This is a genomic window from Nonomuraea longicatena, assembly GCF_039525605.1.
In the GTDB taxonomy this organism is placed as follows: domain Bacteria; phylum Actinomycetota; class Actinomycetes; order Streptosporangiales; family Streptosporangiaceae; genus Nonomuraea; species Nonomuraea longicatena.
In genome coordinates this window covers 1-57671 of sequence record NZ_BAAAHQ010000027.1, presented here as the reverse complement: position 1 = coordinate 57671, position 57671 = coordinate 1, and the positions used below count along the sequence as shown (strand labels likewise).

53 protein-coding genes and 2 tRNA genes (1 of these 55 running past the window's edge) are annotated in these 57671 nt (G+C 70.4%); 40 read left to right on the top strand and 15 right to left on the bottom strand.

Annotated features, from left to right (window positions below):
• Positions 1 to 1309 carry the 3' portion of an ABC-F family ATP-binding cassette domain-containing protein gene (locus tag ABD120_RS25760; protein ID WP_343952636.1) on the top strand. It extends 482 nt beyond the left edge of the window, so 1309 of the gene's 1791 nt are visible here — the last part of the coding sequence; its start codon lies off the left edge, out of view; it ends in the stop codon at positions 1307 to 1309.
• Here ABD120_RS25760 and ABD120_RS25755 read toward each other — a convergent pair whose 3' ends face one another.
• Positions 1310 to 1816: a MarR family winged helix-turn-helix transcriptional regulator gene (locus tag ABD120_RS25755; protein ID WP_343952635.1), complete on the bottom strand. Its 507-nt coding sequence runs from the start codon at positions 1814 to 1816 to the stop codon at positions 1310 to 1312.
• A 55-nt stretch (positions 1817 to 1871) separates the two neighbouring features.
• Here ABD120_RS25755 and ABD120_RS25750 point away from each other — a divergent pair, with 55 nt between their 5' ends.
• Both ABD120_RS25750 and ABD120_RS25745 read left to right on the top strand, forming a co-directional pair.
• A complete protein-coding gene (locus ABD120_RS25750) occupies positions 1872 to 2645 on the top strand; it encodes a trans-aconitate 2-methyltransferase (protein WP_343952634.1) in 774 nt (257 codons plus the stop codon).
• Between the two features lie 66 nt (positions 2646 to 2711).
• Positions 2712 to 4172 (top strand): CYTH and CHAD domain-containing protein, encoded by a 1461-nt coding sequence (locus ABD120_RS25745; protein WP_343952633.1) that lies wholly within the window; start codon positions 2712 to 2714, stop codon positions 4170 to 4172.
• On the opposite strand, the gene ABD120_RS25740 is transcribed toward ABD120_RS25745, so the two are convergent.
• The 4 genes from ABD120_RS25740 to ABD120_RS25725 are packed head-to-tail and all read right to left on the bottom strand — an operon-like array spanning position 4157 to position 8958.
• Positions 4157 to 4996 carry an NUDIX hydrolase gene (locus tag ABD120_RS25740; protein ID WP_343952632.1) on the bottom strand — a complete coding sequence of 280 codons (840 nt, stop codon included), beginning with the start codon at positions 4994 to 4996 and terminating at the stop codon, positions 4157 to 4159. The two genes, ABD120_RS25745 and ABD120_RS25740, sit on opposite strands and share 16 nt — an antisense overlap.
• The gene (locus tag ABD120_RS25735) at positions 4986 to 7046 is read right to left on the bottom strand and encodes an RNA degradosome polyphosphate kinase (protein WP_343952631.1); all 2061 of its coding nucleotides are present in this window, start codon (positions 7044 to 7046) and stop codon (positions 4986 to 4988) included. Before ABD120_RS25735 ends, ABD120_RS25740 begins: the two co-directional genes overlap by 11 nt.
• A gap of 54 nt (positions 7047 to 7100) precedes the next feature.
• Complete coding sequence (locus ABD120_RS25730; protein WP_343952630.1) at positions 7101 to 7991, bottom strand: TetR/AcrR family transcriptional regulator; 891 nt, start codon at positions 7989 to 7991, stop codon at positions 7101 to 7103.
• A 25-nt stretch (positions 7992 to 8016) separates the two neighbouring features.
• Entirely contained in the window at positions 8017 to 8958 is a 942-nt protein-coding gene (locus tag ABD120_RS25725) for an acyl-CoA desaturase (protein WP_343952629.1), read from the bottom strand.
• A 274-nt stretch (positions 8959 to 9232) separates the two neighbouring features.
• Here ABD120_RS25725 and ABD120_RS25720 point away from each other — a divergent pair.
• The 13 genes from ABD120_RS25720 (at position 9233) to ABD120_RS25660 (ending at position 21720) form a co-directional block, all read left to right on the top strand.
• A tRNA-Gln gene (locus ABD120_RS25720) sits at positions 9233 to 9304 on the top strand.
• 111 nt (positions 9305 to 9415) lie between these two features.
• Positions 9416 to 10867: a bifunctional UDP-N-acetylglucosamine diphosphorylase/glucosamine-1-phosphate N-acetyltransferase GlmU gene (gene glmU / locus ABD120_RS25715; RefSeq protein ID WP_343952628.1), complete on the top strand. Its 1452-nt coding sequence runs from the start codon at positions 9416 to 9418 to the stop codon at positions 10865 to 10867.
• Positions 10864 to 11841: a ribose-phosphate diphosphokinase gene (locus ABD120_RS25710; RefSeq protein WP_343952627.1), complete on the top strand. Its 978-nt coding sequence runs from the start codon at positions 10864 to 10866 to the stop codon at positions 11839 to 11841. Before glmU ends, ABD120_RS25710 begins: the two co-directional genes overlap by 4 nt.
• Positions 11842 to 12159: 318 nt before the next feature.
• Entirely contained in the window at positions 12160 to 12780 is a 621-nt protein-coding gene (locus ABD120_RS25705; protein WP_343952626.1) for a 50S ribosomal protein L25/general stress protein Ctc, read from the top strand.
• A gap of 98 nt (positions 12781 to 12878) precedes the next feature.
• Positions 12879 to 13463 carry an aminoacyl-tRNA hydrolase gene (pth, locus tag ABD120_RS25700; protein ID WP_343952624.1) on the top strand — a complete coding sequence of 195 codons (585 nt, stop codon included), beginning with the start codon at positions 12879 to 12881 and terminating at the stop codon, positions 13461 to 13463.
• A 114-nt stretch (positions 13464 to 13577) separates the two neighbouring features.
• Entirely contained in the window at positions 13578 to 15017 is a 1440-nt protein-coding gene (locus tag ABD120_RS25695; RefSeq protein WP_343952623.1) for a sugar transferase, read from the top strand.
• A complete protein-coding gene (locus tag ABD120_RS25690; RefSeq protein WP_343952622.1) occupies positions 15017 to 15781 on the top strand; it encodes a 3'(2'),5'-bisphosphate nucleotidase CysQ in 765 nt (254 codons plus the stop codon). The genes ABD120_RS25695 and ABD120_RS25690 overlap by 1 nt, the downstream gene beginning before the upstream one ends.
• A gap of 20 nt (positions 15782 to 15801) precedes the next feature.
• Positions 15802 to 16716, top strand: coding sequence for a sulfate adenylyltransferase subunit CysD (cysD, locus tag ABD120_RS25685; RefSeq protein ID WP_343952621.1), 915 nt, complete (start codon positions 15802 to 15804; stop codon positions 16714 to 16716).
• 2 nt (positions 16717 to 16718) lie between these two features.
• Positions 16719 to 17972, top strand: coding sequence for a sulfate adenylyltransferase subunit CysN (gene cysN, locus ABD120_RS25680; RefSeq protein WP_343952620.1), 1254 nt, complete (start codon positions 16719 to 16721; stop codon positions 17970 to 17972).
• A gap of 412 nt (positions 17973 to 18384) precedes the next feature.
• A complete protein-coding gene (locus ABD120_RS25675) occupies positions 18385 to 19293 on the top strand; it encodes a sulfotransferase (protein ID WP_343952619.1) in 909 nt (302 codons plus the stop codon).
• Complete coding sequence (locus ABD120_RS25670; protein WP_343952618.1) at positions 19290 to 19448, top strand: hypothetical protein; 159 nt, start codon at positions 19290 to 19292, stop codon at positions 19446 to 19448. The genes ABD120_RS25675 and ABD120_RS25670 overlap by 4 nt, the downstream gene beginning before the upstream one ends.
• The gene (locus ABD120_RS25665; protein WP_343952617.1) at positions 19445 to 20365 is read left to right on the top strand and encodes a glycosyltransferase family 2 protein; all 921 of its coding nucleotides are present in this window, start codon (positions 19445 to 19447) and stop codon (positions 20363 to 20365) included. Before ABD120_RS25670 ends, ABD120_RS25665 begins: the two co-directional genes overlap by 4 nt.
• A gap of 578 nt (positions 20366 to 20943) precedes the next feature.
• On the top strand, positions 20944 to 21720 hold the full coding sequence (locus tag ABD120_RS25660) for a WecB/TagA/CpsF family glycosyltransferase (RefSeq protein ID WP_343952616.1): 777 nt from the start codon (positions 20944 to 20946) through the stop codon (positions 21718 to 21720).
• A gap of 81 nt (positions 21721 to 21801) precedes the next feature.
• On the opposite strand, the gene ABD120_RS25655 is transcribed toward ABD120_RS25660, so the two are convergent.
• The 6 genes from ABD120_RS25655 to ABD120_RS25630 all read right to left on the bottom strand — a co-directional run bounded on the left by ABD120_RS25655 (position 21802) and on the right by ABD120_RS25630 (position 28684).
• A complete protein-coding gene (locus ABD120_RS25655; protein ID WP_343952615.1) occupies positions 21802 to 22749 on the bottom strand; it encodes a sulfotransferase in 948 nt (315 codons plus the stop codon).
• A gap of 116 nt (positions 22750 to 22865) precedes the next feature.
• The gene (locus ABD120_RS25650) at positions 22866 to 24182 is read right to left on the bottom strand and encodes a lipopolysaccharide biosynthesis protein (protein WP_343952614.1); all 1317 of its coding nucleotides are present in this window, start codon (positions 24180 to 24182) and stop codon (positions 22866 to 22868) included.
• A 149-nt stretch (positions 24183 to 24331) separates the two neighbouring features.
• Complete coding sequence (locus tag ABD120_RS25645; RefSeq protein WP_343952715.1) at positions 24332 to 25177, bottom strand: sulfotransferase family protein; 846 nt, start codon at positions 25175 to 25177, stop codon at positions 24332 to 24334.
• A gap of 5 nt (positions 25178 to 25182) precedes the next feature.
• Positions 25183 to 26127, bottom strand: coding sequence for a hypothetical protein (locus tag ABD120_RS25640; protein ID WP_343952613.1), 945 nt, complete (start codon positions 26125 to 26127; stop codon positions 25183 to 25185).
• Complete coding sequence (locus tag ABD120_RS25635) at positions 26124 to 27392, bottom strand: hypothetical protein (RefSeq protein ID WP_343952612.1); 1269 nt, start codon at positions 27390 to 27392, stop codon at positions 26124 to 26126. The genes ABD120_RS25640 and ABD120_RS25635 overlap by 4 nt, the downstream gene beginning before the upstream one ends.
• Positions 27389 to 28684, bottom strand: a complete 1296-nt coding sequence (locus ABD120_RS25630; RefSeq protein WP_343952610.1) for a YveK family protein — start codon at positions 28682 to 28684, stop codon at positions 27389 to 27391. Before ABD120_RS25630 ends, ABD120_RS25635 begins: the two co-directional genes overlap by 4 nt.
• A gap of 288 nt (positions 28685 to 28972) precedes the next feature.
• On the opposite strand from ABD120_RS25630, the gene ABD120_RS25625 reads away from it, so the two are divergent.
• A complete protein-coding gene (locus ABD120_RS25625; protein WP_343952609.1) occupies positions 28973 to 29995 on the top strand; it encodes a glycoside hydrolase family 26 protein in 1023 nt (340 codons plus the stop codon).
• Here ABD120_RS25625 and cysC read toward each other — a convergent pair.
• Positions 29992 to 31194 carry an adenylyl-sulfate kinase gene (cysC, locus tag ABD120_RS25620; RefSeq protein ID WP_343952608.1) on the bottom strand — a complete coding sequence of 401 codons (1203 nt, stop codon included), beginning with the start codon at positions 31192 to 31194 and terminating at the stop codon, positions 29992 to 29994. The two genes, ABD120_RS25625 and cysC, sit on opposite strands and share 4 nt — an antisense overlap.
• Positions 31195 to 31266: 72 nt before the next feature.
• Here cysC and ABD120_RS25615 point away from each other — a divergent pair, with 72 nt between their 5' ends.
• Together ABD120_RS25615 and ABD120_RS25610 are read left to right on the top strand one after the other, a co-directional pair.
• Entirely contained in the window at positions 31267 to 31761 is a 495-nt protein-coding gene (locus ABD120_RS25615) for a SigE family RNA polymerase sigma factor (RefSeq protein WP_343952714.1), read from the top strand.
• Positions 31758 to 32936, top strand: a complete 1179-nt coding sequence (locus tag ABD120_RS25610) for a hypothetical protein (protein ID WP_343952607.1) — start codon at positions 31758 to 31760, stop codon at positions 32934 to 32936. The genes ABD120_RS25615 and ABD120_RS25610 overlap by 4 nt, the downstream gene beginning before the upstream one ends.
• Here ABD120_RS25610 and ABD120_RS25605 read toward each other — a convergent pair.
• Both ABD120_RS25605 and ABD120_RS25600 read right to left on the bottom strand, forming a co-directional pair.
• Positions 32929 to 33645, bottom strand: coding sequence for a class I SAM-dependent methyltransferase (locus ABD120_RS25605; protein ID WP_343952606.1), 717 nt, complete (start codon positions 33643 to 33645; stop codon positions 32929 to 32931). The two genes, ABD120_RS25610 and ABD120_RS25605, sit on opposite strands and share 8 nt — an antisense overlap.
• A gap of 52 nt (positions 33646 to 33697) precedes the next feature.
• Positions 33698 to 34336 (bottom strand): GNAT family N-acetyltransferase, encoded by a 639-nt coding sequence (locus ABD120_RS25600; protein ID WP_343952605.1) that lies wholly within the window; start codon positions 34334 to 34336, stop codon positions 33698 to 33700.
• Between the two features lie 145 nt (positions 34337 to 34481).
• Between ABD120_RS25600 and mfd the strand changes: the two genes are divergently transcribed.
• From mfd to ABD120_RS25495, 21 genes are all read left to right on the top strand, one after another.
• Positions 34482 to 37979 carry a transcription-repair coupling factor gene (mfd, locus tag ABD120_RS25595; RefSeq protein WP_343952604.1) on the top strand — a complete coding sequence of 1166 codons (3498 nt, stop codon included), beginning with the start codon at positions 34482 to 34484 and terminating at the stop codon, positions 37977 to 37979.
• Positions 37980 to 38008: 29 nt separating this feature from the next.
• A complete protein-coding gene (locus ABD120_RS25590) occupies positions 38009 to 38605 on the top strand; it encodes a SurA N-terminal domain-containing protein (RefSeq protein ID WP_343952603.1) in 597 nt (198 codons plus the stop codon).
• A gap of 2 nt (positions 38606 to 38607) precedes the next feature.
• Positions 38608 to 39540 (top strand): nucleoside triphosphate pyrophosphohydrolase, encoded by a 933-nt coding sequence (locus ABD120_RS25585; RefSeq protein WP_343952602.1) that lies wholly within the window; start codon positions 38608 to 38610, stop codon positions 39538 to 39540.
• A gap of 69 nt (positions 39541 to 39609) precedes the next feature.
• On the top strand, positions 39610 to 41532 hold the full coding sequence (locus tag ABD120_RS25580; protein ID WP_343952601.1) for a protein kinase domain-containing protein: 1923 nt from the start codon (positions 39610 to 39612) through the stop codon (positions 41530 to 41532).
• Between the two features lie 51 nt (positions 41533 to 41583).
• Positions 41584 to 42861, top strand: a complete 1278-nt coding sequence (gene eno, locus ABD120_RS25575) for a phosphopyruvate hydratase (protein ID WP_343952600.1) — start codon at positions 41584 to 41586, stop codon at positions 42859 to 42861.
• Between the two features lie 91 nt (positions 42862 to 42952).
• The gene (locus ABD120_RS25570; protein ID WP_343952599.1) at positions 42953 to 43366 is read left to right on the top strand and encodes a septum formation initiator family protein; all 414 of its coding nucleotides are present in this window, start codon (positions 42953 to 42955) and stop codon (positions 43364 to 43366) included.
• Positions 43356 to 43844: a DUF501 domain-containing protein gene (locus ABD120_RS25565; RefSeq protein WP_343952597.1), complete on the top strand. Its 489-nt coding sequence runs from the start codon at positions 43356 to 43358 to the stop codon at positions 43842 to 43844. The genes ABD120_RS25570 and ABD120_RS25565 overlap by 11 nt, the downstream gene beginning before the upstream one ends.
• Positions 43835 to 44752 (top strand): Ppx/GppA phosphatase family protein, encoded by a 918-nt coding sequence (locus tag ABD120_RS25560; protein ID WP_343952596.1) that lies wholly within the window; start codon positions 43835 to 43837, stop codon positions 44750 to 44752. Before ABD120_RS25565 ends, ABD120_RS25560 begins: the two co-directional genes overlap by 10 nt.
• 170 nt (positions 44753 to 44922) lie before the next feature.
• Positions 44923 to 46344 carry a hypothetical protein gene (locus ABD120_RS25555; RefSeq protein ID WP_343952595.1) on the top strand — a complete coding sequence of 474 codons (1422 nt, stop codon included), beginning with the start codon at positions 44923 to 44925 and terminating at the stop codon, positions 46342 to 46344.
• Between the two features lie 78 nt (positions 46345 to 46422).
• Positions 46423 to 46758 (top strand): PadR family transcriptional regulator, encoded by a 336-nt coding sequence (locus ABD120_RS25550; protein WP_343952594.1) that lies wholly within the window; start codon positions 46423 to 46425, stop codon positions 46756 to 46758.
• Entirely contained in the window at positions 46748 to 47695 is a 948-nt protein-coding gene (locus ABD120_RS25545) for a hypothetical protein (RefSeq protein WP_343952593.1), read from the top strand. The genes ABD120_RS25550 and ABD120_RS25545 overlap by 11 nt, the downstream gene beginning before the upstream one ends.
• A gap of 220 nt (positions 47696 to 47915) precedes the next feature.
• On the top strand, positions 47916 to 48710 hold the full coding sequence (locus tag ABD120_RS25540; protein WP_343952592.1) for a uracil-DNA glycosylase: 795 nt from the start codon (positions 47916 to 47918) through the stop codon (positions 48708 to 48710).
• Positions 48711 to 48805: 95 nt separating this feature from the next.
• Positions 48806 to 50122 (top strand): NAD(P)/FAD-dependent oxidoreductase, encoded by a 1317-nt coding sequence (locus ABD120_RS25535; RefSeq protein ID WP_343952591.1) that lies wholly within the window; start codon positions 48806 to 48808, stop codon positions 50120 to 50122.
• An 18-nt stretch (positions 50123 to 50140) separates the two neighbouring features.
• On the top strand, positions 50141 to 50653 hold the full coding sequence (locus tag ABD120_RS25530) for a glycine cleavage system transcriptional repressor (RefSeq protein WP_343952590.1): 513 nt from the start codon (positions 50141 to 50143) through the stop codon (positions 50651 to 50653).
• Entirely contained in the window at positions 50650 to 51168 is a 519-nt protein-coding gene (gene def, locus ABD120_RS25525; RefSeq protein ID WP_343952589.1) for a peptide deformylase, read from the top strand. Before ABD120_RS25530 ends, def begins: the two co-directional genes overlap by 4 nt.
• A 49-nt stretch (positions 51169 to 51217) precedes the next feature.
• Positions 51218 to 51290: transfer RNA gene (locus ABD120_RS25520), tRNA-Leu, on the top strand.
• A 409-nt stretch (positions 51291 to 51699) separates the two neighbouring features.
• Positions 51700 to 52494: a Bax inhibitor-1/YccA family protein gene (locus tag ABD120_RS25515; protein WP_343952588.1), complete on the top strand. Its 795-nt coding sequence runs from the start codon at positions 51700 to 51702 to the stop codon at positions 52492 to 52494.
• A gap of 146 nt (positions 52495 to 52640) precedes the next feature.
• Positions 52641 to 52874, top strand: a complete 234-nt coding sequence (locus tag ABD120_RS25510; protein WP_343952587.1) for a DUF4287 domain-containing protein — start codon at positions 52641 to 52643, stop codon at positions 52872 to 52874.
• 66 nt (positions 52875 to 52940) lie between these two features.
• Entirely contained in the window at positions 52941 to 53351 is a 411-nt protein-coding gene (locus tag ABD120_RS25505) for a PPOX class F420-dependent oxidoreductase (RefSeq protein ID WP_343952586.1), read from the top strand.
• Positions 53352 to 53381: 30 nt separating this feature from the next.
• Positions 53382 to 54440, top strand: coding sequence for a C45 family autoproteolytic acyltransferase/hydrolase (locus ABD120_RS25500; protein WP_343952585.1), 1059 nt, complete (start codon positions 53382 to 53384; stop codon positions 54438 to 54440).
• Between the two features lie 326 nt (positions 54441 to 54766).
• A complete protein-coding gene (locus ABD120_RS25495) occupies positions 54767 to 55882 on the top strand; it encodes a CaiB/BaiF CoA transferase family protein (protein ID WP_425564028.1) in 1116 nt (371 codons plus the stop codon).
• A gap of 344 nt (positions 55883 to 56226) precedes the next feature.
• Here the strand turns inward: ABD120_RS25495 and ABD120_RS25490 are convergent, their stop codons facing one another.
• Positions 56227 to 57444: an acetyl-CoA C-acetyltransferase gene (locus ABD120_RS25490; protein ID WP_343952583.1), complete on the bottom strand. Its 1218-nt coding sequence runs from the start codon at positions 57442 to 57444 to the stop codon at positions 56227 to 56229.
• Between the last annotated feature and the right edge of the window lie 227 nt (positions 57445 to 57671).

Genomic DNA, 57671 nt, shown 5'->3' with positions numbered 1-57671 from the left:
CGGGCATCTGGCGGCGCGCAGGAGCGCGCTGGTGGTGGTGACGCACGACCGGTGGTTCCTCGACGCCGTGTCGATGCGCACGTGGGAGGTCGTGGACGGCCGGGTCGAGCGCTACGAGGGCGGTTACGCGGCCTATGTGCTGGCGAAGGCCGAGCGGGCCAGGATCGCCCAGGCCGCGGAGGAGCGCAGGCAGAACCTCATGCGCAAGGAGATCGCCTGGTTGCGCAGGGGCCCGCCCGCGCGGACGTCGAAGCCGAAGTTCCGCATCGAGGCCGCCCAGGCGCTGATCGCGAACGAGCCGCCGCCTCGGGAGAGCGTGGAACTGGTCAAGTTCGCGACGGCGCGGCTCGGTAAGACGGTGTACGACCTGGAGAACGTCACGCTGCACGCGGGCGGTCCCGGAAGCGGCCCGCTGGTGCTCGACGAGTGCACATGGCAGTTCGGCCCGGGTGACCGGATCGGGCTCATCGGCGTGAACGGCTCGGGCAAGTCGTCGGTGCTGCGGCTGCTCGCCGACACCGTACGGCCTGACGAGGGGCGGGTCGTGCGCGGCAAGACGGTGCGGCTCGCGCACCTGTCGCAGGAACTGGCCGAACTCGACCCGCAGCGGCGGGTGCTGGAGACGGTCGAGGAGATCCGTAAGTACATCACGGTCGGCAAGCGCGAATGGACGGCGTCGCAGCTTCTGGAGCGCCTGGGCTTCAAGGGCGAGGCGCAGTGGAAGGTCGTCGGCGAGTTGTCGGGCGGCGAGCGGCGCCGGTTGCAGTTGCTGCGGCTGCTCATGGACGACCCCAACGTGCTCCTGCTCGACGAGCCGACCAACGACCTCGACATCGAGACGCTCAACGAGCTGGAGGACCTGCTCGACGGCTGGCCCGGCACGCTCGTGCTGGTGACGCACGACCGCTACTTCCTGGAGCGGGTGGCCGACCGGTGCGTCGCGTTGCTCGGTGACGGGAAGCTGTCGATGCTGCCCGGCGGGGTGGAGGAGTATCTCGAACGGCGGGCGGCGGGCAACGCGGTGACGGCCCGTGCGGGCATGCCCCCGGAGGCGGTGGCGGCGGTCGAGCCGGTGTCGGCGGGCCGCTCGGCCAAGGAGGAGCGGGAACTGCGCAAGGAGCTGAACCGGCTGGAGCGCCAGCTCGACAAGCTCCACGAGCAGGAGTCGCGGCTGCACGCGCGGATGGCCGAGGCGGCCAGCGACTACGCCAAGCTGGGTTCGCTGGATGCCGAGCTGAAGGAGATCCAGGGCCAGGTGTCGGCGGTGGAGGCCGACTGGATGGAACTCGCCGACCGCCTCGGGGAGTGATCAGGTGTCGAACGGCGTCAGCAGGGTACGCAGAAGTCCGGCGAGAACTGCCTGTTCGGCGCCGCCGAGTCCGACCAGCAGGTCGTGCTCACGGCGCAGCAGGTCGGCGAAGGCGGCGTCCACGCGCTGCTGACCTCTTTCGGTCAGCGACACGAGGACGCCTCTGCGGTCCTCCGGGTCGGGGCGGCGGCGCACGAGTTGGGCCTGGGCCAGGCGGTCGATCCGGTTGGTCATGGTGCCCGAGGTGACGAGGGTGGCGCGCAGGAGGGTCCCGGGCGACAACTCGTACGGTTTGCCCGCTCGCCGCAGCGCGGTGAGCACGTCGAACTCCCACGGTTCGAGGTCGTGTTCGGCGAAGGCGGCCCGCCGCGCCCGGTCGAGGTGTTTGGCGAGGCGGGACACGCGTGACAGCACCTGGAGGGGTTCGACGTCGAGGTCGGGCCGTTCGGTTCGCCAGGCGGCGACGAGTCGGTCGACCTCGTCCTCGGGGCGCTGCGCTTCGCTCATGGCAGCAGTGTACTATCTTGACATCGAGATATATATCTCGGTATCAACTATCTTTATGTCGAGAGATATCTGGGACCCGTCCACGTACTCCCGATACGCCGACGAGCGTGCGCGGCCGTTCTTCGAACTGATCGCGCGCATCCAGGCCGACCAGCCTGATTATGTCGTCGACGCGGGCTGCGGGACAGGGGAATCGACGGCGGAACTCACCCGCCGATGGCCGCACGCGACGGTCGAGGGCTTCGACTCCTCGCCCGCGATGATCGCGACGGCGCGGGAGAACGTCCCGGAAGGCCGCTACACGGTGGCCGACGTGACCCTCTGGCGCCCCGACCGCCCTGTGGACGTGCTCGTCTCCAACGCCGTCCTCCACTGGGTGCCCACGCACCGTGACCTGCTCGCCCACTGGGTCGAACTGCTGTCACCGGGCGGCTGGCTGGCCTTCCAGGTGCCGGGCAACTTCGCCGCGCCGAGCCACCGGCTGATCCGCGAACTCTGCCGCAGCGAGCGGTGGCGGGAGCGGCTGGGCGACCTCGACCGGCCCTCGCCCGTGGACGACCCGCCCGCGTACCTGGAGCTGATGAGCGGCCTCGGCTGCCGGGTGGACGCCTGGGAGACGACGTACACGCAGGTCCTGCAAGGCGAGGACGCGGTGCTGACCTGGCTCACGGGGACGACGCTCCGGCCCGTCCTGGACCGGCTGACGCCTCAGGAGCAACAGGAGTACCGCACGCAACTCCGGGACCTGCTCGCCGAGGCGTATCCGGCAGGGGAGTTCGGCACGGTCTTCCCGTTCCGCCGCGTCTTCGTGGTGGCGCAGGTGTCCTGAACTGGACACCTACCGGCTATGGGAAGTTAACCTGATGTTCCGATATCGGACTCTTTGCGAGGTGCAGTGGGCATCGAGATCGAGGACAAGTTCGACGTTCCCACCGACTACGCCGTACCCGACCTGACGAAGCTCGGCGACGTGAGCGGTCCCAAGAGCCACCGGCTCGTCGCCCTCTACTACGACACGCCCGACCTGAGGCTCGCGGCGCGCGGCGTGACGCTGCGGCGCAGGCGCGGCGGCGCCGACGCCGGGTGGCACCTGAAGCTGCCCAAGGCCAAGGGCGTCCGTCAGGAGATCACCCACCCGCTCACCCGCAGCACCAAGATCGTCCCCGAGGAACTGGAAGAACTCGTCCGCGCCTACACCAGGGGCGCCGCGCTGCAGGCGGTCGCCGAGCTCGACACCCGCAGAAGCGTCACCGTCGTCAGCGGGAAGGTCGGTGATCTCGTCGAGATCGCCGACGACCACGTCAAGGGAACCGTCTTCGGCACCGAGCCCAAGGTCGAACGCTGGCGCGAGGTCGAGGCCGAACTCCTCGAAGCCGGGGACGAGGCGGTGCTCGCCAAGGTCGGCAAACGGCTCAGGAAGGCGGGCGCGACCCCGTCGCCGTCGGCCAGCAAGCTCGCCCGGCTGCTCGACCAGCCGCCCCGGCCCGGACCGCCGACGCAGGAGGGCACGGCGGGTCACGTCGTCATGGCCTACCTGGCGGGCCAGGTCGCGGCGCTGCTGTCGCAGGACCCCCGGGTACGGCGGGCCGAGGACGACGCGGTGCACCAGATGCGGGTCGCGGCCCGCCGGATGCGCAGCGCGTTCAAGGCGTTCAAGACCATCGTGACCGGGACGCAGGCCGTACAGGAGGAACTGCGCTGGCTCGGGAACGTGCTCGGGGAGGTCCGCGACCTGGAGGTGATCAGGGCCAGGTTCGCCGGGCACCTGCGCGGACTGCCGTCCGAGCTGGTCACGGGCCCGATCAGGACCCGCCTGGACGACGACCTGCTGGCCCGCGAGCAGGAGGCGTACGGGCACATCAGGGAGGCGTTGAGCGGCGAGCGTTACTACGCGCTGCTGAACACCCTCGACGACCTGCTCGTCCGCCCCGAGCTGACCAAGAAGGCGGGACGCACGGAGGGACCGACGCTCGCGGGCGTGGCCGCCGCGAACTGGCACCGGGTGACCGCCTCCTACGACGCCGCCCAGGCCATCGAGGACGAGGAACGCCGCGAGATCGCCATGCACGACGTGCGCAAAGCCGCCAAACGGGCCAGGTACACCGCCGAGGCGCTCGGCATGAAGCCGCTGGCCAAGCACGCGGAGAACGTCCAGGAGGTGCTGGGGCTGTACCAGGACGGCGTCGTCGCGCAGGAGACGCTGGCCGAGGAGGCCGAGAGCGCGCGGCAGGCGGGAGAGGACACCTTCACCTACGGGGTGCTCGTCGGCATCGAGCGGGCGCACGCCGAACAGGCGCACGCCGACTTCCCGAAGGTCTGGGAACGTACCCTGCGGGCCGTTCACGAACTGCTGTAGTAGACCTCGACGCTCACGGTCCGCCCCTCCAGCCGGTGCAGTACGGCGAAAGCCCCCTTGCGCAGCGGCAACTCGGCCCCGGCGAGCGCGGAGATGAGCTGCGGCAGCACCTTGCCGTGGCTGCACACGGCCGCCGCCGTGGTCAGTCTGGAGACCAGGGCGGTGGTCCGGTCCGGGTCCCAGTGCTCCTCGCTGAGCAGCGGGTCGGTGGAGATCTCCGCCGAGTACGCCTCCAGCGTCTCCACGCACCGGCGGCTCGGCGAACTCAGCAGCCGCTCCGGCCGGTAGGCGGGCAGCACCCGGGCGATCGTCTCCGCCTGGGCGCGCCCGTCGGCGTCGAGGGGGCGCAGTCCGTCGTCGCCGTCCCAGTGGTGGCGGGATCCGGCGGAGCCGTGCCGTACCAGGACCAGCGGTACGGTCTCCAGCGGCTCCGCCGCGAGCGCGTCCAGCAGCGCGCCGTCCCACGGGTAGGTGAGCCTGGCTCGTGCCGCGCCGACGGGCAGCCAGGCCAGCTCGCTGACCTCGGCGTCGGGCTCGAACGGGTGCTCGTCCGCCACCTGGGCGGCCCAGTAGTCGACCCGTTTGGGCCCGTCGTGCGCCTCGTAGTGGACGGACGGCAGCGCGCGGCCGAGCCGTACGGTGAGGCCGGTCTCCTCGCGTACCTCGCGCACGGCGGCGGCGATGACGTGCTCGCCGCGCTTGAGCTTGCCCTTGGGGAAGGTCCAGTCGTCGTAGCGGTCGCGGCGGACGAGGGCGACCTCGGGATCGCGTGGGTGGCCCCGCCAGACCACCGCTCCGGCCGCCCGGATGATGTCAGTCGTCAACGGTTCTCCAGCGGCGCGTGCCGATGAGATGACTTTGCAGGTCCTCGCCGTGGTGGCGGACCCAGGTGCCGTCGGGGTTCAGCCACCAGGCGTTGGTGGTGTCGGCCATGGCCAGGTCCATCAGGTCGATCAGGTACGCCCTGTGCTGCTGGCCGGTGACCTTGACCAGGGCCTCGACGCGGCGGTCGAGGTTGCGGCGCATGAGGTCGGCGCTGCCGATCCACACCTCGGGGCGGCGGCCCAGCCCGAACTCGTAGACGCGCGAGTGCTCAAGGAAGCGTCCCAGGATCGAGCGCACCCGGATGGTCTCCGACAGGCCGGGGACGCCCGGACGCAGGATGCAGATGCCGCGCACCCAGATGTCGATGGGGACGCCGGCCCGCGAGGCCCGGTAGAGGGCGTCGATCATGGGCTCGTCCACCAGGGAGTTCGTCTTGATCCGGATCCGGGCGGGGCGGCCCGCCTGCTGGTGGGCGATCTCCCGCTCGATCCTGGCCAGCAGGCCGCCGCGCAGTGAGTGCGGGGCGACCAGCAGGCGGCGGTAGGCGGAGTGGTTGGAGTAGCCGGTCAGGTGGATGAACAGGTCGGTGACGTCCTCGCCGACGAGCGGGTCCGAGGTCAGCAGGCCGAAGTCCTCGTACTGCCTGGCGGTCTTGGGGTTGTAGTTGCCGGTGCCGATGTGGCAGTAGCGGCGTAGCTCGCCGGAGGGCTCCTGCCGTACGACGAGGGCGAGTTTGCAGTGGGTCTTCAGGCCGACGACGCCGTAGACGACGTGGCAGCCGGCCCGCTCCAGCTTGCGGGCCCAGGAGATGTTGGCGTGCTCGTCGAAGCGGGCCTTGATCTCCACCACGACCACGACCTGCTTGCCCGCCTCGGCGGCGTCGATGAGGGCGTCCACGATGGGCGACTCGCCGCTGGTGCGGTAGAGGGTCTGCTTGATCGCCAGGACGCGCGGGTCGGCGGCGGCCTCCTCGATGAAGCGCTGGACGCTGGTGGCGAACGAGTCGTACGGGTGGTGCAGGAGCACGTCGCGCTCGCGCAGTACGGAGAACACGTCGTCCTCGGCGTGGACGGCCTCGGCGGGCACGAACGGCCGGTAGCTGAGCTCGCCCCGGTCGAGGTCGGCGATGGCGTGCAGGCCGGTCAGGTCGAGCGGTCCGGCGATGCGGTTGATCTCGTGCGGCGCGACGGCGAGTTCGTCGACCAGCAGGTCCAGCACCTCGGGGGTGATGGTGTCCTCGACCTCAAGCCGGACCGGCGGGCCGAACCGGCGTTTGAGCAGTTCCTTCTCCAGGGCCTGCATGAGGTTCTCGGTGACGTCCTCGTCCACGTCGAGGTCCTCGTTGCGGGTGACGCGGAAGACGTGGTGCTGGACGATCTCCATGCCCTTGAACAACTGGCCGAGGTGGGCGGCGATCACATCTTCGAGGGGGACGAACCGGTCCTTCGACGCGGTGACGAAACGCGGTAGCTGCGGCGGGACCTTGACGCGGGCGAAGACGGTGTGGCCGGTGGCCGGGTTGCGCACGACGACGGCCAGGTTGAGGCTGAGGCCGGAGATGTAGGGGAAGGGGTGCGCGGGGTCGACGGCCAGCGGAGTGAGCACGGGGCGGATCCGCTCGCGGAACAGTTTGCGCAGTTCGGTGCGCTCCTCGCGGCCGAGGTCGTCCCAGCGGACGATCTCGATGCCCTCACCGGCGAGCTGGGGCAGGATCATCTTGTGGAAGACGGCCGCGTGCCTGGTGGCGAGATCCCCGGCGATGGTGGCGATTCTGGCGAGTTCTTCGCGGGGTTTGAGGCCGCTTTTCGTCCGCAGCAGCAGTCCTGTCGCCATCCGGCGTTTGAGACCCGCCACCCGGACGCGGAAGAACTCGTCGAGGTTGCTGGCGAAGATCGCCAGGAAGCGCACCCGCTCCAGCAGGGGGAGCGAGGCGTCCTCGGCCAGCTCCAGGACGCGTTCGTTGAACTGAAGCCAGCTTTCCTCACGGTTGAGAAACCGCTCCTGGGGCAGGGGCAGGTCGTTTCCACCTTGAAGCAGTTCGGCGGCCATATTACGTAATATGCCCCGAAACACTGAACGTAGCGTTAACGCCGTCTCAACGACTCACTCAGGCTGGTCGACCTGCTCCAGCTTCGCGGCCCGCTCGGCCAGCCGGGCCTCGCGCTGACGTAGTTTGTCCTCACGCTCGCGGGCCTTCTCGGCCTCCTTGAGCAGCCGTTCGCGCTCCTTCAGCTCCCGCAGCCGGGCCTTCTCGGCCTCCTTCAGCTCACGGGACCTGGTCTTCTCCGCCTCTTTCAGCTCGCGTTCACGGATCTTCTCCAGCTCGCGCAGCTCCTTCTCCGAAGGGCGCGGTGCCGAGGGGGCGGCGCCGCTCGCGGCGGTGATCCGAGGGTTCGGGTTGAGGCCGGTCAGGCCGTTCCACGCCAGGTTGACCAGGTGGGCCGCGACCTCCTCGCGGCCCGGCCTGCGGACGTCGAGCCACCACTGGCCGGTCAGCGCCACCATGCCGACGAGCATCTGCGCGTACATGGGGGCCAGCTTCCGGTCGTAGCCGCGGGAGGAGAACTCGTCGGCGAGGACGTCCTCGACCTGGCTGGCGATCTCGCTGATCAGGCTCGCGAAGGTGCCCGTGCCGGAGGCGGCGTGGGAGTCGCGGACCAGGATCCGGAAGCCCTCGCTGCTCTCCTCGATGTACTGCAGCAGCGCCAGCGCCGCCCGCTCCAGCTTGATGAGGGAGTGGGAGGCCGCCAGCGCCTCGGTGATCAGACCGAGCAGTTTCTGCATCTCACGGTCGACCACGACCGCGTACACGCCCTCTTTGCCGCCGAAGTGCTCGTACACGACCGGCTTGGACACCTGGGCGGTGGCGGCGATCTCCTCGATGGAGGTTCCGTCGAACCCCTTCTCGGCGAACAGAGTCCTGCTGATGCGGATCAGCTGCTCTCTTCGCTCTCTTCCGGACATCCGCCTGCGAGATCGCGGTTCTGTGGTCACACCGTCAATAATCGCGGAACCTGCGTCAGGCAATGCGCTTCGCCGCCAAGCGTTCCGGCGTGGGCCAGCGCACGTCGTGGACCCAGCCGAGCTTCTCGAAGACGCGGATGAGCCCCGCGCTCAGGTCGATCTGGCCCTTGAGGGCGCCGTGCCTGGCGCAGGTCGGGTCGGAGTGGTGCAGGTTGTGCCACGACTCGCCGAAGGACGGGATCGCCAGCCACCAGACGTTGCGCGACTTGTCACGTACCTGGAACTCCTCCTCGCCGAAGACGTGGCAGATGGAGTTGATCGACCAGGTCACGTGGTGCAGCAGGCCGATACGGACCAGCGTGCCCCAGAACAGGGCGGTGAGCGCGCCCTGCCAGGACCAGGTGATCAGGCCGCCGAGGATCCCGGGAAGGACGAGGGAGGTGACGGCGAGGGCGCCGAACCAGCGGTGCAGGCGCTGCACGTCGGGGTCCTTGACCAGGTCGGGGGCGTACTTGTCGCGGTTGACGCGGTCGGCGTCGAACATCCAGCCCAGATGTGCGTACAGCAGGCCCTTGGTCATCGAGCGGAAACCGGGGCCGAAGCGCCAGGGGGAGTGCGGGTCGCCTTCCTTGTCGGAGAACTTGTGGTGCTTGCGGTGGGTGGCGACCCAGTCGAGGACGGACATCTCCAGCGCGAGGCTGCCCGCGACGCCGAGGGCGATCTTCAGCGGGCGCTTGGCCTTGAAGGAGCCGTGGGTGAAGTAACGGTGCAGGCCGACGGTGACGCCGAGGCCGGAGACGATGTAGAAGACGAACGCGATGACCGCGTCGACCCAGCTGAACAGGCCCCAGCCCCAGGCGAGCGGGACGGCGGTCGCGAAGGCCGCCAGCGGCAGGCCCACGACCAGGCCGAAGGTGATCAGCTCGGCCTTGGTCCTCGGCTCGGATTCGGCCTCGGGCTTGGGGCCGGGGGCTGAGCGCTCGGCAGTAACGGTCATGGGCTACCTCTCACGACATGATTGCGTTGTATGTCCGGGCTACGCAAACGTAACCTACGCCATCGTAAGTAAGGAACCCCTAAGAGTTGTGTTTACCTTCACGTCGGCGTCGCGGCGGGATGGTGGAGCGGGGCGGAGCGTGCCCCTGGAGGCCCGGTGCGCATGGCGGTGGGTGGTGGTGGAGTGGCTGGCCGTAACAGCGGAAATGCCGTTGAACCGAGTGGCGGGAAGGCCGGTATCGTTGGGGGGTGGATCGGCGCCCGCGCCGATCCGATCCCGGATCGTCTAATCGGCAGGACAAGTGGTTTTGGTCCACTTTGTAGGGGTTCGAGTCCTCTTCCGGGAGCCGCCAGGAAGACACCTGAGCACGGGCAGGTATTCTCACCGTGTCGGGAGGGTAGCGGTGCAGTAGCCGCATAACAACCCAGATCCGTCCAGTCACAGGGAGCCTCAGTCCGTGAGTGTGCCGCGCCCGGCAGCTGTCATCGTCCTCGCCGCCGGCGAGGGCACCCGGATGAAGAGCCAGACCCCGAAGGTCCTGCACGAAGTGTGTGGCCGGGCCCTGCTCGACCACATGCTCGCCGCAGCCAGAGCCCTGGAGCCCGACCGGCTCCTCGTCGTCATCGGCCACGCGCGCGAGCGCGTCGGCGACCACCTGTCGGCCACCAGCCCCGACGCGCTGGCGGTCGTCCAGAACGAGCAGCGCGGCACCGGCCACGCCGTCCGCACCGCGCTTGAGGAGACCGGCTCGATCGAGGGCACGGTCCTCGTGACGTACGGCGACGTGCCCCTTCTCCGCACCGAGACCCTGGCCGCGCTCCTCGCCAGGCACGCCGAGGACGGCAACGCCGTCACCGTGCTCACGGCGGAGGTCCCCGACCCGACCGGATACGGGCGCATCGTCCGCGACGAGGGCGGCGCCGTGCTTGAGATCGTCGAGCAGAAGGACGCCACGCCCGAACAGCAGGCCATCAAGGAGATGAACTCCGGCATCTACGCCTTCGACGGGCTGCTGCTCGCCGACGCGGTCAAGCGGGTGTCCACCGACAACGCGCAGGGCGAGGAGTACCTCACCGACGTGCTGTCGATCCTGCGCGCCGACGGCCACCGCGTCGGCGCCCACGTGGCCGCCGACCATGTCGAGGTCGAGGGCGTCAACGACCGGGTGCAGCTCGCCTTCGCGCGCAAGGTGCTCAACCAGCGGGTGCTGGAGCGGCACATGCGCGCCGGCGTCACCGTCGTCGACCCGGCCAGCACCTGGGTGGACGTACAGGTCGAACTCGCCCCCGACGTCGTCATCCACCCCGGCACCCAGCTCCACGGCTCCACCTCCGTCGGCGAGGGCGCCGAGATCGGCCCCGCCACCACGCTGACCGACACCGGCGTCGGCGCGGGGGCCGTCGTGCGCAACGCCGTCTGCGACAACGCCCGGATCGGCCCGGAGGCCTGCGTCGGACCGTACGCCTACCTGCGGCCGGGCACGGTCCTCGGGCACAGGTCCAAGGCGGGTACGTTCGTCGAGATGAAGAACACGCAGGTGGGAGATCGTTCCAAGGTGCCCCACCTGTCCTACGCGGGCGACGCCACCATCGGTGAGGACGTCAACGTGGGCGCCGCCGTCGTCTTCGTCAACTACGACGGCGTCGAGAAGAACCGCTCCACGATCGGCGACGGTGCCTTCCTCGGCTGCGACAGCATGATCATCGCTCCGGTCGCCGTGGGCGACGGCGCCTACACGGCCGCCGGATCGGTGATCGACAAAGACGTCCCCCCCGGCGCGATCGGGGTGGCGAGAGCACGGCAGCGCAACATCGAGGAGTGGGTCTTGCGCAGGCGCGCGGGCACGAAGTCGGCGGCGGCCGCGCAGCGGGCGCTCGACAAGCGGAAACAGCAGGAGAGTGGGGCATGACCAGCATCAAGCAGCCAGGCGAGAAGGAGCTGATGCTTTTCTCGGGGCGGGCACACCCCGGCCTGGCGGAGGAGGTCGCCTCCAACATCGGCGTATCCCTCACGCCGACCAAACTGCATGATTTCGCCAACGGTGAGATCTATGCGCGCTATCTGGAGTCCGTACGCGGGTGCGACGCCTTCGTCATCCAGAGCCACACCGCTCCGATCAACCAGTGGATCATGGAGCAGCTCATCATGGTCGACGCGCTCAAGCGGGCCTCCGCCAAGCGCATCACCGTGGTCATGCCCTTCTTCGGCTACGCCAGGCAGGACAAGAAGGGCAGAGGGCGCGAGCCGATCACCGCCCGGCTGATGGCCGACATGTTCAAGACGGCGGGCGCCGACCGGCTCATGTCGATCGACCTGCACACGTCCCAGATCCAGGGCTTCTTCGACGGGCCCGTCGACCACCTGTTCGCGATGCCGGTCCTGGAGCGGTACCTCAAGGACAAGCTCGACCTGGCCAACACCACGATCGTCTCGCCCGACACCGGCCGGGTGCGGCTGAACGAGCGCTGGGCCGACACGCTGGGCACGCCGCTCGCCTTCATCCACAAGCGCCGCGACCTGGACGTGGCCAACCAGGTGAAGGTCAGCGAGGTGGTCGGCAAGGTCCGGGGACGCACGTGCGTGATCGTGGACGACATGATCGACACGGCGGGGACCATCTGCAAGGCGGCCGACGCGCTGTACGAGCAGGGGGCGACGGACGTCATCGTGGCGGCCACGCACGCGGTCTTCTCCGACCCGGCGGTGGACCGGCTGAAGAACTCGCGCATCTCCGAGGTCATCGTCACCAACACGCTGCCGCTGAGGGAGGATCAGCGGTTCGACAAGCTGACGGTGCTGTCGATCGCCCCGCTGATCGCCCGCGCCATCACGGAGGTCTTCAGCGACGGCTCCGTGACCAGCCTGTTCGAGGGTGACTCGTAACAGATTTCTCCATCACGGCTGAAGCCGTGGGGCCCGCCCCCCGCCGACGCCCGCTCACGGCCTCCAGGGCACGCTCCTCGCCGTAGGACGTGCCCGCCGTGACGACTCCGCCCTTGCCCCCGGCCCGGCCCGCCTCGGCCGCCGCAAGGCGGCGCCGTACCCCGCCGCACAACGTCCCGCCGCGCGGCGCCGGGGAACCCTCGCGGGTCCGGTCACCCGGGGGAGCCGGTAGCCTTGGAGAGTTGCGCTCGTAACGCCTTCCGCTAGGGCGGGTGAGGGGGAGCGCCGAACCCAAGCCGAGCATCCCTAGGAGATGTCGTGTCCGAAGTACGTATCGCCGCCGAGCCCCGCACCACCTTCGGCAAGGGCGCCGCCCGCAAGATCCGCCGTGACGACAAGGTGCCCGCCGTTCTCTACGGCCACGGCATCGACCCCAAGCACCTCACGCTCCCCGGCCACGAGGTCCTTCTCGCCCTGCGCACGCCCAACGTCCTGATCCACCTCAAGGGCGAGGGCGTCGACGAGCTGGCCCTGCCCAAGGGCGTGCAGCGCGACCCGATCAGGGGCTACGTCGAGCACGTCGACCTGCTGCTGGTCAAGCGCGGCGAGAAGGTCACCGTCGAGATCCCCGTCACCACCACCGGTGACGTCAACTCCGAGGGCATCCTCGACCAGCAGCTGGTCGCGATCGCCGTCGAGGCCGAGGCCACGCACATCCCGACCGGCGTCGAGGTCGACGTCGAGGGCCTGGAGGTCGGCGTCGTCATCACCGCCGCCGACCTGAAGCTGCCGAAGGGCGCGACCCTCACCGCCGACCCGGAGGTCGTGGTCATCCAGGTCATCGCCAAGCCGACCGAGGCCGCCGTCGAGACCGCCGAGGAAGGTGCCGAGGCCGCCGCCGAGGGCGAGGCCGCCGAGTCGGCTGAGGCCGCCGAGTAACACCGCTCTGTTCGGCGAAAGGGGACAGCCCACCGGCTGCCCCCTTTTTCCGTCTTCAGCGGCAGACTGGTGCCGAACGCGTTCGGAGAAGGAGTGGCATGGACCGCTGGCTGATCGTCGGACTGGGCAACCCCGGCGACGAATACGCAGGCAACAGGCACAACGCGGGCTTCATGGTGCTGGACGAGCTGGCGGCGCGGGCAGGCGGCCGGTTCAAGGCGCACAAGAGCCGCGCCGCCGTACTGGAGACCCGGGAGGCGGTTCTCGCCAAGCCGCTGTCGTTCATGAACCTGTCGGGCGGCCCCGCCAAGCTGCTGGCCGACTTCTACAAGATCCCGGCCGAGCGCCTGATCGTGGTGCACGACGAGCTCGACGTCCCGTACGGCGCGCTGCGCGCCAAGTACGGCGGCGGCGACAACGGCCACAACGGGCTGAAGTCGATCACCAAGGTCTTCGGCACCCGCGACTACCTGCGGGTCCGGTTCGGCATCGGCCGCCCGCCCGGCCGGATGGACCCGGCGGCTTACGTGCTGCGCGACTTCGCCACGGCCGAGCGCAAGGACCTGTCGTTCCTGGTCGACCGGGCGGCCGACGTGGTCGAGTCGCTCATGCAGCACGGCCTGGAAGTAACCCAGAACCAGTTCCACCGGGCAGACCTCAACATTTCCGGCCCTCCACGCTGATCCCCACATAAGTTCGTTCCCGATTCACGGGTGATCGCGCACGGCTACGCTCTGGTGACCATCTGTTGGCAGTCGGGTCGCTGGGAGGCGTGCGTGGGTGACGGCGATGTTGCCATGACCGTCGTCAGATCCGGCTCCGACCTCGGCTGGGGTTCCCAGCCCGGAGGTCCCCCGTGGGTCCGCGTCTACCGGCTGCGCGCCGTCGCCGCCGACCTGGCCGGCGCCGGAACGGGCGCGCTGGTCGCCTTCTTCACCCGGTTCGGCGAGATCACGCCGTACGCCGTGCCGTACTTCCTGCTCAGCGTCGGGCTGCCGCTGCTGTGGGTGTGCGCGGTCGCGCTCAACCGCGCCTACGAGTCGCGCATGCTCGGCGCCGGGCCCGAGGAGTTCCGCCGCGTCGTGCAGTGCGGCCTGGTCCTCACCGCCGCCACCGCCATCGGCTCCTACGTCACCAAGACCGACGTCGCCAGAGGCTACGTGGTGCTCGCGCTGCCGCTCACCACGCTGCTCACCCTCGTCTTCCGCTACGGCCTGCGCAAGGGGCTGCACCGGCGCCGCGCGGCGGGCCGGTGCCTGCGCCGCGTCGTCGCCGTCGGCCACCCCGCCTCGATCGCCGAACTCGTCGCGCGCTTCCGCCGCGAGCGCTACCACGGCATGGAGGTCGTGGCCGCCTGCCTGCCCGAAGACCGTCCCGGCAGGAGCATCGAGGGGGTGCCGGTCGCCGGGGGGTTCAGCGACGTCCCGCTCGTGGTCGAGCAGGTGGGCGCCGACTCCGTCGCCGTACTGGCCTGCCCCGAGATGGACGGCCTGGCGCTGCGCCGCCTCGCCTGGCGCCTGGAGCGCTCCCACACCGAACTGATCGTGGCCCCCGCGCTGATGGAGGTCGCCGGGCCCCGCACCACCATCCGCCCGGCGGCCGGGCTGCCGCTGCTGCACGTCGAACATCCCGAACTGGCCGGGGCCAGGCAACTGGTCAAGAACGTCTTCGACCGGGTGGTCGCGGCGACGCTGCTCGTGGTGCTGGCGCCGATCATGGTGGGCGTGGCGGCAGCCGTACGGGCGAGCAGCCCTGGGCCCGCGCTGTTCCGTCAGACGCGCGTCGGGCGCGACGGCGCGCTGTTCACCATCGTGAAGTTCCGCACCATGCGCGCCGACGCCGAACACCTGAAGGTCGATCTGGAGAGCGACGGCGACGGGCTGCTGTTCAAGCTGCGTGACGACCCGCGCGTGACCCCGTTCGGCGCGCTGCTGCGCCGCCACTCGCTCGACGAACTGCCCCAGCTGATCAACGTGCTGCGCGGCCACATGTCACTCGTCGGCCCCCGGCCGCCGCTGCCGGACGAGGTCGCGAGGTACGGTGACGACGTGCGACGCAGACTCCTCGTCCGTCCGGGACTCACCGGGTTGTGGCAGGTGAGCGGTAGGTCCGATCTGTCATGGGAGGAATCGGTCCGCCTCGACCTGCGTTACGTGGAGAACTGGTCGCTCATGCTGGACCTTCAGATTCTGTGGAAGACTTGGTCGGCCGTCGCCCGCGGGCAAGGAGCTTATTGATGACGATTCGCGACGACCACGCCTTGGCCGCCGACCTCGCCGAAGAGGCGGGCCGACGGCTGCTGGAGATTCGCGAGCGCGAGGGTTTCGGCGACGCGGCGGTGCTGCGCGCGGCCGGCGACCGGGGGGCCCACCTCTACCTCATGGAAGCGCTCGGACGGCTGCGCCCGAGCGACAGCGTCCTGTCGGAGGAGTCCTCGCGCGAGGACCGGCTCGACCCGCGCCGCCTGAGCGCCGACCGGGTGTGGATCGTCGACCCGCTCGACGGCACCCGCGAGTTCTCCGAGGAGGGCCGCTCCGACTGGGCCGTCCACGTGGCGTTGTGGGAGCGCGGCACCCTCGCCGCCGGCGCGGTGGCGCTGCCCGCGCAGGGCCGCACCCTCACCACCGCAGACCCGCCCAAGCCGCCCCCATACGCCAAGGGCCGCTTCCGCATCGCCGTCAGCCGCACCCGGCCGCCCGAGTTCGTGCAGAAGCTCGCCTACCTCGTCGGCGCCGACCTGGTGCCCATCGGCTCCGCAGGAGCGAAGATCTCCGCGGTGCTCACCGGTGACGTCGAGGCGTACGTCCACGCGGGCGGGCAGTACGAGTGGGATTCGGCCGCTCCGGTGGCCGTCGCGCAGGCGGCGGGGGTCCACACGAGCCGCATCGACGGCACTGTGCTGACCTACAACCAAGCCGACCCCTCACTACCGGATATCCTTGTTTCCCTACCGGAACTGGCGCCATCCCTGCTCGCCGGGATTCGGGACCTGCAACGCTAAACCGCCGGAGGAGAGACCGTATGCTCCAGCGCGACTACACCACGTCGCAGCTCGATGTCCTCGAGGCCGAGGCTGTTCACATCATGCGTGAAGTCGCGGCCGAATTCGAGCATCCGTGTCTGCTCTTCTCCGGCGGCAAAGACTCCATCGTCATGCTCCGCATCGCCGAGAAGGCGTTCTGGCCCGCGCCGATCCCCTTCCCGCTGATGCACGTCGACACCGGTCACAACTTCGACGAGGTCATCGACTTCCGCGACCGCCGGGCGAGCGAACTGGGCGCGCGGCTGGTCGTCGCCAGCGTCCAGGACTCCATCGACGCCGGACGGGTGACCGAGGAGACCGGCCGCCGCGCCTCCCGCAACCGCCTGCAGACCACGACGCTGCTGGACGCGATCGAGGAGCACGAGTTCGACGCCGTCTTCGGCGGCGCCCGCCGCGACGAGGAGAAGGCCAGGGCCAAGGAGCGGGTCTTCTCCTTCCGCGACGACTTCGGCCAGTGGGACCCCAAGAACCAGCGCCCCGAGCTGTGGAACCTCTACAACTCCCGCATCCGCAAGGGCGAGCACATCCGGGTCTTCCCGCTGTCCAACTGGACCGAGCTCGACATCTGGGACTACATCCGGCGCGAGGGCATCGAGATCCCCTCGATCTACTACTCCCACACCCGCAAGGTCTTCGAGCGCGACGGCATGCTCCTGCCCGACTCGCCCGTCGTCCAGCGCGGCGACGACGAACCCCTGTTCGACGCCGTCGTCCGCTACCGCACCGTCGGCGACATGACCTGCACCGGCGCGGTGCAGTCGGCCGCCGCCACCGTCGAGGAGATCATCGAGGAGATCGCGGTCACCCGCGTCACCGAGCGCGGCGCCACCCGGGCCGACGACCGCGCGTCCGAAGCAGCAATGGAAGACCGCAAGCGCGAGGGTTACTTCTAGACATGGACATTCTTCGTTTCGCCACCGCCGGCTCCGTCGACGACGGCAAGTCCACCCTCATCGGGCGCCTGCTGTTCGACTCCAAGGCGATCTTCGAGGATCAGCTTGAGGCCGTCGAGCGCACCTCCCGCGACCGGGGCACCGAGTACACCGACCTGTCGCTGCTCACCGACGGCCTGCGGGCCGAGCGCGAGCAGGGCATCACCATCGACGTCGCCTACCGCTACTTCGCCACGCCGCGGCGCAAGTTCATCATCGCCGACACGCCAGGACACATTCAGTACACCCGCAACATGGTGACCGGAGCCTCCACCGCCGACCTGGCGATCATCCTCATCGACGCCCGCAAGGGCGTACTTGAGCAGTCGCGGCGCCACGCGTTCCTCACCACGCTGCTGCGGGTGCCGCACCTGGTGCTCGCCGTCAACAAGATGGACCTCGTCGACTACGCCGAGGAGCGTTTCGAGGAGATCCGCGAGGAGTTCACCTCCTTCGCCTCCAAGCTCAACGTCGGCGACCTGACCTTCATCCCGATGTCGGCGCTGCACGGTGACAACGTGGTGTCCAGGTCCGAGAACATGCCGTGGTACCAGGGGTCCTCGCTGCTCCACCACCTGGAGAACGTGCACATCGCCTCCGACCGCAACCTGGTCGACGTGCGCTTCCCGGTGCAGTATGTGATCCGTCCGCACAAGACCGAGTACCACGACTACCGGGGGTATGCGGGGCAGGTCGCGGGCGGGGTGCTCAAGCCCGGCGACGAGGTGATGCACCTGCCGTCGGGGCTCACCACCCGCATCGCGTCCATCGACACCTTCGACGGGCCGGTCGAGGAGGCGTTCCCGCCCATGTCGGTGACGCTCCGGCTGGAGGACGAGATCGACATCTCGCGCGGCGACCTCATCTGCCGGCCCAACAACCAGCCGACCGTCGCCCAGGACCTGGAGGCGATGGTCTGCTGGATGAGCGACGCGGCCAAGCTGCAGCCTCGCTCCAAGCTGGTCATCAAGCACACGACGCGTACGGCGCGGGCGCTGGTGCGCGACCTGCACTACCGGCTCGACGTCAACACGCTGCACCGCGACGAGGAGGCGCCGTCGCTCGGACTCAACGAGATCGGGCGGGTGTCGCTGCGGGTGACGCAGCCGCTGTTCGTGGACGACTACGGACGCAACCGGATGACGGGCGGGTTCATCCTGGTCGACGAGTCCACCAACAGCACGGTCGGCGCCGGGATGGTCATCGACGCCCGCTGAGGCGAGCGTCCTCGCCCAGGCGCAGCTGCGGTCCGGCCTGAGGCGGGCTTCCCAGCTCTGGCGCAGTCGTGGTGCGGGTGAGGCGCGCTTCCTCACCCTCGCGTAGCCGTGGTGCGGGCTGAGGGCGGTGCGGGGGTGGGGGCGCCCGGCGTTGAGGACTGGCCCGAACTCCGCGTGCCGCCCTTGGCGGGACGGGGCGGTGTGCCTGCCATGCCCCCGCCTGCTGCCGTGTCTCCAGAAGGCTGCCATGTCCCCGACGGTTGTGGGCGTGATCGTACTTGCGCGGATTCTGTTCGTGCTGGGAGGGGCGACTCGAACGCAGGGTAGATCATTCACCGTTTCGGTGACCGTGTGATTACTCTCCGCGCTAGTGTCTCGACGATTCGTCATCCACTAGGGGATAGGCCGATTCGTGACCGACCGTTCGCCCGCGACCCAGGTGATCTTCCTGGGCGGCCTCGGCCGCAGCGGCACGACGCTGCTCGAACGCCTCCTGGGCGAGCAGCCGGGCGTGACACCGCTGGGCGAGGTCGTCCACCTGTGGGAACGCGGCGTCCTCGGCGGCGAACCCTGCGGATGCGGCGAGCCGCTGCCGTCCTGCGCGTTCTGGCGCAAGGTCGGTGAGTGCGCCTTCGGAGGTTGGGCGCCTGACCACGCCCGCCGCGTCCTCGTCCTGCGGCGGCGCGTCGACCGTACCCGCCGTATAGCGCGTATCGGACATCCGGACCTGGGGGAGTACGTCGACGCCTACCGGCGTGTCTACGCGGCCGCCGCCGAGGTGTCCGGCACGGCCACGGTCATCGACTCCAGCAAGCACGCCTCGCTCGCCTGGTGCCTGTCCGCCGGGGGGATCGACGTCCGGGTCATCCACATCGTCCGAGACCCTCGGGCGGTCGCACACTCCTGGCACAGAAGCGTCGAGCGCCCCGAGGACGGGCGGCCCATGACCCGTTGGGGGCCCGTACACACCTCTTTGCAGTGGAACGCCCAGAATCTCGCGCTCGACCTCCTCGCCACACGCGGTGTTCCGGTGGTCAGGGTGCGCTACGAAGACCTGCTAGCCGACCCCGACGCCCTGCTGGCCGGGCTCGCCGTCGAACTCGGGCTGGATCATCGGTTCCCGCATGTACGGGACGGGGTGGCCACGCTCACGGTGGCGCACACGGCCTCGGGCAACCCGATGCGGTTCGCGGTGGGGGCGGTGGAGCTCGCCCGCGACGACGGGTGGCGCGCGGGCCTGCCCCCGCGCCACCGGCACCTGGTGGCCGCGCTGACGCGGCCCCTCATGAGGCGGTACGGCTACGCAGGGGAGACGGCATGAACGATCTCAAGAACCAGGACGGCCCTATAGGCGTCCCGGCCGCCCTGAAGACCTGGCTGGGGCTTCCCGACCTGTTGAGCGCGTTGGCGGCACGTGGGGGCAGGGGAGCGCTGTCCCTGACGCCCTGTGAGAGCGGCAGGGAGGCTGAGGCGTGAACGCGTCTGTCGGTATCGTCATCCCCACCCGAGGAGACCGCCCCGTACAACTCAGGGCGGCCGCGAGGGCGGCGTTCGCCCAGAGGTACCAGGGGCATGTCGAACTGGTCGTCGTGGTCGACGGCGCCGCACCCGAGCCCGTGGCAGAACAGGTCGCCGACGCCATCGCCCCCTGCGGACCCAAAGACCGGCTGCCGAACGCCCGGGTCCTGCCCAATCGCCTGAGCCCCGGCCTGCCGGGCGCCCGCAACACCGGCATCGCCGCCTGCGACACCGAGCTGATCGCGTTCTGTGACGACGACGACGTCTGGCTGCCGGGCAAACTCGCCGCCCAGGTGCGCGCACTTGAGGACGGCGCGGAGTTCGCGTCGTGCGCGATCGAGGTCGAGTACGGTTCCCGTCGCGTCCCCCGCCTTGCCGGCACCGGGCAGGTCACCAAGTCACACCTGGTCCGATCGCGGATGGTGATGGTGCACGCCTCGACGTTCGTGTTCCGGCGCGGCGCCTACTGGGTGGACGAGAGCGCGCCCGGCGGCCAGAACGAAGACTGGGACCTCGCGCTCCGCGCGGCCTCCCGCCGTCCCATCGCGCACGTCGACCAGCCGCTCGTGCGGGTCGGCTGGGGGCGCTCCCACTATGCGACCCGCTGGGCCGACCGCATCGCCGGGCTGGAATGGATGCTCGCCCGGCATCCCGAACTGACCGTGGATTCGCGCGGCGCGGCGCGGATCTACGGTCAGCTCGCCTTCCACAACGCCGCGCTGGGCCGGCGCCGGGAGGCGGGCCGCTGGGCGATGCGTACCTTCGCCGCCCGCCCCGGCGAGCCTCGCGCCCCGATCGCGCTCGCCGTCGCCGCCGGGCTCATCCCCGCCCAGGCGGTGCTGTCACTGCTGCATACAAGGGGGCATGGGATTTGACCGCACGACCTGAGGAACTCTCCCCACGCACCGACACACCCTCCACCAACCTCCCCCGCCCCCGCACCGCCCCACCCCCCGACACGGCCGGTCGCGCGGACGCGAGCCCTTCCGCCGACCCGGCTGTCCCGGGCACGCCGCTTTCCGACGACCTGAGCACAACTGCTCCGGCCGGTCGTGTGGATGTGAGCCCTTCCACCGACCCTGCCACCCAGGGCGCGTCCAGGGCTGAGGGCTTCGGGGTCAGGGCTGGTGGCTCTACGTCCGAGGCTCGGAGCAAGGGCGCCACGGCCGAGGCCGAGGTCTCCACGGCCGCTGAGGTCTCTACGGCCGCTGAGGTCTCTACGGCCAGGGCCGAGGGTCGCCGGGTCGCGGAGGGGCGCAGGGGCGGGGAGGTTCCGAACCAAACGTCGCCCGAGGAGCGCGCGAGGCTTCGCAGGTGGATATGCGAAGGGTCCGGTGGGGGCACGTCGGGTACGGCGCATGGCCGTACCGACCGGCTGACCGCCGGCGGGGAGTTCGCCCGCACCGACGTGAGCCGAGCGGCTGGACGGCCCGCGCGGGTGGTCGTCGGGGGTGTGGCGCTGGATCCTTTCACCGAGGCGCAGGTCGTCGAGCACGTCGCGGCCGAACTCGCGGCCGGGCGCGGCGGGCACATCGTCACCCCGAATGTGGACATCTGTAAGACCCTCCAGAAAGATGCGCGTCTACGGGCCTTGGTCGCTGCCGCCGAGGTGGTGGTGGCAGACGGGATGCCGCTGGTCTGGGCGTCGAAGCTGAACGACACCCCCGTCCCCCAGCGGGTCACCGGCGCCGACCTCATCTGGTCGCTGAGCAAGATGGCCGCCAAGCGGGGGATCTCGGTGTACCTCCTGGGCGGGCCGCCCGGCGTGGCTCGGCAGGCGGCCGACGAACTGGGCAACTGGTATCCGAAGCTGATGGTCGCGGGGTGCGACGCTCCGCCGTACGGGTTCGATGCGACGGAGGAAGGACGGGCCAGGGTACGGCGGCGGCTTGTGGAGACACGGCCCAGGCTGGTGTTCGTGGGCCTGGGATTCCCACGGCAGGACCTGTTCATCGAGGAACTGCGGGCCGAACTGCCGCGCGCGTGGTTCGTGGGGTGTGGATCGGCGATCGCGTTCGCCTCGGGGACGGTCTGCCGCGCGCCCGAGTGGATGCAGCAGGCCGGGCTGGAATGGCTGTTCCGGCTGGTCAGCGAGCCGGGTCGGCTGGCTCGCCGCTACCTTGTCGCCGACCTGCCCTTCGCGCTCGCCCTGCTGGGCCGAGGCGTGCTGCGGAAACTCCACGTCCTGCCCGTTGCCGACGAATCGGACAACCGACGCCCCGGACGGTAACCATCTTCGGGCACCTCGGCGGTGTTGCGAGCCTCCTGGTGTCGGTGATGGTTGGCGCGGTGCAGACCCGGGCCGTCGCCGTCAGCCCGGGGAGTCTGTGTCGCGGCGTCCGGTGATGGGTTGCCCAGGTTGGCCGTGCTCCTGAACGCCTTCGACGAGGGTGTGGATCCGGGCTATCTGGTCGGGGGCGAGGCCGGTGGGGGACTCCAGGGCGCGGCGGGAGTCCATCGGGCGGTAGGCCGTACGGGAGAGTCCCGTCCAGGAGAAGGCACCGCCGCGCGTGGACCCGCTCAGGCAGGCGGCGCGGACGCGGCGTTCGGCGCGGAGGCTCCAGCGCAGGTCGGCGTATGTGTACAACGCGCGGAAGCCGTCGATCGGGTCGGCGGCCAGCGACTCGTAGGTGACCAGGTGGATGCCGGTGGTGTCCAGGAGAACGTCGCGGGTGAAGCGCCACAGGGCGGCCGTCTTGGCGAGGTGGTCGTCGGAGTCGAGTAGCGGGCGGAGTCCGAGCGCCGCAGGGTGGTCGCGGACGAGGAGCGGCTGGGTGAGCAGCTCGCGGAAGTGGACGGTCCAGCCGAGCCGCTGCCAACTCGCCACGAAGGACACGGGGTCGCGGATCAGCGCGATCACCCGGCAGCCGAGGCGGGAGGCGAACCAGCCGGCCGACAGGACGGCGAACGGGTCGTCGAGGAGCGCCCGTCGGCCGGTGAGGCGGCCGTGGGTGAAGGCTGTGCCGTAACGGAGGAGCCGAGCCAGATCGTACGGTGACCGGTTCACCCGGAGTTCGTCGCGGAAGCCGTACCGGAGAGCGATCGTGTTCCGGAAGGCGGGCAGCCAGTTGGCGGAGTTGTCATCGCATATGTACTGAAACCGGTGGGTGACGGATGCCTTCAGCACGCCTGGGCAGCGTCCGGGTGGGTGTTGCGGGTTGAGAGGTTCGTTGACGTAGACGACGTCGCCTCCGGCGGCCAGCATCCTGCCGGTCCAACTGGTACCGCTGCGCGGCAGACCGGTGACGAGCACACTCATGGACTCTCCCAGTGGTGGGCGGGCGTTCACTCATGGCGGTCTTCGCGTCCGTCGGTGGTGGGTGGGTGTTCACCCATGGCGGTCTTCGCGTCCGTGGGACGGGTTGGCCGGCGAGGTCACCGGACCTCCTGGTGGTGCGGGGGTGTCCACCGGCTCGGGCGGAGGGCGGTGAGGCTGTGACGGCCGAAGGGACGCAGGCCGTACCGGTGATGGATCTGCCACAAGGGGAGCAGGTTCTTGACGATCACGCCGCCGGACCAGCCGAGTGCGGCGCCGAGCGCTCCGTGTGTGGGGATGAGGGCGAGGTCGAGCAGCACCGTCACCGCGAGGGCGGCGACGAGGTTGAGCAGGCTCGCCGTGGTGTGCCCGGCCGAGGTGAGGACCACGTCCACCATGCCGCACGCGGTGGCCAGCATCATGGTCGCCGACAGCACCAGCGCGATGGGTACGGCCGAGCCGTACGGGCTGCCGAAGACCGTGAGCAGCCAGGGGGCGACGGCGGCGTACGCCAGCCAGACCGGCCAGGTCATCACGACCAGCCAGATCGTGGTCGCCTGGTACAGCGTCCTGGCCTTGACCAGGTCGCCTTCGGCCATGGCGCGGATGAGGCGCGGTTGGGCGGTTTGGGCGAGTCCCTGGTTGGCAAGCTGCCCGACAACCTTGAAGCGGGTGGCGGCCGTGTACACGGCCGCCTGCGCCAGTCCGCCGAGCGCTCCCACGATCACGATGTCCAGCCGTTGGAACACCGCCTGGATCGCGCCCGCCGCCGACCTCGGTGCCGTGTGACGCCACAGTTCACGCGCCGCTCCGGGCAGCGGCGGTGTCCGTGGCACCCGTCCGCGCAGGCTGAGGGCGCTCAGCACCAGCAGCGGCAGGTACGGCGCCACCCACGCCCCCACCAGCCACCCCGGCGAAGTCACGAACACAGAAGCGGAGACGGGGGCTGGAACAGGGGCGGTCATAGAAGCGGGGGCGGGGGTAAGGACGAGGTGCCAGGCGGGGGTGAAGACGACGGCTGCGACCAGGATCAACTGGCCAACCGGTAGCAGGACGCCGTCCAGGAGGACGGTGGGGCGCATGCCGCCGAGGCCGCGGGTGGCGGCGAGGAGGATGTCGGCGGCGACCATCATCGGCAATGCGAAGGACGCCGCCCCCAACTGCGGATGGAAGACGACACCGGCGATGACGGCCACACACACTCCGGGAACCAACCCCGCCCGGATATATCCGGAAGCTCCCTGATATCCGCACGTTCGAGCCCGCGCGACGAAGTACACCACCCCTCCGCCCGCGTCCAGCTTGGCCACCCCGGCGATCATCAGCGCCAGTGCCGCCGTCGTGAAGAAGGCCCCAGCCGTCTCGACCTCCGCCGCTCGCGTCACCACCACCGCGAGCAGGAACTGCGCCCCAGCTCCCACCCCTGCCCCGGCCACCCCGGCGACCCCACCCCGCGCGACCCCCCGCAGCCCTCGTGGCCCCTGCCCGCGCAGCCCCCGTAGCTCCGGCGGTTCCCGTGACTCTTGCGGCCCTCGTGGTCTCTGTGGTTCCCGTAGCCTCTGAGGCGGCTCGTCCTCGTCGGAGGTCACCGGCGCCACGACGGATCCGCTCCCAGCCACGGCACCAGCTGCTGGTCGTAGACCTCGAAGTGATCACTGAGCGCCGCTCGCAGCGACAACGGCACGGGTTTGGGCAGAGGCCGTCCGTTGTGCCGTTCGAACACCGGGTATCCGTAGTGCGGCACCCCCAGGAACTCCAGCACCCGGTCGTACACCCGCTCCGGCTCGGCGAAGAACCGATGGCTGTCCAGCACCAGGATCCGCTCGCGCCCGAACAGCGCCTCCAACCGGTCCAGTTGCTCGGCGTACCGTCCGCGAGCCAGGTAGGCGTGATGGCGATGGGAGTGGTGGACGGCCTCCGGATGGGTGCGCAGCGCGTCCTCGGCCCCGGCCAGCCGCCGTCCTTCGAGCTCGACGGCGTACTCGAAGTTGGACTCGGTCTCGAACCCACGCGCCAGTTCGTGCGCGTGTGCCGAGCAGGCCCGCTCGACCGGATCGCGGACCAGCGCGATCAGTTTGACCCCGGGCAGGTCGGCGGCGATGCGCTCGGCGGCGAGCGGGTGGAACAGGTAGTACGGCGACGACTCGAAGGCGAGCGACCGTCCCTGGTGCTTGCGGGTGAGCAGCGCCGCGCCGACCCGCGTCGGGAAGTGCCCCTGGTACCAGCGCATCCCCCGGTAGTAGCCGACGTCGAAGTAGTGGACGCCCTTGTGCAGCACCGGCTTGAGCAGCAGGGGATGCTGGGAGAGCGCCCGGTAGAGCGAGGTGGTGCCGCAGCGCTGGGCGCCGACGATGAGGAAGCCGGGCAGCATGCGCCCGCCCGAGGTGAACCGGCCGGTGGTGCGCGAGACGGCGAGCACCGACTGCTTCATGGTGTTCACGTCAGCAGCTCCTGCGAGTCGACGAGCGGGCTGAGCCAGATGTCCGCGGGGCCGAGCGGCTCGTGTCCGTCGGCGGCGTGCCGGTCGGCCAGCGCGATCAGGTAGCGGAGCACGGTCTGCCGCGCCTGCGCGGCCGACAGGCCGTACGGGGCCAGCACGGGTACGGCCTGCGCCAGGCAGGCCGAGGCGGCGGTGCGCGGCGGCATGCGGCGCAGCGCCCGCTGGAAGAAGTGGTGGACGGCGTCGAACCCGAGCGGCACACCGACCTCGTACCGCTCCCAGTCCCACACGAGCAGCCGCCCGTCGGCGGAGGCGGAGACGTTCCACGGGGACAGGTCGCCGTGCCAGGCGCTCTCCGGCCCGCCGGTGGCGGCGATCTCCTTGACGGCCTCGGTCAGTAGCGGGGTGGGGACCCGGCCGCGCCGTACGGCCTCGGTCAGTAGTGTGGCGGGCATCCGGCCGCGCCGTACCGGGAGTGGGGCGGTGACCAGGACGGACAGGTCGCGCCAGCTCGCGTGGTGCAGCACCGACGGCGGGACGACGGTCTTCAGCGGCAGGTCGGCGAGTTTGGCGAGGGTGCGCGCCTCGGCGTTGACCAGTTCGCGCGAGCGCGGCGTGTCACCGATCTTGACGAAGGCGAGCAGGCCGGAGCCGGTGTGCGCCTCCAGCACGGGCTTGCGGTTGGCCCGCCGGGCGGGCCGGATGTGCAGCACGGTCGTGACCGGCTGCCCGAAGACCTCGCTCAGGTATGCCGAGATCGACCCGGCGCCCTGGACCGTCACCCGCCGTCCGAACAGCGCGTGCCACCAGCGGCGCGGCGCGAGGCGCCGGGGCAGGAGGGTGTGCGGCAGCACACTGTACGGCTGGGGCGACCCGCACCCCGGGTACAGCAGGCCGACGGTGTCGTCCAGGTAGCGCAGCCGGAGCTTGGCATCGTTCATGACTGGTTCCTCCACAGGAGGGCGAAGGAGATGAGATAGAGGCTGAGCGGTGTGACCAGGCCGTCGTAGACGAACATGTAGAGCAGCACGAGCAGCATCACGAGGACTCCGGCCAGCCCGATCGGGCTGCGGTCGCGCCAGTGGCGGCGTACGGCCCCGGCGAAGAAGGCCACGTAGAGCACGGCGCCGGGCAGCCCCTGGGTGATGAGGAGCAGCCAGAGCTGGCCGTCGCTGCCGAGCGGAGGGTGCCCGCACTCGGTGCACCAGTCGGTCTTGCCCGTCGTGATCGTCCGGTGGTTGCCGGTCTGGTTGCGGGTGTTGCCGAATCCGATCACGGGCGAGTGGCGGGCGGCCTTGATGGTGTGGGAGACGGTGAAGGCTCTGATGTCGTTGGAGTGCGGTTTGTCCAGGCGCTGGGTGACCAGGTGGGCGAGCGGGCTGAGCACGAAGACGAGCGCGGTCAGCGCGGCGGCGCCGCAGACGGCAAGGCGGGTGCGTCCGGCGACCCTGACGACGAGGTAGAGGGCGGCCAGGCCGAGGCCGATCCACAGGCCGCGGTTGAGGGAGTAGACGATGGGGATGGCGGCCAGCGCGGTCAGGACGACGGCGACGGCTTTGCGGTGGCGGCCGCCGTACACCCACCAGCCGACCACGAACCAGATGAGCAGGACCGACACGTTGCTGCCCCAGGCGTTCGCCCACTCGAAGGGGGCTTCGGGGCGGGGCGAGGCGTAGCCGAGCACCTTCTGGGTCTGGGCGGCGGTCGGGTGGATGAGGTTCTGGACGAAGGGGTTCTGGGCGATCCAGCCGGGCAGGACGCGCTCGACGGGCGAGGTGTAGGCGAACGACGGGAAGAACACGCCGAGCAGGCCGCCCGCGACGGTGGTGATGAACAGCACGCCGAGCATGCGCACCAGGCGCAGTTGCGGTAGTTCTCGCTTGGTGAGGTTGCCCAGGTAGAGGACCATGGTGAGCAGGGAGACGTACAGCGCGAGGCGCATGCCGTAGCCGATCAGCCGGCCGGTGCCGAAGCCGCCGTAGGTGCCCGGCGGCATCTCACCGAGGGCGAGGGCGCTGATGAGGTAGCCCGCGAGCAGCAGGGCCCAGAGCCCGAGTCCTCTGGGCAGCCGGATCGGCCGTCTGCGCCACAGGATGACGCCCATGGGGACGGCCAGGATGATCACCGACAGCCCGCCGAAGCCCAGCGCCCACCACACCGGGTAGCCGACCAGCAGCGCGGCGATCGGCCACGCCGGGCCTCTCACTTGGGCTTGCCCGGCGGGTCGGAGATCGCGGGGAAGGGGCTGGTCTCGGCGCCGGCGTCGGCAGAGGACACCACGAGCTTGTCGAACCTCGGCGTGTGGCGCGGCAGCGCCCGTGAGCGTTCGAACTCATGCGGCGGGCGCAGCGCGCCGGTGACCGTCACGACGCCGATGACGGGCACGTCGTGCCTGCGCAGATGGCGGGCGGTCGTGGCGACGTCGCTCGCGTGGGTGCGGCCGAGGCTGATCATCAGCAGCGCCGCGTCGGCGCGGGCGAGGTCGCCGATGTCGGAGCCGGACAGGACGGAGATCGGTGCGCTGGCCGCCAGCGGCAGGGCGAGCGCGGTGGTGCCGACGTCGGCGGGCAGGGCCCTGACCAGCAGGCTCCGGCCGGGGCAGGCGGCGACGACGCAGGAGGCGAGTTCGTGCAGCGTGGAGCGGTCGAGGCGGCCGGCGAGGTCGGCGAGCACGCCGAGCCCGGTGAGCCGTTCGACGTCGGCGGCGCTGCGCAGCCGGGTGTCGAGCCGGTCGCGGGTGTAGGCGGCGGCGGATCCGGTCAGCAGCCCGAGCATGAGCCCGGCGCCCGCGTGCAGCGGCAGGCTCGGCGAGCTGGGGTCCGTGGGAGGTACGGCGGGGCTGATCACCGAGCCCGGGGTGATGGTGAACGTCTTCAGCGCGTCGTACTTCATGGTCAGGCTGTATGCCTGCCGGTTGAGCACGGCCTGCCGGTGGGAGGCGAGGGTGTGCTCGGCCGAGCGCCGGTCGAGGAAGATGAGCTGCTGGGCGACCTCGCCGAGCTCGGTGTTGACCTGGTCGAGCTTGCCCTGCAGCGCCTTCTGCTGGGTGGCGAGCGCGCTCTGCGCGCTCTCGCCCCGGTTGGCGAGGTAGGCCAGCGCGTACGCCTGGGCGTGTGTGCTCGCGGTCGTGGGGTCGGCGGCGGTGACCGAGATCCACAGCACCGACGAGTTGGGCGGTACGGTCACCTCCGCCGGTTCCGTCTCGGGCACGCGCAGCGACCTGGCCGCCTTGCGGGCCACGATCCTGGACTGGGCGATCTGCGCCTCGGTGTCGAGGTTGAGCGACTCGCGCTGCCGGTTGGTGACCTGGTTGTTCTGCTCCTGCACGCCGACGGGTGCGACGAGCACCTCGGTGGTGGCGGTGTAGGCGGGCGGCGTGTGCTTCCACAGGCCGAGGCCCGTGATCAGCCCGGTCAGCGTCAGGCCGAAGAAGAGCAGCCTTCTCCTGCGGAGCAGCGAAAGGTGCTCCGCCAGGTCCGTGCCGGGAGGCTGGCTCAACTCGTTTACCCCGTGTTCCTGTACGACGACTCTGCGTCACTATAGGGCGGCCTGAGTTTGCCCCGAATGAATATGGAAGATTTTCCGGCCTATGCGCAGCCAGCCCGTCATGAAAGTCCACGAAATATAACGAAATTTCGGTCGCAATCGGGCGGTGAGCTGGGGCTTCGGTTGGTGAAACCGTCCGGCGGGCGTGGCAAGGTTGCTGCATTGTTTACGGGGGAGAGGGTAGTGAGCAACCTGGCTATATTCCGAAAAGTCCTGTTTATTGGGGCGGCCGTCACCGTCGTGGGCTGCAGCGGCGCCCAAGGCGCCGGAGTCCCGCACCAGGATGACACCCGCCAGGTCGACGGCCGCCTCGGCATCGGCAGCTCGCCCGCCTGCACGGTCACCGCGAGGCTCATCCCCTCCTGCGGCGCCTGGTGGGGCACCGCCCCCGAGATCTTCACCGGCCTGCCCGTCGACCGCGCCGTGAGACGCGCCGAGCAGCGCATGGGCGCGGTCTCCGACCTCGTCCACGTCTACCACCGGGAGAGCGAGCTGTTCCCGACCCCGGCGGAGGTCGGGATCGCCCGCGACCGCGCCCGGCCGCGCCTGCTGCTGATCAACTGGAAGCCGTCCTTCGACCACTCCTGGGCCCAGATCGCCGACGGCGCCCTCGACGCCCGCATCGACCGGCTGGCCGCCCACATCAGGCGGACCTTCCCCGAGCGCTTCTTCCTCACCGTCCACCACGAGCCGGAGAACGACGTCGACCCGTCACCGGGCTCCGGCATGCAGGCGGGCGACTACGCCGCCATGTACCGCCACGTGGTGCTGCGGCTGCGCGAGAAGGGCGTCAAGAACGCCATCACCGTGATGACCTACATGGGCGCGCCCAACTGGGCGGCCAGGACCTGGTTCCCCGAGCTCTATCCGGGCGACGACGTGGTCGACTGGGTCGCGATGGACCCGTACGCGGACGACCGGGTGCGCGACTTCGAGAGCCTGGTCAACAAGAAGCGCAGTGAGTACCCCGACTGGCCCGGCTTCTACCGGTGGATGCAGTGGCGCTTCCCCGGAAAGCCGATCATGGTCGCCGAGTGGGGGGTGTTCGAGCGTTCCTACGACCCCGGGTTCAAGCAGCGCTTCTACGCCTCGGTGCGGGCCCGGATCAAGCACTACCCGCAGATCAAGGCCCTGGTGTACTTCGACTCGCCGAGCGCGCCCAGAGGCGACACCCGCTTCGACACCAACCCCGAGGCCGCCCGCGCCTTCACCAGACTGGCCCGCGACCCCTACTTCCGCTCGACGGCGGTGCCGCGCCCCTAACGGATCCAGCGGCCCGCGCGCAGCGCGTCGTGCACGCGGGCCACCGCGGACTCCACCGCCACGTGCGTGGTGTCGATCACCAGGTCGGCGTCGTCCGGATCCTCGTAGGGGTCGGTGACGCCGGTGAACGCCGGGATCAGGCCCGCGCGCGCCTTGGCGTACAGGCCCTTGCGGTCGCGCCGCTCACACTCCGCGAGCGGCGTCGCCACGTGCACCAGCAGGAAGTCGGCGCCGACCCCCTCGACCATCGCGCGCACCTCGGCGCGGGTGTGCTCGTACGGCGCGATCGGCGCGCAGATCGCCAGCCCGCCGTGCCGCGCCGCCTCCGCCGCCACGAACCCGATGCGGCGGATGTTGAGGTCGCGGTCCTCCTTGGAGAACGTCAGCCCCTTGGACAGCAACTGCCGCACCATGTCGCCGTCGAGGTAGGTGATCGTGCGCCCGCCGTCCTCCAGCAGCGCGTCGCGCAGCCCTCTGGCGATCGTCGACTTGCCGGAACCGGACAATCCCGTGAAGAACACCACGAGCCCGCGCCGGTGCGGCGGGCCGGGGATGCGCACCGGCTCCGGCCCGGCCAGGTGCTCGGTGGCGCCGTAGGCGGCGGCCACGTGCTCGCGCAGCTCCAGGTCGATCTCGATCTCCTCGCGCGGCGCCAGCGGCACCGGCACCACCAGGGTGTCGTCGGGCAGCTTCGCCTTCGCCTTCAGCGCGGCCCTGACGACGGCGGGGCCGGCTTCGCCGTACGAGAGGGGGAGCAGCAGCACGCGCGCGTCGAGCTCCTTGGCCGTGGCGACGACCTCGGCGAGGTCGTCGAGAGGACCGCGCATGGTGACCGCCAGCGTCTCGCGCCCGCCCAGCTCGGCGCGGACCTCGGCAGGGGTACGGCGCAGCCGCGCGAACGGCCCGTGCTCCGGCGCGTTGAGCGCCCGCAGCGGCCCGTCGGCACCCTGCTCGGACACGGTGAGGACGGCCAGCGGCAGCCCCTCCGGGTCGAGCAGCGTCACCTCCGTGCCGGCGGCGAGCCCTTCTGGCAGGTCGAGGGCGACCGCCGCGGGCCACGGGGTACCGTCGGCGAGAGTGCCGCGCTCGTGCACCGCGTGGAGGTCGTCGTGGCCGAGGAACCCGGTCAGCGGCGCGAAGGCGCCGGACAGCAGTAGTTCGAGGTCGGCCAGCTCACGCGCGTCTGGGGTGAACTCCATAGGAACGAGACTTTAGCGCGGGGCAGGCATAGCGGGTCGGGGGCCGTGGCGTCTCAAGGGCGACCCTTGGAGGTGAAAGTGGACGAGTCGGCCTTCCGCGACTTCGTCGCCGCGCGCTCGCCCGCGCTGATGCGGCTGGGCTTCCTGCTCACGGGCGGCGACCAGCACGCGGCCGAGGACCTCGTGCAGACGGCGCTGGCCAAGCTCGCCGCGAAATGGCGGCGGGTGGAGGCGCCGGAGGCGTACGTGCGCCAGGTGATGTACCGCCAGCAGGTGAGCTGGTGGCGCGCGGCCGGACGGCGGCCGGAGGTGGTGCGCGCCGAACTGCCCGACCTGCCGGACAACGACGCGCACGGCCGCAGCGAGTTGCGCATGGTCCTGCGCGGCGCGCTCGCCAGGCTCACGCCGCGCCAGCGCGCGGTCGTGATCCTGCGCTACTACGAGGATCTGCCCGAACGGGACGTCGCCCAGGTGCTGGGCTGCTCCGTCGGGACCGTACGGAGCACCGCGCACCGCTCGCTGGCCAGGCTGCGAGAGGTCGCGCCGGAACTGGAGGTGGTGAGATGACCGAGCAGTTGAAGCAGGAGCTCAAGGACTGGGCGGACGAGGCCAGGGTGCCGCAGGACCTGGCCGAGCGGGCCCTGCGCAGGCGCGCCCGCAGGCCGTTGCTGTTCCTGGTGCCCGCGGCGGCGGTCAGCGCGCTGGTCGTCACGGTGGGGATGCTGGTCGGGCTGCCGGACCGGACCAGTACGGTACGGCCCGCGTCGGTGGTGACGCTGCCCGCGCGGCCGTCGCCCGCGCCGACGGACGTGCGGGCCGACGTGGACAACATGCCGCCGAAGAAGCTGATCGCGGCGGGGAACTACGCGGTCTCGGCGTACTGGCAGTCGAAGAAGGAGAAGGGCGCGGACGGCATCGCCACGCGGCGTCAGGTGTGGTCGCTGTACAACCCGCGCACGGAGGAGTACGAGACGACCCCGTACGCCTGGGTGGACGTGGCGCCGGGCCTGCGGACGGCGGCCTTCGTCGAGGGCGACCTGCTGGGCCGGACGGTCGGCATCCTCGACATGGGGACGGGGGAGGTCATCGCCAGGATCCCCCTGGAGCACGACGTCCTGTCCGTCGACTGGTCGCCGGACGGCACCAGGCTGCTGGCCACCGCGTACTCGGCCTATCCGTACCGGACCAAGCCCATGGGGGAGAACTCCTACCAGCAGCAGCCCTCCAGCGTCACCGGTTACTACGTCATCGACGTGCCGAACGCGAAGGCCGTGTTCCACCCGCCGCTGCCGGAGAAGCCGGACGAGGTGTCCTCCCCTCAGCCGCCTCTCACCTGGAGTCTCGACGGCTCCCTGATCAGGCAGCATGTCCCCAGCCCTGAGCCCGAGCGGTTCTTCACCCCCGAGGGCGAGGCGCGGCCCAAGCCGGCCGACCGGATCTCAGAGGCCGGTGTGTCGGCGGTGTCACCGGACGGGAAGCTGCTGCTGGGCGGCGCGGGGCTGCCCACGAAGATCACCGAACTGGAGGGCGGCAAGGTCGTCGGCAACCAGAAGGTGCTGCAACTGCACGCCTGGGCCGACGACGAGACCGTCCTCGCGCTCAAGTGCGCCCGGGAGTGCGACGACGAGTTCGACTCGGCGCTCTCCCTGATCAAGGTGGACGGCACCGAGGTCCAGCAGCTGAGCGGATTCCAGCGGACCGTCGAGGACGGCGCCTGGGACTGGGTGCTGACGCCTAGATGAGCCGGGCGAAGTGGTTCTGCGGTCTCCTGATGACCATGGTGACCTCGTCGTGACTGGACGGGAGCCTGCCGCGCGACAGTCTGGACACCAGCGCGACGGCCAGGCTCCCGATCCGGCCCATCGCCGGGCCGGTCGTCGCCCCTTCGTCGTCCGACATCATCAGCCCGCGCGTGAGGCAGAACGCGTGCATGCCGTCGCGTGAGGTCAGCGGCTCGTAGACGGCGGGCAGCGGCCCGGGAGTGCCGTCGGCGACCAGCCGCCGCCACAGCGCCCCGCGCAGCCAGGCGGGCAGCACGCGGTCGCAGAAGCCGTAGGCCGCGCCCCGGTCGCGCATGCGCACCAGGAGCAGCCCGCCGGGCCGCAGCGCCTGCAGCAGCCGGTCGAGCACCAGCTCGGCGTGCTGGATGCGCTCCAGCAGGAACGTCACCTGGATCACGTCGAACGAACGCGGCGCCAGCGGCACGGAGCGCATGTCGCCGAGCGCCCACGAGTCGAGGTCGTCGCGGGACTCGACCCGCGCGCGGATGGCGGGGCGATCCTCGTCGACGCCGGTGACCCGGGTCTCGATCCGCTCCAGCGTGAGCGGCACGTCGTGGGCACAGCCCGCGAGGAGGATGTCGAGCCGCCGCCCCAACTGCTCGGTCCACTGCTCGCGGATGCGCTGACCAAACAGGTCGCCCCGCTGGGCGACCGCCCGAACCTCTGACATGTCACCAACAGTAGTCAATCACTCCCTGTATGTAGCGCATTTCCCGGCCTCCTCAGCCGACGGGATTGCGTGGAGGCGGCAGAAGGGCCTCGGCGCCGACGGGCGTGAACCCCGCCGCGATGAAGGCGCGCACGCTCGCGGCGTTGCCCGGCGCGACCTGCGCCCACAGCGGATGGTCCACCAGATGCCGGGCGGACAGGACGAGCGCCCGGCCGAGCCCCTTCCCACGCTGGTCGGGGGCGATCTCGACGGCGACCTCCCACCGCCCGGCGACGCCGCGCCCGACGACGACCAGGCCGCCCTCGCAGCCCCACGCCCGGACGCCTTCGCGGTGCCGGTGCGCCCGCGACACCCTCGGGTGCGTACGCCCCGTGAACGCCACCAGATCGACGGGCGGCGGCCCCGGCAGCGGCGGGGCGAGCAGCAGCATGTCCACGTTGTCGACGCGCCGCCCCGTCTTGCGCTCCAGCGCCCGCAGGAACGGCGGGTTCAGCGGCGCGGACAGGTCTCCGTCCGGCAGATGGGCCCGCAGCCACACCGGGTCGAGGTCGGCGAAGACCAGGCTGTGGGCGGTGAAGGCGATGACGCCGAGATCTCGGGCACAGGGCTGGGGGAGCAGCGTCACGGACTCGTCGGCGGCGGGGAAACGACCGGCGGCGGCGTCCGTGAGCAGATTCGCCAGGATCGACACCCCGTCATTCCATCAGACCCTCAGGGCGGAGGCGAGAGCACGCCCGAGGGCGTTGCGACCGGCGACGGGCAAGTAGGCTGGGGGACTGAGACCCCCGCGACCACCTTCGGCCGGGGGTAATCGTGCTGTGCTCGTGGGGCTGTGGATGAGTCTTTCCGGACTGCTTGACCTTGTTGCCGCCGACCCGAAACTGACCGCCGCCCTGCGGGAGGACGGCGACGTCGCGCTGATCGCGCCCGCGGCGCTGCGCCCGTTCGGCGTGGCCGCGCTGGGCCGCCACGACCAGCGGACCGTGCTCGCGGTGACCGCCACCGGCCGCGAGGCCGAAGACCTCGCGGCGGCGCTCACCGACCTCGTCGACCCTGCGGGCGTCGCGGTCTTCCCGGCGTGGGAGACACTGCCGCACGAGCGGCTCTCGCCGCGCAGCGACACCGTCGGCCAGCGGCTGGCCGTGCTGCGCAGGCTCGCCCACCCGGTCAAGGGCGATGCGGCCGCCGGGCCGCTCAACGTCGTCGTGGCCCCCATCAGGGCGCTGCTGCAGCCGATCGTCAAGGGCCTCGGCGACCTCGCGCCCGTCCGGCTCAGGGCAGGCGACGACGCCGACCTCGACGACGTCGTCGACCGTCTGGTGGGGAGCGGCTACCACCGCGTCGACATGGTCGAGCGCCGGGGCGAGGTCGCCGTCAGAGGCGGCCTGCTCGACGTCTTCCCGCCGACGGAGGAGCACCCGCTGCGGCTGGAGTTCTGGGGCGACACGGTCGAGGAGATCCGCTGGTTCAAGGTGGCCGACCAGCGCTCGCTGGAGGCGGCCGAGGACGGGCTGTTCGCGCCGCCGTGCCGCGAACTGCTGCTCACCCCCGACGTCCGGCGCCGCGCCCGCGAGCTGGCCGAGGAGCACCCGGCGCTGGCCGAGGTGCTCGACCAGCTCGCGGAGGGCTCGCCCGTCGAGGGCATGGAGGCGTTCGCGCCGGTGCTCGCGGGCGAGATGGACCTGCTGGTCGACCACCTGCCCGCCCGCTCGGCGGTGTTCGTGTGCGACCCCGAGCGCATCAGGGGCCGGGCCGAGGAACTGGTGCGCACGTCGCAGGAGTTCCTGGAGGCGTCCTGGATCAACGCGGCGGCGGGCGGTGAGGCCCCGATCGACCTCGGCGCCGCCGCCTTCCGCGCCCTGGAGGAGGTCAGGGGGCACGCCGACGCGCTCGGCCTGCCGTGGTGGTCGATGGCCCCGTTCGGCGGCGGCGTCGAACTCGGCGCCCAGGACTCCGAGGCGTACAGAGGCGACACCTCGCGGGCGCTGGCCGACATCAAGGGCTGGCTCGAAGCGGGCAAGGCGGTCGTGCTGCTCAGCGAGGGCATGGGCTCGGCCGAGCGCATGGTCGAGCTGCTCAAGGGCGTCGACGTGCCCGCCAGGCTGCAGGGCTTCCTCGACCGGGCGCCGGAGCCCCAGATCGTCCACGTCACGACCGGGCGTCTCGACCACGGCTTCGTCACGGGCGAGCTGGCCGTCCTCACCCACCTCGACCTCGTGGGCCAGAAGGCCAGCACCAAGGACATGCGCAGGCTGCCGAGCCGCAGGCGCAACATGGTGGACCCGCTCCAGCTCAAGGTCGGCGACCACGTCGTCCACGAGCAGCACGGCGTCGGCCGCTACGTCGAGATGGTCCAGCGCACCGTGCAGGGCGCCACCCGCGAGTACCTCGTCATCGAGTACGCCAAGGGTGACCGCCTCTACGTCCCCACCGACCAGCTCGACGAGGTCACCCGCTATGTCGGCGGCGAGGCGCCCACGCTCAACCGGATGGGCGGCGCCGACTGGGGCAAGGCCAAGGCCAAGGCCCGCAAGGCGGTCAAGGAGATCGCCGGCGAGCTCATCCGCCTCTACAGCGCCCGGATGGCGAGCCCCGGCCACCCCTTCGCCGCCGACTCGCCGTGGCAGCGGGAGATGGAGGACGCCTTCCCCTACGCCGAGACCGGCGACCAGCTCGAAGCCATCGACGAGGTCAAGCGCGACATGGAGCGCGGCGTCCCGATGGACCGGCTGATCTGCGGCGACGTCGGTTACGGCAAGACCGAGATCGCGGTGCGCGCGGCCTTCAAGGCGGTGCAGGACGGCAAGCAGGTCGCGCTGCTGGTGCCGACGACGCTGCTGGTGCAGCAGCACATGTCCACCTTCACCGAGCGCTTCTCCAGCTTCCCCGTGTCGGTGAAGCCGGTCTCGCGCTTCCAGACCGACGGCGAGGTCAAGGGCACCCTGGACGGCCTGCGCTCCGGCCAGGTGGACGTGGTGATCGGCACCCACCGCCTGCTCAGCCCCGAGGTCCGCTTCAAGGACCTGGGCCTGATCATCATCGACGAGGAGCAGCGGTTCGGCGTCGAGCACAAGGAGGCCATGAAGCACCTGCGCACGCAGGTGGACGTGCTGGCGATGTCGGCCACGCCGATCCCGCGCACGCTGGAGATGGGTCTCACGGGCATCCGCGAGATGTCCACGATCCTCACGCCGCCGGAGGAGCGGCACCCGATCCTCACCTTCGTCGGGCCGTACGACGAGAAGCAGATCGCGGCGGCGATCCGGCGCGAGCTGATGCGCGACGGCCAGATCTTCTTCGTCCACAACCGGGTGGCCTCCATCAACCGGGTGGCGGCGCGGCTGAGGGAAATGGTGCCCGAGGCCCGGGTCGCGGTCGCGCACGGCCAGATGAACGAGCACCAGCTTGAGAAGATCATGGTCGGGTTCTGGGAGCGGGAGTACGACCTGCTCGTCTCGACCACGATCGTCGAGTCCGGTCTCGACGTGCCCAACGCCAACACCCTCATCGTCGACCGGGCCGACAACTACGGCCTGTCGCAGCTCCACCAGTTGCGCGGCCGGGTGGGCCGGGGCCGCGAGCGCGGCTACGCCTACTTCCTGTACCCGCCGGAGAAGCCGCTCACCGAGACCGCGCACGAGCGCCTGGCCACGATCGCCCAGCACACGGAGATGGGCGCGGGCATGTACGTCGCGATGAAGGACCTGGAGATCCGGGGCGCGGGCAACGTGCTCGGCGCCGAGCAGTCCGGTTTCATCGCGGGCGTCGGCTTCGACCTCTACGTACGGCTGATGGCCGAGGCCGTGCAGGAGCAGAAGGCCAAGCTGTCCGGCGAGGCGCCGCCGCCCGAGCAGCAGGACGTCAAGGTCGAGCTGCCGATCAACGCGCACATCCCGCACGACTACGTGACCTCCGAGCGGCTGCGCCTGGAGGCGTACAAGCGGATCGCCGCCATCACCTCCGAGAGCGGCATCGGCGAGGTGCGCGACGAGCTGACCGACCGCTACGGCAAGCCGCCGGTCGAGGTCGACAACCTGCTGGAGGTGGCGCGCTTCCGGCTGCGGGCCCGCCAGGCGGGCCTGACGGACGTGACGGTGATGGGCCAGAACATCAAGTTCGGCCCGGTCGTCCTCAAGGAGTCCCAGCAGGTACGGCTCGACCGCCTGTACAAGCGGGCGGTCTACAAGCAGGCGGCCGAGACGCTGCTGGTTCCGGTGCCCAAGACCAAGCCGCTGGGCGGGCAGCCGCTGCGCGACCTCGACCTGCTCAAGTGGTGCGGCGACCTGGTCGAGGCGATGTTTCTCGAAGGGCAGCGAGCGGGGCGGGTAAGCTAGCCGCGGTTTTCGGTCGGAAAGGGATGCACGTGAAGTCGATTCGAGTGGCTTTGGCCGCACTTGCGGCGGGCGCCGCGCTGACCGCCTGCTCCAGCCCGATGAAGGCCGGAGCGGCCGCCGTCGTGGGTGGCGAGCGCATCGCGGCCAAGGACCTGGACGAGAAGGTCACCGAGTACGAGAAGGCGCTGACGATGGCGAAGCTCGACGCGAGCGCGCTGCAGGTGCCGCTCAACCAGTTCGTGCTCTACCGCCTCACCAACGAGTCCGTCTACCGGCAGCTCGCGGCCAAGCACCGCGTCGCGGTGAGCGAGGCGGAGATCGACGTGGCGCTGAAGGACCCGGGCCAGCAGCAGTCGCCGCAGATGAACCTGCTGGCCAAGGGGGTGGCGCCGGGCAACGCCCGCGACTACCTGCGGGCCGAGATCGGCATGTCCAAGCTCCTTGAGCAGCTCGGCGGGGGCCAGAACCAGCAGGCGGTCGAGCAGCTCCGCAAGGAGTTCACCACCATCAAGGTGAGCTACAGCCCGCGCTACGGTCAGATCAACCCGCAGCCGTCGCAGGAGAACCCGTCGATGTTCGTCGACACCGGCCGTTTCGGGAAGCTGACACCCACGGCCCAGGGCTGAGCATGCCGCTCATCGTCGTCACCACCTCGCCGAGGGTCGCGCCCGGCCAGCTCACCCACCAGGCGTGGCAGGCGCTGCACTCGGGCGAGGTGCTGACCGCGACGGCGGACCACCCTCAGTTGCCCGCCCTGGCCGACGCGGGTGTCGAGGTCCGCGTCGTGGCGGCCGACGCCGCCGCCGTGATGCGGCGGGCGGCGCAGGAGCACGTCGTCTGGCTGGCCGCCGCCGACGACACCGCGTTCATGCGCGCGGCCGGGCACGCGGCCCTCGCCATGGACGAGCCGCCGCTGATCGAGGTGGTGCCCGGCTCCTACGACCTGCCGGGCGCCCGGGTGCTCGACCTGGTCGCGGTGATGGACCGGCTGCGCACCGAGTGCCCGTGGGACCGCAAGCAGACGCACGAGACGCTGGTGCCGTACCTGCTCGAAGAGGCCTACGAGGTGCTGGAGACGATCGAGGACGGCGACCTCGCCGCACTCCGCGAGGAACTCGGCGACGTGCTGCTCCAGGTGGTCTTCCACGCGCGCGTGGCCGACTCGTTCGACCTCGACGACGTCGCGGAGGGCATCGTCGGCAAGCTGGTCAGGCGGCACCCGCACGTGTTCGGCACGGTCACCGCCGAGACCGCGGACGAGGTCAACGCCAACTGGGAGACCATCAAGGCGGCCGAGCGGGCGGAGAAGGGCGGCGGGTCGGTTCTCGACGGGGTCCCGACCGGTCAGCCGTCGCTGTCGCTGGCCGCCCAGTTGCTGCGCAGGGCCGGGCGGGCGGGGGCGCCGGACGCGCTGGCGCAGGCCGTGGGCCAGGGGGTGGCCAGAGAGCTGTTCGACCTGGTGCGCAGGGCCCAGGAGGCGGGCGCGGACGCCGAGGCCGAGCTGCGGGCCGCGGCCCGCGAGTACCGCGACCGGGTGCGCGCCTGGGAGTCCCGAAGCTGATCCTCGGCTGACAGGACAAACCCGGAGATGCCAGGATCTTGCCCGGGGAAGCGGGCGGGAGGCTACGAGATGGTCCGGGTACGGCGGCTGCGGACGGGTGAACCGTCCGAGGTGGCGGGCTACCGGCTGAGCGGCGTCGTCGGCGACGGCGGCCAGGGCGTCGTCTACCTCGGCGAGGACGGCGACGGCGAGCAGGTCGCGGTCAAGGTCCTGCACGCCCGGCTGGTGCACGACCGGCGTGCGGTGCGCAGGTTCCTGGCGGAGGCGCGCACCGCGGAGAAGGTCGCCGGGTTCTGCACCGCCCGGGTGATCGAGGCCGGGCTGTTCGACGATCGGCCGTACCTGGTCAGCGAGTACGTGGACGGCCTGTCGCTGCAGGAGACGGTGGCGGCCAAGGGGCCGCTGTCCGGCGGCGCGCTCGACCGGCTGGCCGTGGGCACCGCGACCGCGCTGGCGGCCATCCACGACGCCCAGATCGTGCACCGCGACTTCAAACCGGGCAACGTGCTCATGGGGCCGGACGGCCCCCGCGTGATCGACTTCGGTATCGCCCGCGACCTCGACGCGGCCACGACCGCGACCACCTCCGTGGTCGGCACGCCCGGCTACATGGCGCCGGAGCAGATCGCGGGCGAGCCCGCTACCTCGGCCTCCGACCTGTTCTCGTGGGCGGCGACCATCGGGTACGCGGCGACCGGGCGGTCGCTGTTCCGCGCCGACTCGATCCCGGCCGTCATGCACCGGGTGCTCAACGCGGAGCCCGACCTGTCGGGGATCGGCGGGCCGCTGCGGTCGCTGGTGGCCGCGTGCCTGTCCAAGGACCCCGCGCTGCGGCCGAGCGCGCAGGAGGTGCTGGACGCGCTCGTCCGGCGCACGGGGGACACCCGGCCCCTGGAGCCGGCCCCGCCGCCGCCGCCCAGGCGCGCTGGCGGGCGGGCGGGCAGTCGGGCGGGCAGGGTGCGCCCGGTGGCGCTGGGCGGGCTCGCGTTGTTCGCGGCGGGTGGTGTCGTGCTCGGCCTGATCTGGGGGCAGGGGCCCAGCGGCTCGGCCGAGCAGCGCCCGGCGGCGCCGCCGCCGTTCGCGATCAGGCAGGTCGGGCAGGACTTCGGGCGCGCGGACGGCCGGCCGTACCAGATCGTGGTGGGCGCCCTGAAGGGGCGCACGGTGGTGGCGGCGGCCGACGAGGGCAAGCACCTGGTCGAGGTGTGGGATCCCGCCACCGGCAACCGGCTGGCGAGCCTGTCCTTCCCCGGCAAGAAACTCAACTCGCTGGCGTTCGCGCAGATCGAGGGCAAGTCCGCGATCGTGTGGATGCACGACGGCAAAGTGTGGTGGTGGTACCCGGAGGGCCCGGCCGTCGCCCGGTCGTTCGTCGCCTGCGACGTCAGCGGCATGATGACCGTCATCGACCGGGGCGCCGGCCCCGAGGCGCTGGTCGGCTGCGGGCCCGCCGTCCGCTCATGGGACCTGGCCGGGCGCACTCAGGTGAGCGCGGAGCAGAAGGTCGCGGGCACGGTCGGCTCGCTGTCGTGGCCCGGCGACGGCAGCGTCCTGGTCGCCACCGACGCGCGGCAGCTCCAGCGGATCACCCCAGGAGCGGCGGCGGGGCCCGCCCAGCCGCCGGGCATCGACGTCGATGCCCTGCCCGGCACCTCGCTCGTGGCGGCCAGGCAGCCGGAGTCCGGCGCGGCCGTCTACGACTACAAGCTTGGCTGGCGGCTCCTGTGCAGCGTGCGGAGCCCGGACAACCGGAGCTTCGGCGACCTCGCCCTCGCCAGGAGCGGCGACGGCAGGGACCTGCTCGTCGGCACCGGCGCGGGCATCCACCTGTGGGACGCGCACACCTGCCGGCCGCTCGGCTCGCTGCTGCCGGGCAGGGGCACCGGAACGCTCGCGCTCGGGACCGTCGGCGGTGGCCGGGCCATGGTCGTGGACATCGGCGGCCGGATGCGGGTCTACAGCCTGGAGGGCGGTAGCAGTACCAACCAGTAGACCTCTGTAGGCTCGGGGAGCAAACTGCCCATTCGATGCTAGGAGCTTGACGTGGCCACCATCGAGGTCGTTCACGCCCGCGAGATCCTCGACTCCCGCGGCAACCCCACCGTCGAGGTCGAGGTGATCCTCGACGACGGGAGCAACGGCCGCGCGGCCGTGCCGAGCGGCGCCTCCACCGGCCAGTTCGAGGCCGTCGAGCTGCGCGACGGCGGCGACCGCTTCCTGGGCAAGGGCGTGGAGAAGGCCCTGCTCGCGGTCACCGACGAGATCTTCGACGAGGTCCACGGCGTCGAGGCCGAGGACCAGCGCATCATCGACCAGATCATGATCGACCTGGACGGTACCCCCAACAAGGCCAAGCTGGGCGCCAACGCCATCCTGGGCGTCTCGCTGGCGGTGGCCAAGGCGGCGGCCGAGAGCGCCGACCTGCCGCTGTTCCGCTACCTCGGCGGGCCCAACGCCCACCTGCTGCCCGTGCCGATGATGAACATCCTGAACGGCGGCGCCCACGCCGACACCAACGTGGACATCCAGGAGTTCATGATCGCGCCGATCGGCGCAGAGACCTTCCGCGAGGCCGTGCGCATGGGCACGGAGGTCTACCACGCGCTGAAGGCCATCCTGAAGGAGAAGGGCTACGTCACCGGGCTCGGCGACGAGGGCGGCTTCGCCCCCAGCCTGCCCTCCAACCGCGACGCCCTCGACCTGATCATGGCCGCGATCGCGAAGGCGGGCTACCGGCCGGGCGAGGACGTCGCGCTCGCGCTCGACGTCGCCGCCTCGGAGTTCCACGACAACGGCGTCTACACCATCGACGGCAAGGGCCTGTCCTCCGCCGAGCTGATCGCCTTCTACGCCGACCTGGTCGAGTCCTACCCGCTGGTGTCCATCGAGGACCCGCTCGACGAGGAGGACTGGGAGGGCTGGAAGGCCATCACCACGGCCCTCGGCGACAAGGTGCAGATCGTCGGCGACGACCTGTTCGTCACCAACCCCGAGCGCCTGGCCCGGGGTGTGCGCGAGGGCGCGGCCAACTCGCTGCTGGTCAAGGTCAACCAGATCGGCACCCTGACCGAGACGCTCGACGCCGTGGCCCTGGCCCACCGCAGCGGCTACACCTGCATGATGAGCCACCGCTCCGGCGAGACCGAGGACACGACGATCGCCGACCTCGCGGTCGCGGTCAACTGCGGTCAGATCAAGACCGGCGCCCCGGCCCGCTCCGACCGCGTGGCCAAGTACAACCAGTTGCTCCGCATCGAGGAACTCCTCGACTCGGGCGCGCGTTACGCGGGTCGCGCCGCGTTCCCGCGTTTCCGGCGCTAGTTTCGGGTACGGCTTGCGTTTCACGGCGTTTCGGCGTTTCGGCGCAAGCCGTCCCCATAGTGCGGGGTCGCGAGAGGGAAGGTGAAAGGCGTTGGCGAAAAGGCCGCAGCTGACCGGGCGGGCCGCGATCCTCGCGGTGGTGGTGTGCGCCATCGCGATGAGCCTGGCCTACCCGGTGCGCGAGTACATCTCCCAGCGGCGCAACATCGCCGAGCTGGAGGCGGAGAAGTCGAGGGTCCAGACCGAGGCGCAGGTGCTCGCCGAGCGGGCCAAGCAGATGGCCGACCCCCACCACGCCACCCAGGTGGGCAGGGAGCGGCTGCACTTCTGCAGCCCCGGCATGAAGTGCCTGGTGATCGCGCAGCCTCGGCCGAGGGACAAGAAGGCGCCCGCCGTCCAGCCCGGCGCGCAGTCGCCCTGGTACCAGACGTTGTGGGAGTCGGTCGAGGCGGCCGACACCGGCAAAGGGATGAAGGCCCTCACAGGGGAGAAGAGTGGAAAGTAGCGACGTGGACGCCGTCGGCCGGCAGCTCGGCCGGCCGCCGAGGGGGTTGCGCGAGGTCGCGCACCGCTGTCCGTGCGGCAACCCGGACGTGGTCGAGACGGCGCCCCGGCTGCCCGACGGCACGCCGTTCCCCACCCTCTACTACCTGACCTGCCCGAAGGCGGCCTCGGCGATCGGCACGCTGGAGGGCTCCGGGCTGATGCGCGAGATGCAGGCCAGGCTGGCGGAGGACGCCGACCTGGCGGCCGCCTACCAGGCCGCTCATGACGACTACGTCACCAGGCGCGACAAGGCGGCGCGGGACGAGGGGCTGGAGCCGCTGCCGCGCGACATGCAGAGCACGGGGGGCATGCCGGAGCGGGTCAAGTGCCTGCACGCACTGGTGGCGCACGAACTCGCGGTGCCCGGCGGCAACCCGTTCGGCCGTGAGGCGCTCGACGCGCTCGGCGAGTGGTGGAAGGACGGGCCATGCGTGTAGCGGCGGTCGACTGCGGCACCAATTCGGTGCGGTTGCTGGTGGCCGATCTCGACGGGTCGCTCGACGAGGTCGAGCGGCGGATGGAGATCGTCCGGCTGGGGCAGGGCGTCGACCGGACGGGCAGGCTCGCGCCGGAGGCGCTGGAGCGCACGTTCACGGCGATGCGCGGCTACCGCGAGCTGATCGACCACCACGGCGCGGTGGCGACGCGGGTGGTCGCCACCAGCGCGACCAGGGACGCCGCCAACCGGCACGAGTTCGTCGACGGCGTGCGGGCCATCTTCGGCGTGGAGCCCGAGGTGGTGACCGGCGCCGAGGAGGCCGAGCTGTCGTTCACGGGCGCGACGCGGGGGCTGCGGCTCGACGGCGGCCGGCCGTGCCTGGTGGTCGACATCGGCGGCGGTTCCACGGAGTTCGTGGTGGGCGGCGAGCACGTCGAGGGCGCGATCTCGGTGGACATCGGGTGTGTCCGGCTGACCGAGCGGCACCTGCGCGGCGAGGCGGAGCCGCCGTCGGCGCAGAAGCTGGAAGCGGTGGTCGCCGACATCGACGACGCGCTCGACCGGGTGACCGCCGAGGTGCCCGTCGAGCGGGCGCACACCCTGGTGGGATTGGCCGGGTCGGTCACCACGGTGGCCGGGATCGCACTCGGCCTGCCGGAATACGACGCCGATAAAATTCATCAGTCCCGGATTTCCGCGGAGCAGGTTCACGAGGTGACGCGGAGACTGCTGGCGATGACCCATGGTGAGCGGGCGGTGCTTCCTGTGATGCATCCGGGGCGGGTGGACGTCATCGGCGCCGGGGCGCTGATTCTGGACCGGATCGTGCGGCGTTTCGGATTCGAACAGGTGGTGGTGTCCGAACACGACATCCTTGATGGGATTGCATGGTCTTTGCGTAGATAGCCTGGCAAAAACCTGACATTCACAGGGTTGATTCGTGTTGAGCGTGCAATCTGTTCTGTGCTTTAGTAAAGGGGCTTTACGGGGGCTTTGCCATATTGCTGTGCGCGAAAGGCTGCAGCGTGGCGACCGTTCCCGAGCGCATCTAGTTCCTCACGGAATGGAGCACTCTCATGAAGTCCACAGCGTTAGCACGCAAGGTAGCCGGACTCGCCGGCACCGCCGTGCTGGCCGCCATGGTGTCGGGTCTCATGGCCACCCCGGCATCCGCGGCCACCTCGTCCTCGGCAGCGGGCAAGGTCAAGCCGAAGGTCTCGGTCACCACGCCGAGCGCGTCGGCTCGCCACTACGAGGGCGCCTGTCCGGTCAAGGTCAGCTTCTCCTCCAAGATCAAGATCACTGCCAAGGGCGCGAACAAGCTGGCCTACCGCTGGCTGAACAGTGACGGATCGCGGAGCAAGACCAAGGTCGTCAAGGTCAAGGGCAACATCTCCAAGACCGTCAGCCGGTCGATCGTCCTGCGTGACGACACCAAGGGCTGGCAGCGGCTGGAGATCTTGAGCCCCCGCAAGGTGGTGAGCCCGAAGCGCTACTACTCGGTCACCTGTGAGCGGGACGACTACGACCCGGACTACGACTACACCGACCGCCACCAGCAGGTCTGGGCTCGTGCCTGGGCCGACCCCGAGTACTACTCGGGCCCCTGCACGCCCGGTAACAAGATCGACTTCAACGGTGTGATCAAGGTCAACCGGCCGGCGTGGGTGCGTTACCGCTGGGTCGTCAACGGCGAGTCCGTCGACTACGGCAAGGTCAAGGTGTACGACAGCCGCAAGGTCGGCTACGGCATCTCCCCGCGTTCCAGCCACCGTGGCTGGGCCCAGCTGGAGATCCTCGGCCCGGACCGCACGTCCTCCAACCGCGCCTACTACAAGGTCTGGTGCAAGGACACCCCGGCTCCGGCCACCAAGGTCTCGGTGACGGACCTGTCCACCGACTCGAACTCCACCACCTGCAAGGTGGGCGCGCGCGCCAAGATCTCGGCCACCGGCTCGGGTCGTGTCGCCTACGCGTTCTCCGTCAACGGCGGCGGCGTCGAGAAGGGTGAGGTCTACTTCAGCGAGGCCGGCACCAAGGTCGTCACCATGGACGCCCGCTCGGTTCTCGACCCCACCAAGGCGGGCACTGTGTCGGTGAGCGTGTCGGGCCCGAACAACTCGGACTCGACCTCGGCGTCCTACGCGGCTCCGTGCGCCAAGGCCGAGGTCGGCCTGGGTGCGGTCTCCGCTGCGGTCAAGGCGCGTCCGTGCCCGAGCACGAACGGCGCGGTGTCCGTCACCGCTCCGATCACCGTGACGGGTGGCGGTTCGGTGCGCGGCACCGCGAAGGTCAGCATCACCGCTGCCGGTGAGACCGACTCGCACGTCGACGACTACTCCAGCTCCAGCCTGAACGTCGGCGCCACGTTCCACATGGCCGACGTGTCCAAGGGCGGCACGGTCTCCGTGACCGTGTTCGACGAGGGCGGCAAGCAGGTCGCGACCGGCTCTTCGAGCTTCACCGGTCACGCCTGCTACGAGGTTCCGGCCCCGTAGCCAACGGAAACCGGGCGGCTCCGTGCCGCCCGGTTTTTCGTTTGCCACTACCGCGCATTGCGCAGTAGTGTGGATCGCGTGGAAAGCAGTCAACTGCTCAAGGGCGTGCTCGATCTGGCCGTCCTCGCCGTGCTTCACGAACGCGACGGGTACGGCTACGACGTCGTCCGCCGCCTCAGGGAGGCGGGGCTGGAGGAGGTCGGGGACGCGTCCGTCTACGGCACCCTGCGCCGCCTGTTCAAGGCGGGCGCGCTCAACTCCTACGTCGTGGCCTCTGACGAAGGTCCCCACCGCAAGTACTACGGCCTCAACGACACCGGCCGGAAGATGTACTCCGCGCAGGCCACGCACTGGAACCTCTTCGCCGCCACCATGGCGGCCCTGCTCAAGAAGGGCACCCGAGATGACACCTGAGCAGTACGCCCAGGCCGTGCGCGAAGCGCTCGCCGGCCATCCCGACCGCGACGAACTCCTCGACGACCTGGACGACCATCTCGCCGAGATCGCGGCCGAGTCCGACGTGCCGCTGGAACAGCGGCTCGGGACGCCGCAGGCGTACGCGGAGGAGCTCACGGCCGCCTACGGGGGCCGGCCGGGGCGCTCCTCGCGCCGGTGGGACCGGGTGCGGGAGCTGCGCGCCAGGGTGACCGGGCACGCCGTGTACAAGAGCACCAGGAGCTTCCTGCGGGAACTGCGCCCCGGCTGGTGGGTGCTGCGCGGCTACGTGATCGCCATAGTGGTCATCTCCAGTCTCTCCTCCACGCGCCTGGTGCCGGAGAACCCGATCGACCTGCTGATTCTCGCCGGCGGCGTGCTGGGCTCGGTCTGGTACGGCCGGCGCACCAAGGGGCGCCTGCTGGTGGGGGCGGCGATCGGCGTCAATGTGCTGGCGGCGGTGGCGTTGCTCAGCGGCGTGGTGCTGGTGGCCCAGTGGAACCCGCGCACGGAGCAGCCCTGGAACCCGTCCATGGCCTCCATGGGAGTGGCCGAAGGGCAGCCGCCGTCGTTCGGGGACGAGACGTACAACATCATCCCCTACGCCAAGGACGGCAAGCCGCTGACCGACGTGTACCTGTACAACCAGGACGGCAGGCCGGTGATCACCTCGCCGGAGAACTGGGGCTACACGGTCAACAAGGCGTGCGGCGAGCCGGTTCTCAACCGCTACCCGCTGGCGTTGGTGTCGCAGATGCAGGAGCCGCAGTACAGCCCGGGGGGCGTGGAGATCCCCCCGACCCCGGCGCCGTGCCCGTCCGTCTCCGAGGTTCCCTCCGCCTCCGCCTCCCCGGCACCGCCCGCCTCCCCGTCTGAGCCGGTCTCGCCGTCCCCCTCCGGTAGGGGATCTCGCTGACGTCCGTTTCCCTGTCCCCTTCCCGTAAGGGATCTCGCTGACGCCCGTCCGGTTCGGCGTCCCACACCCCCATCCATCACGGCCCAGCCCCGCCCACCGCCACCCGCCGCACCTTCCTGGAGGCCTCCGGCGGGGTGCGGCGGGTGGCGGGTGGTGGGGCTTCGCCGTAAGGGTGGGGGGTCCTGGGAGTTCACCCGAGACGGCGGGACAGAATGCTCAGATGAGTTCCATCGCGCCCGGCACCGGCTGGCCGGAGGATCCGGCCACGCCGCAGACACCCGTCGCGCACCGTCCCGCCGACGTGCGGCGCCTGGCCGGGTCGAGCGCCGGTCTGGGCGAGCTCACCGCCCGCGAGTCCGTCTGCCGCGCCTGCCCGCGCCTGGTCGCCTGGCGCGAGGAGGTCGCCGACGTCAAGCGCCGCTCCTTCGCCGACGAGCCCTACTGGGGGCGTCCCATCGCGGGCTGGGGCGACGACCGTCCCCGCATCCTGCTCGTCGGCCTAGCCCCCGCCGCCCACGGCGGCAACAGGACCGGCCGCATCTTCACCGGCGACCGCAGCGGCGACTGGCTGTTCGCCTCCCTGCACCGCGTCGGCCTGGCCGCCCAGGCGACCAGCACGCACGCGGGCGACGGCCAGCGGCTCATCGGCGGGCGCATGATGGCCACGGTCCGCTGTGCGCCGCCCGCCAACAAGCCGACCACGGAGGAGCGCGACACCTGCCGGCCGTGGCTGACGCGCGAACTCGTCCTGTGCGCGCCGAGCGTGCGGGTGGTCGTCGCGCTGGGCGGGTTCGCCTGGCAGGCCATGTGGCCCGCGCTCAAGGAGTCGGGTTTCACGCTGCCGGCCAGGCGACCGGCCTTCGGTCACGGCGTCGAGGTCGAGGTCTCCCACGGCGACTCGCCCGTCACGCTCATGGCCGTCTACCATCCGAGCCAGCAGAACACCTTCACCGGCCGCGTCACCGAGGACATGCTCGACACCGTGTTCGCCAGAGCGGCGGAGCTCGCCCGATGACAACCCCTCTGACCTGCGGATTGGCTTTTTCCGTAGGGTAGACATAAGATTGTGAATGCTTTCACAAGCACTTGCACGAGGGATGTGGCATCAGGATGAACAAGCACATCTTGATCGTCGGCGGTGGATACGTCGGCCTCTACACGGCGCTCAGGCTGCAGCGCAAACTCCGCAGGGAACTGCGCGACGGCAGCGTCAGCGTCACTATCATCGACCCCCAGTCCTACATGACCTACCAGCCCTTCCTTCCCGAGGCGGCCGCGGGCAACCTGTCTCCGCGCCACGTGGTGGCGCCCCTGCGCCGCGTCCTGCCGAAGGTCCGCATCCTCAACGGCCGCGTCACCAAGGTCAACCACAACGACCGTACGGTCACCTTCCAGCCGCCCGAGGGCGACGAGCGGGAGGTCGCCTACGACATCATCGTCATGGCCGCCGGTTCGATCTCGCGAACCCTGCCGATCCCTGGCCTGACCGACATCGGCATCGGCTTCAAGAGCATCGGCGAGGCCATCGCCCTGCGCAACCGGGTCCTGCACCTGCTCGACCTGGCCGAGTCCACCGAGGACCCCGAGGTACGGCGCCGCGCGCTGACCTTCGTGGTCGTCGGCGCCGGGTTCGCGGGCGTCGAGGCGCTCGCTGAGCTTGAGGACATGTCCAAGCACTCCACCCGCTACTACCGCAACATCACCCGCGACGACATCCGGTGGGTGCTGGTCGAGGCGACCGACCGCATCCTGCCCGAGGTCGGCCCCGAGATGGGCCGCTGGACTCTGGAGCAGCTTCGCGAGCGCGGCGTCGAGGTCAAACTCGAAACCCGCCTTGAGTCGGCGGTCGGCGGACACGTGGTGCTCTCCGACGGTACCGAGTTCGACTCCGACACCCTCGTCTGGACGGCGGGCGTGAAGTCCACGCCGATCCCGTCCGGGGGAACGCTGCCGCTCGACGAGCGCGGCCGGATCAAGACCACCGCCAAGCTCACCGTCGACGGCGTCACCGACGCCTACGCGGCCGGTGACGTCGCCGGAGTCCCCGACCTGACGAACCCGGGCGAATACACCACGCCCAACGCTCAGCACGCGGTTCGCCAGGCCAAGGTTCTGGGCGACAACATCGTCAGGGGACTGCGTGGCGAAAAGCTTGCTGAATATCGCCACAAATACGTCGGATCGGTCGCGGGACTGGGTCTTCACCAAGGCGTGGCGAATGTCTATGGGGTCAAGCTTCGCGGATTGCCTGCGTGGTTCATGCACCGCACTTACCATCTCTCCCGGGTGCCCACGCTGAATCGCAAGGTTCGCGTGGTCGTCGACTGGACTCTTGCGCTGTTCTTCAAGAGGGAGACGATCTCGCTCGGCGAGATGGAGCACCCGCGAGACGGATTCAGAGCCGCGGCGGCGACCACGCGCCGCTGAGGGAGAGGGGGATCCCGGGTGGCGCTTTCAGCGGTGAACGTCCTCGGCGTCGATCAGCCGGGCGTGATCGCCAAAGTGACCAGTACACTCACCGAGCACGGCGCCAACATCCGGGATTCCACCGTGACCCTCCTCGGCGGGCATGTGGCCATGATGCTGCTGGTGACCGGCGATCTCGAAGCCGACGAACTGGCCAAGGCCCTGGCCCAGTCCGATCTGGTGGTGATGGTGTCGGCGGTCGAGGCCAGGAGACACTTCCGGGTTCCCGGCAACGGGCTCGGCTACGTGCTCTCCCTGCACGGCCCCGACCGCCACGGCATCATCTCGGCGATCAGTACGGTGCTCGCCTCCGTCGGCGGCAACATCACCGGCATGAGCACCCGGCTGACCGGGCGGCTGTACGTCCTGATCGCCGACGTCGACCTGCCCGCGCGCACCGACGTGCCCCAGTTGATGCGCCGCCTTGCGGGAGTCGGTGAACAACTCGGCTCCGAGATCACCTTCCGCCCGATGCAGCCGGACGTCCTGTGAACCAGGGCACCGCGCGGCCCGTCCTGGCCGCCCCCGACCCGCTGCTGTCGGTACCGGCCGAGGAGGTCGACGCCCGCGACCCGGGTGTGACGGCGCTCGCGGCCGACCTGCTCGCCACCCTGCGCGCCCGGCCGGCCGGGATGGGGCTGGCCGCGCCCCAGATCGGCGTGGGGTGGCGGCTCATCGCCTTCGACGCCCGCCGCCACCCCCGCAGCCGCTCGGCCTCGGGAGAATTGGTGCTGGTCAATCCCCGGCTCCTGTCGGCCTCCCGGTGGGAGGAGGCACGCGAGGGATGCGCCTCCGTTCCGGGCCTCACGGCCGACATCCTGCGGGCCGGACGGATCACCGTCACGGGCGTTCTCCCTGGTACGGGCGAGGTGGTCACCGTCGAGGCGGACGCCTTCGAGGCCCGCTGCATTCAGCACCAGTTGGACCATCTGGATGGTCTTCTCTTCTTGGACAGAGTGTCCGGAGCCCTATCACTTCACCGCAGAGGGCACAGTTGTGACGCCTGATACGAAGTTGTGCTCCTCTACGGCATGGTCCTTTTCGTATGATTGCGGCGCCCCCGTAGCCCAATGGCAGAGGCAAACCCCTTAAAAGGGTTGTAGTGCGGGTTCGAATCCCGCCGGGGGCACCGCCGATTTACCGCCTCTGACCTGCAAAAACACGCTGAGTGAATTCTCTCGGTAATTGTCGTGACGCGTATACGTACCGAACGTGTCCGGACGAAGATCAACGCAGCGTTCCGAATCCCCACCTCACCGTCACCGCCGCTCTGGCGAGAGTGGTTGGGGCTCCAGCTTTGTCGGCCGCTAATTGGACTGGAGTCGGGCGGCGGACCTTACGTACAGTTGGTCTGTGCCTACGACACGAGAACCCGAGCCGCCTCGGCCCGGGTTCTCGTCGCGGGCACGCCCGGGAACTCTCCGGATCACCCGGTCGTTGACAAAGTTTCGAGGACACCCAGATCCGAGCGGGGAGTCGACCTCTGCGACGCTCGGTCCCCTAGGCTGACCGCACAGATCGCAGCGTGGAGGCAGCGAATGGAAAGCAAGAACCCGGTTTTCAACAGGGCCAGGAACACCGGCCAGCAAGGCTGGGGCGGCGCTTCGCCGACACCTGCCCACCTGCAGAGCATGTACGACGCCCCGTCGTACGCGCCGCCCTCGGAGCCCGCCTACCGCACGATGACCCTCGACGACGTCGTCGTCAAAGGCTTCATGGTGCTCGGCGCGCTGGTGGTCGCCGCCGGAGCCGCCTGGTACCTCAAGGTGTCGATCCCCGTGGCGGTCGGTGCGGCCCTCGTCGCGCTGGTCCTCGGTCTGATCGCGTCGTTCAAGCAGAGCACCAACCCCGCTCTCATCCTCGGCTACGCGGTCTTCGAGGGCGTCTTCCTCGGCGCGATCAGCAGCGTCATGGAGTCGTACTTCCCCGGCATCGTGCTCCAGGCCGTGATCGGCACCATGATGGCCTTCGCCGGTGTGCTGGCCGTCCACACCCTGCGCATCATCCGGGTGACGCCCAAGCTGGTCAGGTACGTCATCGCGGCGTCGGTCGCGGCGCTCGGCCTGATCCTGGTCAACCTGGTTGCCAGCTTCTTCGTCTCCGGTGGCCTCGGTCTGCGCACCGACAGCCTCCTCGGCTGGGGCTTCAGCGCCCTCATGATCCTGCTCGGCTGCTTCTTCCTCCTCCTCGACTTCGACGCCATCGAGCAGGGCGTCAAGCAGGGCGCTCCGGCGAAGTTCGCCTGGCAGGCCGTGTTCGGCCTCACCCTGAGCCTGGTGTGGATCTACCTTGAGGTCCTGCGTCTGCTCAGCTTCTTCCAGGGCGACGACTGATCGTCCCCCCTCGAAAGGCCCCGCCGTCCGGCGGGGCCTTTTCTGTCTGCGACCACGACGTCACGAATCGCTTTCGATTTGGGGGTTGCGCTTCACGACCCGGTGTTGCAGTGTCAAGCAAAGGAGCCGAATCCGCGGAGGTGCCCATGTCCTTGAACCACTCACCGGAGACGCAGACAAAGCTCATCGCCAGAGTCCCCGCGATCACGGGACGCGAACTCCCAGAGTGGTTCCAAGCCATCGACAACGGCCCGTCCTTCCTGAGGTGCGACGAGCGGGCCAACTGGCTCGCCGACGAGCACGGGCTGACCCACGGCTATGCCGCTGCGATCGTGCGGGAGCATGAGCGGCACCGCCGTACCCGCATGGGCTTCATCTGAGCCCGAACCCCCCAACCGCGCCCGCGCCTCTGGTGCGGGCGCGCGACCTTGAGCGATCATGGTCGAATGAACCTGGACAAGGCGCGATCCTTTCTCCGTGACAACCACCGGGCCGTGCTCCTGACCCGGCATCGCGACGGGCGCCCGCAGATGTCGCCGGTGACGGTCGGCGTCGACGCGCAGGGACACGTGGTCATCAGCACCCGTGAGACCGCCGCCAAGGTACGCAATCTGCGCAGGGATCCGCAGGCGACGCTGTGCGTGTTCACCGACGGCTTCTACGGCGAGTGGATCCAGATCGAGGGCGAGGCCGAGATCGTCCCGTTGCCGGAGGCCATGGACGGGCTGATCGCCTACTACCGCGACATCTCGGGCGAGCACCCCGACTGGGACGAGTACCGCGCGGCGATGATCAGCGAGCAGCGGGTCCTGGTACGGATCACGCCGAACCGGGCAGGTCCAGATATTCACGGATAAATTGGTTCTTTGTGGGCAGGTGAGCTTTTGATGGCCATCTCCTTCTTCGCCTCCACCGAGACCGGCGCCGCCGCCCGAGGACGCTCGTACGGCGCCGCTCGGCGCGCCGCCGTACGAGCGAATGTCGACGGGTACTTCGCACTGTTCACCGCGGCCGGTGGCACGCCCACGGCGGTGCAGACGTGGGCCGAGCGGGCGCTCGACCGCACGGCCGCGTGGGCGCCCGAACTCGCCGAGGAGACCGCGGGCGTCGCCGCCGGGGCCGGGCTGGAGACCTGGCAGGTCGCCGCGCTGAACGCGCGCACCGAGATCCTCGCCGCGCTGTCGGCCACCGGGCGGGGGGAGTGCTCGACCGCCGTGGTGACGCGCGGCCCGAGCCCGCACACCATCCAGACCTGGGACTGGCACGAGCACCTGCACCGGGCGCCGGTGGTGTGGGAGTTCGAGACGCACCACACCGTGCGGACCTTCACGGAGAACGGCGTGCTCGCCAAGATCGGCGTCAACAGCGCCGGGCTCGGGATCCACTTCAACCTGCTCCGCCACACCTCAGACGGGTCGGACATCGGCGTGCCCGTCCATGTGATCGCCCGCCGCATCCTCGGCGAGGCCACGACGCTGTCGGAGGCCGTGGAGATCGCGCGCTCCGCCCGCACCTCCGCCTCCACCGTGATCACCGTGGTCACGGCGGCCGAGGCGGCGTCGCTGGAGATCTGCCCGGACGGGGTCGGGGTGGTCTGGCCCGGAGCGGACGGCGTGCTCGTGCACACCAACCACTTCCTCGACCCGGCGCTGGCCGAAGGCGAACGGCTCGGGACCGAGCAGCCCGACACCTACGCACGCCTCGATCACCTGCGTGCACAGGCCGACGCGCTGGCGCACGCCGCCGATCCGACCGCGCGGGCCGCCGCGCTCCTTAGCCACGGGCCCTCGGCCGCGCCCGTCTGCGCCCACCCGGACCCGGACGAGCCGATCACCGAGCGGTGGGAGACCCTGGCCACCATCTGCCTGGACATCTCCGCCTCCCGCCTGCTGGTCCACCAAGGACGGCTGTGCGGGGTGGGCCCGGCGACCTGGCAGTGCTTCTGACGCTCTCCCTTTCCGGCGGGCCTGCGATCGCCGATCAGCGGCACCCGGGCACCCCGCCATCCCGTTGCCCGGTGTGGCGCTTGGGGGGTATTGGTCCTTTCGGGTTGCCCGATGCGGCGCACGGGAACACCGCCATCCGGTTGCCGGCCTGGCACGGTTCGGTGGGGCACAGCGCCTGGGGCGGGTGCCCCGTGATGTTGGTCTCTTCGGCTTGCCCGATGCGCGGTGCACGGGCAAGTCTGGCCTGGTGGCCTGGTGGCCTGGTGGCCTGGTGGCCTGGTGGCCTGGTGGCCTGGCCGATCGAGCGAGGAACAGAGGTGGGCGGCTTGGACGGGGCACTGTCGGGACTTCTGGTGGCGGACTTCGGGCGGGTGCTGGCCGGGCCGTACGCCACCATGCTGATGGCCGATCTCGGCGCGGACGTGATCAAGATCGAGCGCCCTGGCAGCGGCGACGACACCCGATCCTGGGGCCCGCCCCACGCGAACGGCACCGCCACCTACTTCCTCGGCGTCAACCGCAACAAACGCTCGATCGCCCTCGACCTGCGCGACCCGAGCGACCTGGAGGTCGCCAAAGCCCTGGTCGCCCGCGCCGACGTCCTGGTCGAGAACTTCAAGCCGGGCACCATGGACCGCCTCGGGCTCGGCTACCCCGCCATGCGTGCCCTCAACCCGGCCCTCGTGTACTGCTCGGTGACCGGCTTCGGCTCCGGCAAAGGCGCTGATCTGCCCGGGTACGACCTGGTCGTCCAGGCCGTCGGCGGGCTGATGAGCGTCACCGGCGAACCCGGCGGCCACGGCACCAAGACCGGCGTCGCCCTCGTCGACGTCATCACCGGCCTGCACGCCGCCCTCGGCGTGCTCGCCGCGCTCCGCCACCGCGACCGCACCGGTGAGGGGCAACGGGTGGAGGTCTCGCTGCTGACGTCCCTGCTCTCGGCGCTCACCAACCAGGCCGCCGCGTACGCCGCCGCAGGCGAGGTGGCCACCGCGATGGGCAACCGGCATCCGAGCATCGTGCCGTACGAGGTGTTCGCCGCCGCCGATCGGCCGATCGTCATCGCGGCGGGCAACGACCGGCAGTTCCGCGCGCTGTGCGCGGTGCTGGACCGGCCGGAACTGGCCGCCGACGCCCGCTACGCGACCAACGCCGGTCGGGTGGCGGGCCGCGACGAACTCGTCCCGTCGCTGGCCGAGGCGCTCGCCCAAGGGACGGCCGACCACTGGTTCACCGTGCTCACCGAGGCGGGCGTCCCCTGCGGGCCGATCAACGACCTGGCCGACGCGTTCGCCCTCGCCGACCGGCTCGGGCTGGAGCCGCTCGCCGGTGACCAAGTGGCCAACCCGGTCCGGATGAGCGCCACGCCTGCGGCGTACCGGCTGCCTCCGCCCGACCTCGGGCAGGACGAGCAGTGGGTCCGCGACATCCTGGACCGCTGAGCCCGCACCGCGCGGGTATCCGACGCAGGTGTGTACGTCGGGCGGGACATCCCGGGGCGCTGAGCCCCGCACCGTGCGGGTACCCGATACGTGTGCACGTCGGGTGGGACATCCTGGACGGCTGAGCCCGCACCGTGCGGGTACCCGACGCGTGTGCACGTCGGGCGGGAGATCCCGGGGCGATGGGTCCGGGCCTCGACCTCAGCTGCGGGTCGGCAGCCGGCGCGGGCACTCACCGCACTTCCAGACGCAGCCGGTTCGTCGTTCTTGCATCGCCTGAAACGGTCGGAAGACGGACCCCTGCTCAGCCGATCGGGGAGATCGGCTGAGCCTGCCGTCAAGTGTCAGCTCAGGCGTTCCAGGATCATGGCCATGCCCTGGCCGCCGCCCACGCACATGGTCTCCAGCCCGATGCTCTTGTCGTGGTGCTGGAGGCTGTTGATCAGCGTGGAGGTGATGCGGGCGCCGGTCATCCCGAACGGGTGCCCGACCGCGATCGCGCCGCCGTTGACGTTCAGCCGGTCGAGCTCGATCCCCAGTTCCCGGTACGACGGGATCACCTGGGCCGCGAAAGCCTCGTTGATCTCGACCAGGTCGATGTCCTCGATCGCCATCCCCGCGCGCGACAGCGCCTGCCTGGACGCCCCGACCGGCCCCAGCCCCATGATCTCGGGCGACAGCCCGGTGACGCCGGTGGAGACGATCCGGGCCAACGGCGTGATGCCGAGCTCGGCGGCCTTCGTGTCACTCATCACGATCACGGCGGCGGCGCCGTCGTTGAGCGGACAGCAGTTGCCCGCGGTGACCGTACCGTCGGGCCGGAAGGCCGGTTTGAGGCCCGCGACGCCCTCGTACGTCGTCCCGGCGCGCGGGCCGTCGTCCTTGCCGACCACGCTCCCGTTGGGCAGCGTCACCGGGGTGATGTCCTTCTGCCAGAAGCCGTCGGCCAGTGCCTTCTCCGCGAGGTTCTGGGAGCGGACGCCGAACTCGTCCTGCTCCTGTCGGGTGACGCCCTTGAGCTGGGCGAGGTTCTCGGCGGTCTGGCCCATCTCGATGTAGATGTCGGGCACCACGCCGCTCTCACGCGGGTCGGACCAGGTCTTGCCGCCCTTGGCGAAGGACGCGGTGCGGGCGCCCGCGTCGTCGAAGACCGCGTTCCTGGTGTCGGGAAGCGAGTCCGAGCTGCCCTTGCTGAAGCGGGAAACGCTCTCGACGCCCGCCGAGACGAAGATGTCGCCCTCACCCGCCCTGATGGCGTGGAAGGCCATGCGGGTGGTCTGCAGCGAGGAGGAGCAGTAGCGGGTGATCGTGGTGCCGGGCACGTTGTCGAGCCCGAGTAGCACCGACACCACCCGCGCCATGTTGAAGCCCTGCTCACCGCCGGGGAGCCCGCAGCCCAGCATGATGTCGTCGATCTGGCCCGGATCGAGCTGCGGCACCTTCGCGAGCGCCGCCCTGATCATCTGCACGGTGAGGTCGTCGGCGCGGATGTCCTTCAACGACCCCTTGAAAGCGCGCCCGATCGGCGAGCGCGCGGTCGCGACGATGACTGCCTCAGGCATGAAGCCCCTCCTCGGTCGGCGTTCCCTAGAACTATATTTTAGTTTCCTTCCCTCCGACGGCCTGCCTTCGCGATCGGCGCGGTATCGGTGATGGTGAGCCGCTCGTCCTCGACCGTCATCGGGCCTGCTTCGCCATCGGGGCGGTACCCGTGATGACGAATCGTTCGCCCTCGGTCGTCACCTTGATGACCTGCCCCGGACGCAGATCCCCATAAAGGATCTTCTCC

Coding starts and splice junctions, on each gene's coding strand:
- ABD120_RS25755 (WP_343952635.1), bottom strand. CDS start 1,816: ATGAGCGAAGCGCAGCGCCCCGAGGACGAGGTCGACCGACTCGTCGCC.
- ABD120_RS25750 (WP_343952634.1), top strand. CDS start 1,872: ATGTCGAGAGATATCTGGGACCCGTCCACGTACTCCCGATACGCCGAC.
- ABD120_RS25735 (WP_343952631.1), bottom strand. CDS start 7,046: ATGGCCGCCGAACTGCTTCAAGGTGGAAACGACCTGCCCCTGCCCCAG.
- ABD120_RS25725 (WP_343952629.1), bottom strand. CDS start 8,958: ATGACCGTTACTGCCGAGCGCTCAGCCCCCGGCCCCAAGCCCGAGGCC.
- ABD120_RS25710 (WP_343952627.1), top strand. CDS start 10,864: ATGACCAGCATCAAGCAGCCAGGCGAGAAGGAGCTGATGCTTTTCTCG.
- pth (WP_343952624.1), top strand. CDS start 12,879: ATGGACCGCTGGCTGATCGTCGGACTGGGCAACCCCGGCGACGAATAC.
- ABD120_RS25695 (WP_343952623.1), top strand. CDS start 13,578: ATGACCGTCGTCAGATCCGGCTCCGACCTCGGCTGGGGTTCCCAGCCC.
- ABD120_RS25690 (WP_343952622.1), top strand. CDS start 15,017: ATGACGATTCGCGACGACCACGCCTTGGCCGCCGACCTCGCCGAAGAG.
- cysD (WP_343952621.1), top strand. CDS start 15,802: ATGCTCCAGCGCGACTACACCACGTCGCAGCTCGATGTCCTCGAGGCC.
- cysN (WP_343952620.1), top strand. CDS start 16,719: ATGGACATTCTTCGTTTCGCCACCGCCGGCTCCGTCGACGACGGCAAG.
- ABD120_RS25670 (WP_343952618.1), top strand. CDS start 19,290: ATGAACGATCTCAAGAACCAGGACGGCCCTATAGGCGTCCCGGCCGCC.
- ABD120_RS25655 (WP_343952615.1), bottom strand. CDS start 22,749: ATGAGTGTGCTCGTCACCGGTCTGCCGCGCAGCGGTACCAGTTGGACC.
- ABD120_RS25645 (WP_343952715.1), bottom strand. CDS start 25,177: ATGAAGCAGTCGGTGCTCGCCGTCTCGCGCACCACCGGCCGGTTCACC.
- ABD120_RS25640 (WP_343952613.1), bottom strand. CDS start 26,127: ATGAACGATGCCAAGCTCCGGCTGCGCTACCTGGACGACACCGTCGGC.
- cysC (WP_343952608.1), bottom strand. CDS start 31,194: ATGGAGTTCACCCCAGACGCGCGTGAGCTGGCCGACCTCGAACTACTG.
- ABD120_RS25610 (WP_343952607.1), top strand. CDS start 31,758: ATGACCGAGCAGTTGAAGCAGGAGCTCAAGGACTGGGCGGACGAGGCC.
- ABD120_RS25605 (WP_343952606.1), bottom strand. CDS start 33,645: ATGTCAGAGGTTCGGGCGGTCGCCCAGCGGGGCGACCTGTTTGGTCAG.
- mfd (WP_343952604.1), top strand. CDS start 34,482: ATGAGTCTTTCCGGACTGCTTGACCTTGTTGCCGCCGACCCGAAACTG.
- ABD120_RS25585 (WP_343952602.1), top strand. CDS start 38,608: ATGCCGCTCATCGTCGTCACCACCTCGCCGAGGGTCGCGCCCGGCCAG.
- ABD120_RS25580 (WP_343952601.1), top strand. CDS start 39,610: ATGGTCCGGGTACGGCGGCTGCGGACGGGTGAACCGTCCGAGGTGGCG.
- ABD120_RS25560 (WP_343952596.1), top strand. CDS start 43,835: ATGCGTGTAGCGGCGGTCGACTGCGGCACCAATTCGGTGCGGTTGCTG.
- ABD120_RS25555 (WP_343952595.1), top strand. CDS start 44,923: ATGAAGTCCACAGCGTTAGCACGCAAGGTAGCCGGACTCGCCGGCACC.
- ABD120_RS25545 (WP_343952593.1), top strand. CDS start 46,748: ATGACACCTGAGCAGTACGCCCAGGCCGTGCGCGAAGCGCTCGCCGGC.
- ABD120_RS25540 (WP_343952592.1), top strand. CDS start 47,916: ATGAGTTCCATCGCGCCCGGCACCGGCTGGCCGGAGGATCCGGCCACG.
- ABD120_RS25535 (WP_343952591.1), top strand. CDS start 48,806: ATGAACAAGCACATCTTGATCGTCGGCGGTGGATACGTCGGCCTCTAC.
- ABD120_RS25515 (WP_343952588.1), top strand. CDS start 51,700: ATGGAAAGCAAGAACCCGGTTTTCAACAGGGCCAGGAACACCGGCCAG.
- ABD120_RS25510 (WP_343952587.1), top strand. CDS start 52,641: ATGTCCTTGAACCACTCACCGGAGACGCAGACAAAGCTCATCGCCAGA.
- ABD120_RS25505 (WP_343952586.1), top strand. CDS start 52,941: ATGAACCTGGACAAGGCGCGATCCTTTCTCCGTGACAACCACCGGGCC.
- ABD120_RS25500 (WP_343952585.1), top strand. CDS start 53,382: ATGGCCATCTCCTTCTTCGCCTCCACCGAGACCGGCGCCGCCGCCCGA.
- ABD120_RS25490 (WP_343952583.1), bottom strand. CDS start 57,444: ATGCCTGAGGCAGTCATCGTCGCGACCGCGCGCTCGCCGATCGGGCGC.